Below are 57,671 nucleotides of genomic sequence, written 5' to 3'. Positions count from 1 at the left end.
GACGAGGAAGAATGATCACTACAAAGCAAGTTATCAGTGACGGTAACTTGCTTTTTTAATTTAACCTGAACTTTACATACTGATACTGTTCAAGTTTACATTGGTATGATATACTGGATACTTGAGGAGTGTGAAAAAATGCTGATATATATAGTTGAAGACGAAGAACGCATAAGGGAACTTGAAAGCTATGCCCTCGAGAAGAATGATTTTGAAGTGATGAGTTTTGAAAATTCAGTGGAGTTCTACAAGGCTCTGGGAATCAGACTACCAGACCTGATACTGTTGGATATAATGCTGCCCGGTGATGACGGGCTTACGATACTGAAAAAACTTCGTAATAATACGGTGTATGAGAATATCCCTGTTATCATCATTTCCGCAAAAGATACCGAACTTGATCGAGTGAAAGGACTTGACCTCGGGGCAGACGATTATATGTGCAAGCCTTTCGGGGTAATGGAAATGGTCAGCCGTGTCAAGGCGAGACTTCGTGGATCATCAAAAAACACAGACGGTCAGATAACATTTGAAAAGCTGACGATCTCTGAAAAGACAAGAGATGTTACCACAGAAGGCAGGACGATAGAGCTTACCTATAAGGAATTTGAACTTCTGAAAATGTTCATGGAAAATCCGAGGATCGTTCTCAGACGAGACGATATACTTGACAGGATATGGGGGCATGACAGCACAGGACGCACTCTCGATGTGCATATCCGTACTCTCAGGGCAAAGCTGGGTGAATGTGGCCGATATATCGTGACAGTGCGAAATGTTGGCTATAAGCTGGATAAGGACGAGTGATATGGAAAGAAAAATACAATTCAGCTTGTTCTATATGGGGATAATCACGGCTATTACAGGTATTGTGATAACCACTGTTGTTTGCTACGGCTTCTTTCATAGAGAAGTCAAAGAAAATCTGACACATGAATGCAATATCGTGGCTCAATGCTATGATAAGATAAGCTCTCCCGATGAGCTCGAATGCTTCGCTCAGGAAGACTTCCGTATCACTCTTATTAAAAAAGACGGTACAGTCCTGTACGAAAGTGATGCCGATGCGGAAAATATGAGCAATCATCTTGATCGTCCTGAGATAGTACAAGCGATAGAAAACGGAACGGGCAGTGATACACGCTATTCGGATACGATCGGTACAGAGGATTATTACTATGCTGAAAAGCTTGATGACGGCAACATCCTGCGTGTATCTATCCGCTCAGATTCAATATTCAGGCTGTTTGAACGCTCTATACTTATCATACTCATTGTAACGGTCTGCATAATTGTTGTATCTATGTTTGTTTCCGTAAAGCTGACGGACAAGCTGATCGCACCGCTCAAACGCATACCCGAAATGCTTGAAAAGAATAAGTCGCCCGAAGAAATGGGGATCTACAGCGAGATCATTCCACTTGCAGAGGAGATAAAAACTGTGCGAAGTTCACAGGAGCTTATGCGGCAGGAATTCACGGCAAATGTATCTCACGAACTGAAAACACCATTGACCTCCATTTCGGGCTATGCAGAACTAATCGAAACAGGTTTGGCTCAGGGAGAGGATTGCAAGAAGTTTGCAGGAAATATCAGAACAGAAACTGCAAGACTGCAAACACTGATCGGTGATATACTGCGCTTGTCAGAGCTCGATATGATTACTTCGGCTTCCCTTGATGATGTTGTGGATATAGCCGCTGTTGCAAAGGAATGCAAAGAAAGGCTCACAGGGCAGGCTGAAAAGAAAGACGTTCGTATCTCTATACACGGGACTTCCAAACCAATAAAGGGCAATCACACAGAGCTGACCGAGCTTATATACAATCTCATTGACAATGCGATCAAGTACAATCGTGAAAACGGCAATATCGACATTACGATAGAAGACAATAGGTTTATCATAGCCGATACGGGAATCGGTATGCCGAAAGAAAGTATTCCCCGTATTTTCGAGCGTTTCTACCGTGTTGACAAGAGCCGCAGCCGAGCAAAAGGGGGGACAGGGCTCGGACTGTCGATCGTAAAGCACATCGCAGACCGCCACGGAGCGCAGATAGATGTAGAAAGCACTATGGGTGTCGGAACAACAATAAGTGTATATTTCAGATAGGAGATCATTATGGATATTTTTTCAATATGTACTCTATGTGGAGGATTGGCATTCTTTCTCTTCGGAATGCACGTTATGTCGGAAAGTCTTGAAAAAGTAGCGGGCGGCAAGCTTGAAAGCACGCTGAAAAAGATGACCTCAAATCCTGTTAAGAGTCTGGCACTCGGTGCAGGTATCACCATCGCCGTGCAGTCATCATCTGCTCTGACGGTCATGCTTGTGGGACTTGTCAACTCAGGCATTATGCAGCTTGAACAGACTGTCGGCGTTATTATGGGTTCAAATATCGGCACAACACTGACAGCATGGCTGCTCAGTACCGCAGGCATTAAAAGCGACAACATAGCCGTTTCAATGCTGAAGCCCGAAAACTTTGCGCCTATCGTTGCTTTGATCGGTATCGCAATGCTGATGATGAGCAAGAAAAAGAAACGACAGGACATAGGCACGATCATGGTCGGATTTGCAGTGCTGATGTATGGAATGGAGCTTATGAAAGAGGCAGTTTCTCCGCTTGCAGAGACCGAAGGCTTCTCCGATATGCTGATCGCATTCAAGAACCCGATACTCAGCGTCCTTTTCGGAGCATTGTTCACAGGTATAATACAGTCATCTGCGGCATCAGTCGGTATATTACAGGCGCTCGCTATGACGGGGGCGATATCCTACCGTATGGCTATCCCGATCATTATGGGACAGAATATCGGTACCTGTGTGACCGCACTGCTTTCCTCGATCGGAGTAAATAAGAACGCCAAAAGAGTGACCGCAGTACATATGTCCTTCAATATTATAGGTACCGTCGTTTGTCTGACATTGTTTTATGGAACGAATGGACTATTGCATTTCAGCTTTGTGGATAAGCCCATAGGCGCTGTGGAGATCGCAGCGGTACACTCCGTATTCAATATAATGACGACGGTGATGCTACTGCCGTTCTCAAATCAGCTTGTAAAGCTCGCCCGAAAGCTGATACCCGACTCCAAAGAAAAAGAAGCAGAAGTACTTCTCGACAAACGTCTGCTTGCAAACCCGCCTCTTGCAGCTTCGCAGTGCAGAGAGCGGACCAAGGAAATGGCAGTCATCGCAAAGGAATCACTGCATGAAGCATTGTCAGCGATGTTCACTTATACGCAGAAGGGCGTTCTGAGCGTAGAGGAGAAGGAGCAGAAACTCGATGTCATGGAAGATCAGCTTTCCGACTTTCTGCTGGAACTATCTTCGCACAGCCTGACTGATGAAGACAGCCGGACTGTTACCGAACTGCTTCATAGCATCAGCGATTTTGAGCGTATCAGCGACCACGCTATTAATATGATAGAGATTGGTTCTGAGATGAATCAGAACGATCAGAGCTTCTCCGATAGTGCGAAAGCCGATTTCGCTACGCTCTTTGCAGCTCTTACAGAAATATCCGAGATCACCGTCAAGGCTTTTTCCGAGCAGGATACCGGTATCGCTATGACCGTTGAACCGTTGGAGGAAGTCATCGACGACCTGACAGCCACGATACGTGACAAGCATATCTCCAGACTTCGTACAGGCGAATGCAGTCCGGAACTTGGTGTATACCTTTCCGATCTGCTCATCAACTGCGAGAGAGTGTCCGACCATTGTTCCAATATTGCTGTAGCCATTATCGAGATAGGACAGGCAAAGCTCCTCAGCCATGAATATATGACTGCTCTGAAAGCTGAAAGAACACCACAGTTTATTGAAAGCTATACGGCTTATGGGCAGAAGTACAGGCTGGCAGCTGACTGATCGTACTAATATCAGAAAAAGACAGATACCTCATGTGTGAAGTATCTGTCTTTTCATGTTATAACCCACGGTTATCAGCGTTTTAATGACGAAATAGTATGGATATGTGTGGCTCTGACCAAAGTTATAGTACAGCTTATCCAGGAGATAGGTATGCGCATAGCCCGCAGGACTGACAAGCGCGCTGCCTGATCCCCTAAAAATACAAAGTAAGGAAAGATGAAAAATGACATTAAGATTTACGAAGCTTCGTCATTAAGAAAACGATCAAATTCTTTGAACTACTTTTGCTTTAAGTCCTTGGTGGCATCTGTATAGATCTTCATCGTGGTATCAGCAAAGCTTTATGTTGGCAGAAATATCAACTTAATATGCAAAGCGGCCAAGATCTCTCTTAGCCGCTTTGCTTTTGTTTTCTTTTGACGGTTTATATAACTTTTTGGAGGCTGTTTACAAACCGCTCTGGATTTTTTTATATTTCATTCTTCAATGATCTGTGTATCTATAAGTTTCCCAACAAACAAAAACCGTGCATTTTCATAATCGAATGAACAGGTTGATAGGGCGATGTACCTGTCTTCATCGGTCAGTTCCGTATCAGCCAGACATATGCTGTTCTCCCGAATGATATCCACCCACTGTACATTATCTGCGGGAACATCATAAACAGTATCAAAAGCACTTACAATGGCGAGGGCAAAAAATTCGATACGATAGCTGTCCGTCAGGGTCACCAACCGACCGCTTCTGTGTTTTTCAAATTCACCAGGATCTCTGAATTTGCGTATATCACCGAACATAGTATCCCCCATATTATGTCCGTACAATATACTCTGATCATCGGAAAAATCGGCTCTGCAGATCTTATCCAGAAAGATTGCACCGTGCTCGTTTTCCAAACCATCAGCCCCGTGGTGAAGATAGTACTGATTATCATTACCCTGAACAACAGGATAATCTATGTTAGATTCTTCAACATACAGCCAGCCTATGAGATCGGGGCAGTCCTTTGACAACAGCTTCAGTTTTTCATGTATGCTTTCTTCATAAGATCTGACGCCGTCAGCTTTTTCAGCCGATGTCGGAATGATCGCCTGTTCTTCACGTGACGCAGCCGCAGGTGTTTTTGTATCATCAGATGATATATCGCTATTATCACCCGATGTCTGACTGGTTTCCCCTTCAGCGGTACTGGATTGTACAAAATGTACCGCAGATGTGCGGAACTGCCGCATTACCGCCAGGGATATCGCCACTGCCAGCAGTATCATAGCCGTCCGAAAACGTGCCGATCTATACATAAACATCACCGTCACTTATATGAATGTTTCGGTCCTGTATCCTGAAATATCCGAAGATATCCCGTCAGATAACATCATTATCCTCTCTATGTTTTCTGCTGCGTATTACCATAACTATCAGAACAGCACCTGCGGCAGTTAAGATAATGAAAGGTGCAACACTGAACAGCAGTCCTGTAACAGATATATCCTTCATAGTGTTTGTAAATGTTATGGTTTCAGTGCCGTCGATATCATATACAGCGTTCATTTCTGCTGTTGCATCGGGGGAAACTGCAACGGAAGCCGCTGCATCAGCTGTACCGCTCTTCAGATCAAGAGCTGTGTTATCAGTGCCTTTTGCCGAAGCAGTGTAGATATCACCTGTGTCATTTTTCTCTGTAACTTTGATCGTTGTTCCTGCGGGCAGACCTACCAGAACGATCTCATCATTCTGTCCGAGTTTAAGCCCTGTGGTTGCATTTGTAATACCATCAAGAGTCCATGAACCATTAGCTGCAAGGTGTGCGTCTGTCAGTGTACCCTGTTCTCCGCCTATATTTATCTGATAACGGAAATCATCAGAAGATGTTACATTAGGATTGCTAAGCTCGACCTTGAAGGGGAACTTGTGGGTAGTATCTGCAAGTTCACCGTCGATAGTCTTCTTGACTTTTGCATTGTAGGTATAATACTTATCGGAATTAAGTGAGATAACATTCTGTCCGCCGACAATTTCGGTTTCCCTTTCGGTATCAACATCAAAACCTGTTACCTTGCCTTCGGTTATAGATGTTGAATCGGTATATGTAATGCTGTCACTTCCATTTTCACTCTTGAAAAGTACATAGCCGTAAACTTCAAGACCGTCCTTGTTTGCATTATACTTGGTATATATATCGAGATATATCTGATCTGATGCACCTCCGTCGGTTACACCTGCTGCTGTGAGTGTGGCAGCTGTTGTAACATCGGTGATCTTGTAGCGGTAGATTCCGGGAGGATTCGCCTGTATTTTAGTCGAATCATCATTCGGGTCATAAGCCGGATTGAATATCTTATTTGCATCTACGGTTATCGTCATGCTGTTAGATACCTTTTTTGCCTCATTGGGATATCTGGTTCCTGCTTGGTGTATAGTATCTCCGCTGCCGCCGAAAGTTATGCTTCCCTCAACAATACCAGTCGTGCCCGTAATATCACCTGTTGTGGATATAGCTTCGATCTTGCCCGAGTGAACTTTGGTAGCTATGGGAACAGCTCCCTCTTTCGGTTTACCATCTGTATCAAGGTCACTGTTTGCATAGGTTATTATCTGCGTTTCAGCAGTTGTTGATGCACTGGTGACATTGTAGCTGTATGTAATGTTAGGTGCATAGATAGGTAAGCCCTGTGTGTTGATAAGCAGTATATCCTTGTTAATGGGAATATCCTTCGTGGATACCGTCGGCGTTACAGTCTTTGCGTTGTCGCTGTTGATCATGCCGGTGCTGACTGCCGAAACAGTTAGGCTCTGTGTCATTGCGCAGGAGACGCAGATAGCGATCAGAGAATTTTTGATAGTGTTCTTTTTCATAATGATCCCTCCTTCAGATTATGAATATACCTTATCATCTTTTTGCTGAGTTGTCAGTTCTTCTTTATTGGGTAACTTACCTTTGTAACAGAACGTCAGATGATCTATTAACAGGCTTACCGCCGCAATAAGTATCATCAGCCCTGTCCATTTGTCACTCAGTGTCATCTTTTTGGTCAGGTCTTCCGTCATCAGGAAGACTACTATTGATACTATCAGCAATACACATTCAACTATCATACCGATATGCATTCTGTCTGTAAATCTTCTTAGCTGCTTACATATCTCCTCATTCTCTTCACTGCATCTCCTTTCTTCCGTATCGTTATTTTCATAATTTTCGTGACTGTCTTTACAGTCCGTTTCTTCAAGCTTTTTCGCTAATTTTTTGCTGTATGATATCTGCCTGTATTTTTTTCGTATAGCTGTTACAGGCAGAAGTATCAGAAAAGTTTCTGCCACACACAGCAGATTCAACAGTGCCCAGTGATCGCTGTCTGTAAAGTATCCCAGTGGAAGACGATGAGTACCCTCCGTCGGCACATCACCTGAACTGCGTTCCATATACTTTACAGCATCTTCACTGCTAAGGGGTCCTGCACTTACAAAAAGCACTATCCTGCCGTTTGTTACCACATCGGTGCAGGTGGAAAGGCCTATCAGCATCCAGTCTGAAAGTTCCTGCGGCATCTCCCTGTGCTGTACAGCGTGTTCACTCAGAAATTCCCTGAGTTCGGGAAATTTCTTATCCGCGTCTTTCGATATATTATAGATAACATTATCGTAAGCATCAGCATAGGCACAGGCAAATACTTTTATCAGATATGTTCCATTTTCTGTCTGTAAAAGTCCTTCCTGATGTGAATCGAAATAGTCCTTATCGAGGAAATTTCTGATATCACCGAACATTGCACCGTTATCCATGTGATGTCCGTATATGAGATTATACCTGTCGCTGAAATCACGCTCGTTCTCACTTGCAAGGTATATAGACCCGCTTAGTGTGGAATCTCCGTAAATATCCTTGTTAAGGTATTCAAGGTCGTCCCTACCCTGCACCAGAGGGTAGTTGATGTGGGTATCAAACAATTCCAGCCAGCCCACAACATCGGGGTTTATCTTACGCAGTTCAGCGAAAGTTTCAGTACCCTCCTCTTCGGCAGCCACCTTAGGACGGTATTGCAGAAGATCCTGTGAGATATAAGCATTCTGATTGGTATACCTGATATCATAAAGCACATACGCACCGAAAGCGAGCATCAGCACTCCTGCGCCTGCTGCGGCAAGCATCAGAACGGTATTTGCAGCTGACGCTATCTTGTTCAGGAGTTTCATGATACCACTCTCCTCATATGTTATGTCTCCGCAGGGTGATGACGACCTTTCCCTTTATCTCACTGCGGTCAACAACACCGTAGTATCGGCTGTCTTCGCCGCCGCAGCGATCATCCGAAAGCACAAAGCAGGTGTCTTCCGGCAGCGTTACGGGATATTCCACAAACCCCTCATACCTCGGGGTGGAAGTGTATATGTTCGTTTCCGTCACTGCTTTGCCGTTTATCTCCAGATGTTCATCATCTGTAATGTTCACCGTATCACCGCTTACCGCCACGATACGCCCGATATATACTCTTCCGTTCTTGTTTATCACCACCACGTCCTGAGCGGTGTACTTGTCCTCAAGACGATAATATAACAGCAGATCTTTCATCTTTATATTCGGTGACATATCATTGTTCGGTGCCGTAACTGCGCCCATGGCAAACCCGAACAGCAGCCAGATAAGTATTATTATCACCAGCAGATCAAGCAGGAAGATCTGCACCGGCTTCATTGGCGACCTGTGCTTTTCAGAGGATACTCCCTCTCCGTTAGGTCCTCGCGGCCCCATGTTATCAGCCGCGTCAGTATTACTGCGGTCAAATATCCTCATAACTCTTTTTCCTCCTGATATGAATATACATCAGCCATGCCGAACCTGTGAGAAATACCGCACTCAGTATCATATACGGTACCTTGTTTTCTTTCATTCCCGTAACAGGCACGGGCTTAACGTTATTGTTCAGTACTATGTCCGTATCCTCGCTGATGATGATATGGAAAGAATTTTCCTCATCAAGGGTACAGCTGTAACCGTCCGCCGTGGCTGAAAGTTCGTAAAGTTCTGTTGGCATGAACTCAGTTACCAGATATCTTCCTCGCGGAAGTCCCATCACAGTAACATCGCTTCCGTCCTTTACTTTGAACTCCACGTATCCTGTCATCGTTCCGCCTATGGTCTGATGGCCTACCTCAACAGAACTTACCTCGTTCCCGTCGGGTGAATATCCGCTTACAGGCAGATATGTCATATCCTTGATAAGTGAGGAATTAATCCTTACAGTAAATTCTGCGTTGTCAGGAGCATCACCGGTAACTTTCTTACGTATGCGCATCTGTATGCCCTTTGTACGGTAGATCACGTAGATAACAGGCTCTGACGGCATATTGTTCCATTCCTCATCCGGCGATCCGCGGTATACCATATGTCCATCATTGAATCCCGTGCTTAGCTGTCTTTCCGAATATACCTCTTCCAGATCCGAAACTCTTACATCAGTTCTGCTGCCGATACCTATACGCGTGTAGTTCAAAAAGCACTTCCAGCACTCTCCGTGATCTGTATCATACTCATCAAGATCGGGCGGAACTTTGAATGCTCCTGCCTCTGTCTGATCGAATTCCAGCGTTCCGTATGCGTTCAGCGGCAGATATGAATTCTGCTCCACCGTCACATCATTAAGGTGTACAGCTTCCGAGTTTCTTGTAACAGGTGTTATCAGTTTCAGCCTGCCGTTGGGTTCTTCTATAACGTAGCGTATCGTAGGCTTTTCGTAGTATATCAGCCAGATATCCCTGCCGTCCAGCAGTTTTTCGGTATCGTTGTTCAGCCACAGCTGATAAATATCTTGCTCGGCTGTCATCTGATAGCTGAGATTCGTAACAGGCATCTCGATGTTTGCAAGTTCACCGTTCGGCTTCTTGTCAGCCGCAGCTATCATGCCGAACATATATCTGTTATTGTCGCTTATCAGCGTATCGGGGTCTATTGCAGTAAGATCATACACCGAGCCTATGTCTATGCTCTTTGTGTATACACTGCTGTCACTTACTCGCAGATCGTCCCTTGCGATAAATCCGTCGTTTTCCGCAACAGCCACGTGAAGAATCAGCGGCATTGGAGTATGAGTGTTTTTATAGTTCACTGTATGATCTGCGCTGTTTTCGGCTGTGGTATAGGAATATGCAAGCGTACCCGCATCTACCGTACCGTTCGATGAAGTCGAAGTTATATCCGTTTCAAATTCAGGTACAGCTGTCTGCTCAACAGTGAAGTTCTGAGTTATCTCGGTAACTATAACATCACGGTACCAATAGTTTCCTTCCGTGTATTCTTCATCATTATTCGGGATCTTTGAATAGAACAGCGCAAATGATACTGACTGTCCGTCACAAAGGTCTATATTCTGTTCATCATATTCTGTCGGACTCTCGGATTCAACAACAGGTGATCCGTACTGCTGATAGTTTCCTACACCATACTTGGATTTTCTGTACCGTGTCGTTGTGACAGTTTTAGTTTCAGTGATTTTCACTGTATACTGAAATTCCTTTAATATATCCTCTGGCAGACCTGCCGTGGTTTCGCTCAAAGTGATGATGGTCGGCTGTGTAGCGTAGTATACAACATAAAGCTGAATATCATAGCCGCAGTTTACAAAATCTGTGCCGTTCAGCGAGTATTCAAATCCCCGCCAAGTGTTGCGTATCTCCAGATAAGGACGCGAGCTGTTGCTGTTCGATGAAGCTGTTATCATCGTCAGATCTTCCGCACTTGCCGCATTCCGGCTTCCGAATGCAAAGGAGTAGTACTCGCGGTTATCATTTGATACCGGATAATCCAGCGGTGTCGTCAGCTCATTATTCATCACATAATTTGCCACCGCCGCAGTCTTCGGTGCCCCCGCTATGGTCTCTACTTCATCGAGTGCCCCTGAAAACTGCATTTCAACATATCCAATATCCACGTCTTTCGGACGCTTATGGAACACCAGATATACTTCCTGGTCAGAAGGCAGTATACTTTCTGTACCGCTGCTGTATGTTATCTTTACAGCCCTGGCATCAGTATCATAGCGTATATCCGTTATACTTCGGCTATCTGAGATATTGTTAAGACCTGTCTGTATAAACGCATCGCTTATGCAGGCAAAATCGAAAGTGTAGTGCTCACCTGCCAGGGGTATCGGCTCGGCATACACTCTTGCCGTGCTTTCCGTACCTATGTCGATAGGCACATCTGCCGTGAATGTTATAGCACTCTGTTTGCGCCATTCACTGTCTTTCAGCACCAGATTTGGGTCAGATGCATCTACTGCGTGTACGATTACCTCAGGCGGACTGTTCCAGTAGCCGTAAAGGGTAATTTCCCGGGTGATGATCGTCTCAAAGTCAAACTCCGGAACAGAACCCTGACCGCTGCTGTAACGCTGTGCGCTCCAGTAATGAAATACTATCAGCGGGTCGTTGCAGTGAGGTGTGCATGACGGCTGTTCGTGAAGTGCCGAATTCAGCTTTACTTCGCGGTAATACATATCGTTATAAGCGTCGTAGTGATAAGCACTGTCCTGCTCTTCCCAGTTTCCGCCCCAGTTTGAATCCAGCTTATTCTTGTCGAAATAAACCTTGACTTCCCATTCAGCATACAATGTCTGGGGAGTGCCGTCAAAGCCCGCAGTAACTGCCGTGTCTATCAGACGGTTGGCTCCGGCTTCAAAATGTATGCCGCTTCCGTCAGGCTTGGTATTCCAGCCTGTAAAACGGTAATTCAGGTTCTCAAATATATCTCCGCTGAGTTTTATGTGGGAATTGTTCAGCAGATGACTAACTCTTACAGAAGTGTTCGTAACACTGTATACAGGACGGCTGTTCTCGTAGTCCCTTTCAGGGTCAACGCCTATACGTCCGCCGTAGGATAACATACAATCCTCATACCCTGCCGTGGGCATACCGCTTTTCAATGAACCTCCGTTGGCATCATATATGACAGTTGCCGTATCCACAGGGATATATACTGCCTCCATGATTATAATGCGCTTTTCAGTACCGTCTTCTGTCATGGTTATTTCTGAGTAAGATTCTTTCAGTTCAAAGCTGTGTCCGGGCGGATAGATACGTCCGCTCTTATCGCCTCGAATATGCCAGCCGATGAAGTTCATACCCGCCGGCGCAACGGCTGATCTTGTAACAACTGCCTTTGCGTTTCCTGTGTAAACAGATTCTGCCAGAAGCAGGAACACATCATCTTCCGATTCATCTCGTGCGTCTATCGTACCGTCACCTGCGTGATAGTCTATATGGTAAGCGCCCAGTTCTTTCCAGTGCAGGCGCAGCAGTATATCATGGTCTACTTCCTGATCGAAGTTGAAAGGTGTTTCATGACCTGTCTCCCTGTCGACCTCATACCAGCCCGCATACTGATACATCTGCTTGTCTTCTGCCCTGTATCTCCTGCTGAGGTCTGCGCCTTCCAGCTCCTGTGAGTAAAAAGCACGTCTGTCGGTGCAGGCTGATTCCGCAGGATCCCATTCTTTGGAAAGATGATAATAATCTCTGTCATAAAGGTGGTAATAATACTCACCGTTATCGTCCTGAACATAATTTCTTGTGGTGTGGATATACTCCACTATCTTGTCACCGTGATAAGATTCCCAAAACCATGTGGAGGAACCCTCAGGCAGCTGACCGCCGTTGGGGTCTATCTCGATGAGATACCACTCCGCTTCCCAGCCCGCGTATACTATCATGTTGTGGGCAGGCATGGTCATGTCGTCAAGGTCTGCTTTCGCGGAACAGTGCTGATCGAAATACCAACCGCTGAAACTCCACCCTGCCTCCGCTTCGGGAAGCTGTACACCGCCCAGATAGTTTTCGATATTGTCTCCGTAAAGCACGGATATATCAGCTATAAGACTATTGTCCCTTGAATCCATGAATTCGATCGTGTAGCTATTTCTGGTGTAGTAGAAATACAAAGACGAATTCGGAATGGTGTTGTTGTTCCATGAGGTGTTACTTCCTACGTTCACAACAACGTTGTTCTCATTAGCCGCACATTCTCTTGTAAAACCCTTAAGCTCCCAGAAATCCGCAGCGTAGTTTATATAGTTGAAATCATGGGTAAGATCAAGGTAAAGGGAATAGCCTTTATCCCTGAATGTCCTGACGTTCTCAGCACCGGGAAGTGCCTCAACGTAGTAGTGGAAATAACGTGTCTGATTAGAAGTTGTGGTATGATCGAATGTCAGATTTTCATCGGGCATTATTTCCATACGGGTGATACGCTCTTTGTATGTGGATGAACCAACAGGTTTCCATGAAGTTGGCGGATTGGTCTGAGGGTAGGAAACGTTATTGCTGCCTGTGAATGACCATATATCGCTTATATCCTCACCGTATCGGGCAGTCACGGTATGTATGATCCTGCTTGGGGTTGTTGTCCTGAATGTTACCGTATGCACATTGCGGTCATAATACACATTCAGTATGGTAGTTCCGTTGCCTGCGGCTTCTTTGCTTTCGTCACAACGCGCATAATGGAATCCTGTATAGGGACAGTTCTGATAGCTTGCAGGTACTGATACAACTGTTTCTGTAAGCGCGGATATCTGCTCACTTGTTTCAAAATCGTAATCATCGTCTTCATCATAATTGGCTTTCTGCTTCCAGCAGATGATAGTGTATTTCGTCTGTGCAGGAGTCCAGAATGCCTCTAATTTCAGATCATGGTCGAAGATCAGCCGTCCGTTCTCAATATGCATATGTTCCAGCTGTTCGGCATCAAATGCAGGCGATTCCAGAAGATCAGCCAAATGGTCAGTTATCCTTACAGGTTCGTGTCCTTCTTCTCTAAGATACCAGCCATAGAAATTATAACCCTCTCGGCGCGGTACACGGATATCATCACTGCACGCGCCGTTCTTTGCTTCAACCGAACAGGGCGGGATATACGAAGCACCGCTTCCTGTTGCGCCCGAAATAAATGTTATCCAGCGCAGAGGTTCAAATATGGGGTAAAGGTCGATAGTATGTGAAGGACCAACATGATTCTCAACATCTACTGCTATGACCGACGGAAGCGGAGTGCGGTCTGCGTTGGGGTCTTCGTTTACAGCATAATCGTAAGACCAGCCCTTGAACTCCATATGGGGTGCCTGTATCTCCTGATGTTCTGTACCCTGTACAAATGTACTTCCATCGTGTGTAGCAGTCACATCATCTACGCTGAACTGATTTACCTCATCTGTCAGCGTGACCATTTTTGTAGCAAGTATCGCACCGGGTGTGCCGTCAGCATTTCGCTGATCGTGAAATACCACGAATATACAGTCTGCATATACAGCCCCGACTTTTACCACTCCCTGACTATCCTCTGTAACAGGGGGCACGTTTGAAAAATCTATCCCCTCATCGTAAGTTCCTGTAACCTCATTGTATACGTACCAGCCTATGAATGTCTTCGTTCTTGATTCCAAAAGCACAGGCAGCTGAGGAAAGATAGGCTTTTCATCGCCCTTTATCGTCTGTTCGCATATCTCTCTGCCCGATGATGTCGGGAAGTAATAAAGTGAATATACCCCGCTGTCATCAGGTGTATAGAATTCATAAGTCCTGAGGGGGATAGTTCCATCGTCTATCTCATAAAGCGAGAATCCTGTTGCCTGAAAGATAACAGTATCTCCCTCTACGGAAAAATCAGTTATCTCCTGGCGTATGCCGTCATCGGATATGTGCCACAGACGCATATTCTTGTTGGCAGCATTTGCCTTGCCTATCTTGCTGTTTGTTATCTTCGCGGTGATAGGTGCTTCCGATTCAGGCTGAAATACCTCGCCGTCCTTGGTTATGGTTATATCATAAGAACATATAGCGCCGCTTTCGGTGTCGCTGTACTTCTGAACAGTAAGGGTCGCATTTGAAGGCATAAGTCCGTCAAGAGATACCGATTCCGAACCATCTCTGCCGGGATAAGCACTCAGCTGCTGATATTCAAGCCCGCCGATGTCTGTTACTGTTGTTTCTTCCGATGTCTCAGCTGTTATCTCTTCCGCTGATGCTGCCATCAATTCAACAGGAAAGCAGTTGAACAGCATCGCTGTTGATATAAGAAGCGGGATCAAACGCTTTATCTTTTTCACAGGTATCCCCCCTTCGGAAATTTATTTCAATCATTTTCTTATGTTGTTATTTGAACACAGTGTTAAATAGTTTCGCTCAATTAATTCATATGTTTTATGATTTTATCTATTATGATTATATCATACCAAGTGTTACAAAGCCGTCACAGCGAAAACGTTTCGTGTGTTCAGGTGGTGAAAATATAATGAAAATCAGATGAAAATATATTGCTATTACGATGTTTGCAAAGGCTGTTCAAAAATAACTTTTTTTCCTTACGAAAAAATTTTCGCACCACTTGTTTTGTTGTATTTTCACATAAAAAAGACCCTCCCTCCTTCACATTGGAGGAAAGGTCTTTATACCCATGAAAACTCATCAGCTATGGTCTCCAGTTCTCCCTCATATCTCACTGAACCGTGCTTGATACCAATCTTTCCGTATTTCTTTTCTATAAGATCCCTCTCACCTATCTCGTCAAGGGATTCGATCATATCCTTTATAAGCTGCCGCAGATATCCCTGCTTGTCCGGATCTCCATCCCATAATATGCCCAACAGCTCCCCGTTTGAACACAGTGCCCCGTTACGGTAGACAAGGTACGCGAACATTTCCAGCGTCCTGCTCCTGTGAAAAACAAAAGCTTTGCCATTGTCGAACAGAGCAAAAGGCGAACATCTCACAAGTAAACGGCTTTGAGGCGCGTCTATCGGGTATCGCAGATTCTGCAGTTCACGCCTCAGATCTTCCTCAAAAACAGGTTTTCTCAGATACCCGCTGGGGTGAACGCCGTAAGCTTCATAGCAGTATTTTGTAAATCCCGTCACAAATATTATATTCAGCTTGGGATAAAAATCCTTAATCTTTTTTGCCAGATCGATCCCGTTGATACCGGGCATCTCCACATCAAGAAAAACTATCTGCACTTCCTTTGAAAGCAGCTTGAATGCCTGCTCCGCAGTATTCGCAGTCATGTGTGTGCCACCGGGGTCGATCTTATTCATAAGATGCTGCATCATCTCGGATATCTCAGGCTGATCGTCAACCGACAGCGTTATCAATCTTCTCATCTCCAGACTCTTCTTTTATGGTTATCCGCGCAACAGTGCCGTCAGGTACTTTCATAAGTTCCAGCCTGCCGCCGCAGACCAGATCAAGCCTTTTTATTATATTCTCAAGTCCAACGCCCCTTCGCTCTTTGTTCTTTTCGATATCAGGACGGTCTCCCGTGCCGTCATCTTTTACCTCAATGACGATATATCCGTCTTTGCGGAACGAGCTGATACCCACCGTACCCCCATTTTCACGAGATATGCCGTGTCTTACGGCATTTTCCACCAGTGGCTGAACAGACAGTGCAGGTACTGTAAAATCATCACACATTATGTTGTAATCGACTTGCAGCTTATCCTTGTAATTCATGCGTTCAAGTGTCAGATAAGCCTCGATATTGTCCATCTCCTGTTCAAAAGTTATGGGGCTTTCTTCGCTAAGTATATCAAAATGCGACCGCAGATACATGGAAAAATATTTCAGTCCCTCGTATACATCGGGATACTCTCGGCTGCGGGCGCATAGCGTCATCAGCGAGTTGTTTATGAAATGGGGCTGTATCTGCGCGATAAGCAGCTGATTCTTGCTTTGTTCCAGCAGGTAGTTTGATCTTTCCAGCTCAGTCTGTGTCTTCTCCAGTTCATGGATACTTCTTATAAAACTGTCTTTCTTGTTCTGTTCATGCAGCATGAATAATATCAGTGCCGCAAATGAAGCCATTGTGCTGTTAAGATTATATGTCATATTAAGGCTGACTATCATAGCCACAGTATGAAAACCCGCTGCCGTGATAACAGCTTTTGCCAGAAAACTGTAGATCCGCTTCCATTCAAGCACCGTAACACATATTATGAAAATATAGGTGATTATCGTAGTCAGCTGCCATATCGGGAATCCCCGGGAACGCTCATATCGGTTATCCTCGGTTATTTGGTAAAAGATCCCTGTGTACCGATTGCTTATCAGCATCGCATACAGCAGATACTGTACTGCCTGCACAGCGATTATCATTCGCCGCAGACCTTTCATACCGTGCTTGTCAGCAATGTATTTTCGTATTATTTTCAGAATAAACTGCGTGATACCTGCGCAGGAAGCATAGTATGTAAAAGTTCCGATACGAACTATATAATAAGCGGTACTGCTGTTACGTCCCCCGAAGATAAGAACAAAAATATCACTTAAATTGTAGATCAGCACCGATATATAAAAAAGGGTAAGTTCTTTTGTGAGCAGAACCGCCCTGCTATTTATTACCTGATAGCGTTTATCGTCCTGCCTGCCCACAAGCATCGAATAAAGCATAAACAAGATAAAACACTCATTCCAGCATTTTACGATTATCTGTGCGAACTGCATCGCCCCTAAATGCGATATCAAGCTCTCCATATTTACAGCATCACCTCATTTATCGCCATGATCTTAATTAAGGCAACATCCGCCTGAATTGTTATTCTCATTTTATATAATTGTGATATTGTCTAAATATTTGTTTATTATATTATACATCAAAGTTATGTTCATGTCAAGTTCATTTTTTAATAATTAATGAATTTGACTGGATTACATAATTTTACATAATGCCTTTGTTTTCCAGTTTTTCGCGTGGCTTGAAAATGCTATGGTCAGCGGAAAAGGAAAACTCAATGATGCTGTAAGGTTTGGGCTGAATGAGCGCAAATATCTTTTCTGCAAAGGCATTGGGTAGTTGATTGGAAAATAAAGAAAACAAAAGTATTAGATCGTGGATCAAAGAATGTCATTCTAATGAATAGATAACCAATAATGTCAACTAAGGTTTACATCTTTGCAAAGATCGGTTGCTTTACTTTTGTTAAAAGATATGGTATAATATTCCTTAAAGAATCATTTATAGCGTACAGGAGTGCGTAAACTATGACACCATTCATGAGCAAGACCCAAGTGGAGATATCTCAGATCGAAAAAGCAGATCTGATAAGATATTACATAATTCCGGAAAACACACAGGCACTGTTATTGATATATAACGGAAATAAGTCTATCAATCTATGCGAATATGACGACTTTTTCTCAATGCTTGCAAAAGCAGCAGACCGTTTGTATCTCAAATGTCCCGAAAGCTGTTTCGATGAATATACTTCCGAGATAATGGAAAACCGAAAAAGACTGAGCTCTCCCGGGCGATTCAGCTTTATTGCCGAATGCAGGAAGCATGGAGAAAAGGCATTGCCGTTCGGTACAGGTATGTTTTCTGAAAACTTCATCGGGTACTTTCTTTCAAAGATATACAGTGATGCAGAAGCTGAATTCAAGCTTTCAAACATCAAAGGAAACAGAAACAGATATATGATATCATGCACAGTCAATGGAAATGAAAAAGTTCTGCCATGCAGCTTTACTTCACAGGATAACCAACACGTGTACACTCTTGCGAATCTTTTTGACGGCAATCACACGGCAAAGGTCACGGTGATGTATGCCCATGGAAAAACAGAGGTAATTACTCAAAGCTTTACAGACAGAGAAATCAGGCATGAATATCTCTATGATATCAGGAATAATATCCTCCGAAGCAGGATGATCGAAGACGAACAGGTGATATTCTACGATGAAAGTTCTCCCGATCTTGAAAAAGCTGATATGTCTGAGGAAGTGCGGCTGATATGCAGTATCGGCAGTGATAATGTAAAAGGTGCTTTGCTGCCATGGGACGAAAAGGTCTTCATGTCGGATAAGGAAACTATTTATGACAATCGCAGTGAACTGATAACTCAGATATGTGAAGAAGAACTCTATGATGACAGAAAAAGCGAGTTCTCGGTAGTACATGAGGTGTTCAGACATAAAAACAAGATGTTTGTACAATCAAGAATGTGCTGCACAAGGCTGATAAAAAGCCTTGACAGTTCACAGGAAGGATATTATTACCGACAGATCAGCGGCGGAGAGATCAAAAATATCAATGAAGATCTTTTGGGAATACCCGGCGCTAAAATAATTGACAGATACTTACATAAAGATAACGAATAGAGGAACGGATATGGCAAAAAGCAGGATAGATGCAGTAATGCAGGCAGTAAAGGCGGCTTTAAAAAAGGACGATAAATATGTTCCGCTGAGTAAATACCTCGCTGTGGTAAAGCGGGAGCCCGAAAAAAATGTTTTCGGCTCAGAGGAAACACTGTATGAACTGGTGGACAGCATTATAACTTCCCGCAGCGAAAAAAAGCCGATAGAAATGATGAACGATGCGGAAGACATCTACCGCACTGTGCTTCCCCTTGGCGAAGCAACCAAGGACTACGGGTTTGCAAATGCAGTATTTCTGAAAATATTTGAAAATAACGGCATTTACCATTCTGGATTGTTCACTAAAGAGCTGTACCTTTGTTTCAATGATAAGCAGATATACATCGAGACCATGTGCACCATCGCTGATATACCGACAGCTGAAAAGAATATCTACTATATAAATACTTTCGGCTGCGAGCTGAGACAGTACTACAGCGATGAGAAAAGTTTTGCCTCATCGCTGATAAGCGGTGTTATGAAATTATGCAGCGCTCATGACAAGGAAGCTGAATGTGAAAGGCTTATCGGCTATGCTCAAATGGCTTGCGGTATATACGATATCACCGAAGACAGGATAGCAAGATCCGAGATGATGCTGAAAAACAGCGAGGAGACACTTGAGGGCGCAAGACACACTCTTGACCTTACGGAAGATCGTCTTGACAGCTTCAAAAATTTTGTGGAGCAGAACGAGAAGACCATCAAAGATCTTACACTGAGCGAGACTGAAAAGCTCACCAGAGAAGCAAAGAACGCGGAATTCAAACTTAGAGAAGCTTTCGATGCTTTTCTTAACGAAGAGCATGACAGCATAGTGTTTGAAAAGGATAAGCTGGTCAGAGAGGTCATAGATTCTGCGGACAGCAAGATAAGAGAGCTTAAAATGTTAGCCGCAGGCATCAAGGACAACACTGCCGCAGAGCTGTTCCGCATAAACACTGAGGCTAACAAGGCGATCGACAGAGCATCATCGATGCTGAACAACGGCGAACTGAAAAATATTCTCACAGAGGTAAACAAGAGCAGTGATCTGGTAAACAGGATAATCCGCGTTGATGAGTTCAGCAAGAATTTCGATACCGAAAAGGCTGAAGCTGAAGCAGCCGCTGCTGCAGTCGCACCCGTTCAGGTGACGGCAGGAGTACGTCCCACTATAGTTCAGATAAATGCTCAGAGATGCACTGAACCCGCGGATATGACTCCGAATTTCTTCTTTGATGAAACCTATCCTTTCAAAGACAGGTTTGAAAAGCTCATGGAGAAAAAGCAGGAGGATATCGCAAAAAACAATGCTCTTTATCATGAGCATTTCGATGATATAATCACCGCTGTTATCGAAGATTCCAACCCGTATATGATAGGGCCCTCTGGCTGCGGAAAAACTTTCCTTGTTGGTCAGATAGCAAGACTACTGGGACTGGAATATCTGGATATCGGCTACATAAACGAGGAATACGACCTGCTGGGATTCCAGACAGCGGACGGCGGATATAACTACCCTGCATTCTACAGAGCATACAAATACGGCGGTATAGTTTTCTGCGATGAGTTCGATAACGGCAATATCAGGGCAGCAGTAAAGCTCAACAGCTTTATGTCAAATTCAAAAGATGCCAGCTACTGTTTCCCCAACGGCGAGCGTGTAATGCGCCATCCGAACTTCCGTATCATTGCCGCAGGCAACACCGCTGGCGACGGTGCCGACAGGAACTACAGCACACGTGAGAAGATAGAGGAATCTCTTATGCAGAGATTCACAGCGATATATGTTGATTACGATAACAGACTCGAAAAGGATATACTTCGTGATCACCCTCAGTGGTTTGAGTTCGCTGCGGTCTTCCGCAATGCTACAACTGCATGGAGCAAAGAAAATCAGACAGCAGCTCCGGGTATATTCACCACCCGTGATGCTACCAGCATAAAGAAGTACCTGGATCACCAGAGTTACGATGTCGAGGCAATCGTCAGATATGAATTCATTGAGACCAAGGACAACGAGTATCTGGCATTCCTGCAGAGAGAAATGGCAAAATACTACAACGGCAATGGAAGAATAAGCAGCGGGATATTCAGCGTATTCAATAAGATAGTTTTCGAAATACGAAACGGAGATACAAGAAGATGACAGAATTTATGAACCTCAAAGTATACCAATACAAAAAAATGACTGTATACAATGCGGCGTTCAACAGTCTGAGTGATATGCAGATGTACATACTCAGCAAACCTAAAGTAAACGACAAAATATTTCTCAAACAGCACAGTATCATCAGACGTCCCGATTTTCCCGAGGATACCTTTGATAATGCTGTAGATTATCTTATCGGCGGATATACGGGTAATTATGACCTTACGCTGGAAATGCTGAAGGAATTTGAAAAGACTATGCCGATAAGAACTTACAGACGCAGGCAGGAAAAGGCAATGGCAGGCTCTCACCCAAATATTCCCGCGTACGTGGCAGGTACTCCGAAGACAATGTACAGGCTCACAAGAGCAAGAGAGAAAAAATTCGTTACTATATGGTTCAATCTGGCATATTCAATTCACACCTTAGAGCAGGCAGTCACCAACCGCGGCGCGCTGACTCTCAGTCTGATAAAACTGCTTGAAGAATACGGCATAGGTGTTGACCTTAAAGTGTTCAGCTCATGCTACAGCAATGACGAGGTGTTCAACTCCGAGATAAGGCTGAAAAGCCCGTCGGAACCTATTAATATGAAAAAATGCTTCTACCCCATGTGCTCGGTAATGTTTTTACGACGTGTCGTGCTGAGGGTGATGGAGTCCATGTCATTCCACGAAAAGAATTGGTATCCCTATTATGGTCAGCCCCTTACGGAAGACCAGTTCCGTGCGATCTTCAATATACCCGATACTGATATAGTCATTTCATCACCAGTCCAGATGGGTATATTTGGTCAGGATATAAATTGTGACAGTTATAATTTTTTTAAGAAGATAGATCTTGATAAGTATATCAAGCTTGCTAAGGTGAACAAGCCATGCTGAACTTTAACAAAACTTATACCGCCGATATGATGACATTTGAGCTTCTGCCATCCTATGCCTTAGATGTTCAGCAGCGGATAGCAGATACATCAGAAATGATATTTAAACTTCAACAGGATCTTATGCCTGATAAGGCGATAAACATACTTACTCTCGCTTCACAGCAGCTGCAAATAAACGGTCTCGCACGATACAAGGGATATGTGGGGGCTATAGGTTACGCAAGGCTCATCGACCAAGCTGAGAAAGCGGACAAAGAAGCTCAGAGAATATCTGAAAGCTTTCAGGAAATATACATCGGATTATGCAAAGAAAATATCCTGCTGGACACCATGAAAAAAGTGCTTGAGAACTGTATAAATGAGATACATTCAGCATCTGAGGCACTGAGCGAAAATATGAAGAACATATCCGAGAACGCCGATGGAAAATACTATCACATAATGGCTGACAAAAGGCTTCACGACCTTGTTCTCTCGGCAAATATAGCATCCCAGTGTATCATGATGATATCTGATATGTACACCCGCAACAGCGAAATGTCACAGCGTATAGAGTCATTGAAGGTCAATACTCTAGTTCTGTGGAGAGCAGGTATCGCCGCACTGAGAAACGCTCCCGATAAAGATAAAATGGATAAGGTCTGCGGTATAGAAGACGTGATCTCAGCAGCTATTGCTAATATCATAAAATGACAGTATCCAAAAATATGTGTAAACCTCTGAAGTAGTGTATAATATAAGATACACTGCTTTGGAGGTTTTATTATTATCATAAGGCTAAGAAATGAAACAGCAGAACATCGCTCAGGAAGAAAGCTGATAAACGATCTTATAATGTTAAATGTGTGGAATTATTTCAAACTATTGACATATATACTCGGCGCTGTTATAATATATTATAGAGAACATAGATAATTGATTTGATAGTTATAACACCTAGTATTATGAAAGGGATTGATAGCTATGAGGTCGGATTATAAAGCAGCAAAACGGCTTGCGGAAGAAGCCGTGGCAGAAGCCAGGAAAAACAACACATCTCCTTATCTTCCCGTGCTTGATGCAAACGAGGAGATAAACAATTCTCTGAAAGTGGTAAAACTCGGGCTTATCGAGCTGCCTGTAGACCGTATAATAGGCAATAAGGAGCAGGGGCGGAACAACGCGTTTGCCAACAACTTCATGCCTCTTCTGGAAGAAGCCTCGGAGTTTGCTATAAAATGGTGGAAGCTGTACGATTCATTTTTGGAAGAGGGTATCCGCGATGCGATAATCGTGTACGAGTATATGAATGATTACTATGTGCAGGAGGGCAACAAGCGGGTATCGGTATCCAAATACGGCGGCATGGAGTTCATACTTGCGTAAGTAAGGCGTATAGTTCCCGAAAAGAATGATACCAAAAAGTACAAGGCATATGCTGAGTATATGGATTTTTATGATGTCACGAAGAATCCCTACATCGTTCTGAAAGATGTTGGTTCGTATCAGTGTCTGGCAGGTCTGTTGGGTGAAACTCTCGATCATAAGTGGGAAGAGAATACCTGCGCCGATCTGAAATCCACTTTTTTCAAATTTTGCAGACATTGCAGGAGCACGCTGAAAATAACGGATATACGCGATTTGTCAGAAGCTTTCCTGATGTATATATCGAAATTTTCCGATAAAGACCATTCTGTGTGACAGCGAGGAGCAGGTAATCAAGAATATAAGGACCGCAAGTGCTGAGCTTATAGCAGGCAGCGGTCTTACTGATACTTTCTATTTCGATTCGGTCCCTGAAGCCGCAGATCAGAAAGGGCTTATATCAAAGCTGTTCGCAGGCACAAAGAGGTATACCGCTGTATCACCCCTGAAAGTCGGTTTCATATACGATGCTGATATAGACGAATCGCGCTGGATCGACAGCCATGAGGCAGGCAGATTGCTGGTGGATGAGATGACAGGAGATAATGTCGTCACAGAGGCTTACATATGTGAAGAGAACAATGTTTGTGATGCTATTGAAAAAGCTGTATCCGATGGCTGTGGCATAGTATTTACGGTATCGCCGTCAATGCTAAGAGATGCAGTAAAGGCATCGGTAAAGTATCCGGATGTCAAGATACTCAACTGCTCTTTCGGTAAAACGGCAGCATCGGTAAGATGTTACTACGGCAGGATGTATGAGGCTTCATTCCTTATGGGCATACTTGCGGCAGACAGACTGCTTACCGAATGCAGTGGAAATGTTCAGAGGAAGATAGGTTATCTAGCGAGAACCATGGACAACACCAGCGTGAGAGTGCTGAATGCTTTTGCTGTGGGAGTATCTATGATAGATCCCGAATGCAGAATATCCCTTAAATGCGATAACCCCAACGCACCGCATCGATATCGCAGAGAATGGGCTAAGGAAGGCGTTCAGATGTTTGCTGACTTTGACTGTTCAAGTGTAGCTGACGTATCCACACGCGCGGGGCTTTTCCTTATAAAAGAGGACAAGGACGTATATCTTGGCAAGCCTTACTTTAACTGGGGCAAGTATTACGTTCAGATGGTGCAGTCGGTACTATCCGGTATATGGGATATAAGCGAGAAAATGAAAATATCCGTCCCGACCAACTACTGGTTCGGTCTTTCAACTGGGGTCGTGGATATCATAACTCCGAAAGCACCATATCAGACTAAAAAACTGCTGGCTTTTATGAAGAATGCCATAGTTCACGGCGGCATGGATCCTTTTTCGGGAGAACTGCGTTCCAAGGACGGTATCATTATCCAGCAAAGCAATTCTTCGGGCAGCAGGATAACTGCCGATCAGGAAAAAATGAAAACTTCGGAAATAGCCGCTATGGAATGGCTTAATGAGAATATTGACGGAGAGTTTGAATTCTGACAGATCATACATATCTGCTGTGAAAAGCGGAGAAGAAAGGAGGGATATGCTATGAAGGTGCTTATAATAGCAGATGAGGAATCAAAGGCGCTGTGGGATCATTTTACCCCGGATAAGCTGAAAGGTATAGATCTGATAGTATCCTGCGGAGACCTTAAAGCGGAGTATCTTGAATTTCTTGTGACTATGAGCACAGTGCCGCTGCTTTATGTTCCCGGCAACCACGACACCGCATATCAGCAGCATCCCCCCGAGGGCTGTGAGAATATCGACGGAAAGGTGTTCAAATATAAAGGTGTACGGTTCTTCGGACTTGGCGGTTCGATGAAATACGGCAGGGAGCCTTATATGTATACCGAAAAGGAGATGCGCCGCAGACTTTGGCAGTACAAGCCCACCATCTTTAATTCATCGGGATTCGATGTACTGGTGACACATTCTCCTGCAAGGGGTTACGGTGATATGGACGATTTTCCCCACAGAGGATTTGAATGTTACAATGAACTTCTTGAACGCTGCCGCCCGAAATATCTTCTGCACGGTCATGTTCACGCGACCTACGGCACAAGATTCAGAAGAGTGCTGCAGCATCCCAGCGGAGCAAAAATAATAAACGGATATGAAAGGTATATACTCGATATAGATGAGAACGACCTCGCCGCCATGACAAGGCGCGAGATCACCACCAGACTTATTACGGCGTTTCTGTGATATGTTATTACTAATGATAAAATAACGGCGGGCTTTTTCAGTCCGCCGTTTGTTGTGTCATTTAAGTATAAGACCCAGCATTGTAAGGTCATCAAATTGTTCTGCATCGCCAACGAACTCATCGACCGCATTTTTCACATCATTCAGCATGGTTCTGGGGTCGCTGACTTTACTGCGGTTCAGTGCAGCGATCAGCCTTTCCGTGCCGAATAGTTCATTATTACTGTTTGTGGCTTCCGTTACGCCATCGGTGTAGAGGAACAGTGCGCTGCCTTTTTCAAGATGCAATTCGTACTCCTTGTACTTCATGCCCTCGATTCAGCCGATGAGATATAATCCACCTTGGCAAAATCTATGGTTATGCTGTCGGCAATGTCTGTAACTTCTTTTAGCGCCTGGTCGAGCATTGATGAAGTTACAGAATCTATCCTGCCCTCAACGGAGAATATGCATATATTGTCTGATACGGTTTTAGTGACGTTCATATAAAATTCCTGCCTGTCGGTTTGTTGAATGTTCTATCTGGTATGCAATGTATTTATTTTGGCAAAACAATTAAAAATTATTTAATCTTTCTTTTGTGTATTATATCATATTTTAAACCGATTGTCACTCTTTATTAATAGTATACAACGGATTTTTGTTGAATATAACAATATTTTGCTGTCCGTTTTGTGAATACTATCAAGCGGGATTATTGATGGAGCAAGCATGGGATTTAATGATTATTTAAACTATAAGTTGACCTCAGATTCTCTATAAACTCAAATGCTCTGAAAAAGAGGATCATTCGTGATCCTATCTACGAACTCCATTCATGCATCCAATAGTACAATACAAGTGTCACAGGTTGAATACAGGCTCAATGCAACATAACAAAAGCGACCAAGATTTCTCTTAGTCGCTTTGCATAGGTTTTCTTTTTGGTTGTCTGATTCTTTTTTTGCCACTAACAGTCTGATAAATCTGCGTTTATCAAATCAGATCAATATCAGCCAATTATTTTATGGTGACTGTCACAGCATTTTTGATAGCATTTGTAACGTCCCATGTACCGTTAACCTTAGCAGCGATAGCTACCTTGTAGGTCATGCCGGGTGTCAGGTTCTTGGGAGTTATATAAGACGTAGTTGAACCGGAAATAGACTGGGTCTGGATCCTCCACTTGCCAGCCAGATATACTGCGATACCGTAGTTCTGTGCATTGGGAACTGCGTTCCATGTGAACTGTACCTGATGATACTGAGAACTGTAGTTCACCCTGATATTTGTAGGATAACTATATTCAGGCTGATAAGGGTTGGTGGCACCGCCGTTATTACCGTTTGCATCTATGGTTGTACCTGCTGCCGCACCGATCACTTCATCAACATAGAATGATGTGGTAGAGCTGTCAGTTTCAACATAGATCTGCATATTTGATGCGCCGGCGGGGATCGTGAAGTTCTTGTTTGCAAGCTGTACCCACTTGCCCTTTGAAACTGTTTCGGATGCGATCTTTGTGTAATTTGTTGTTCCGCTTGCATCGGTATACTGCATAGTGAAGTGGAACTTATCTGTTGCATCACCGCTGAGGTAGGATACCATAGCACTGAAGCTGTACGAATTACCTGCCTTGAAAGTAGTGGAATCAAGTGTATAGCTTGCACCGTTCCATGCACTCTGTCTTCCTGATACATACAGCGAGCTGCTGCCTGCGGATGCAGTATCGCTGCTTGAAGCTACGCTTGCGGAACCTCTTCCTGTGAATCCGTCTGAAGTACCTTCAAATCCACAATGGAAGTACCAGCCATTAGGATCGGGATCAACAGGTGGATTGATCACTTCTCCGCCTCCGCTGCTTGTATTACCATCGCCCTTGAAAGCATATCTCATGAAAGTGTAAAGATGAGGCTTTACAGAGTTAGCATCATGTCCGCCGCCGGGGATAGACTGATATACGTGGTTAACACCGTTTCTGGTGAGTATTGTGCTGTACTGCTGAGGGAAAGTACCAACAACGCCGTCATTTGTACCGCCTGTTATCATGAATACCTCAGGCTCGGGACCTACGTTCCTGAACTTCATTTCGCTCTCCTGCATACAGCCGGGGTGAACCATAAAGCTGTCCTGACCGGGTGTGATACCGGGAGCAGGGCAAGCGCCGCCTACATAACCGAAAACATCGGGACGCATAAGTCCGCAGTAGATAGCCTCACGGCCGCCCATGGAGAAACCTGTGATAGCAGTATTCTCTCTGCCCTCTTTTACGGAATAATTTTCCTTGATGTAAGGCAGAAGGCTCTCTGTAACATCATACAGGAAGTTGTCATACTCCTGGCAGGTCTGCTGGTTGATACCGTTTGGACCGCTCATGGTCTTACTGGTGAACATATTGGGGCATACAACGATGAACTCCTCAGCCTTGCCTGTTGACATAAGACCTGTCATAAGTTCCTGAACGCCCATGCCGCTTACCATATCATTCTCGCTTCCCATGATACCGTGGAGAACGAACATTACAGGGTACTTCTTGCTGGAGTTATAGTTCGGGGGCAGGATAACGTTGCACTTCTTGTTTTTGCCTGAGAACTTGCAGTAGTAGGTCTTGTTTTCGACCTTGCAGCGGCTGGACTGTTCAACACCGCTGGGCACAGTGGTAGGCATATCGTTCTTGATCTTAGCATTAAGACCTGACTGAGCGTTACCGCCGCTGCCTGCATCAGAACCGATATTTTCATTACCGGTAGTGCCGAATCCTCCTGCAAAACCGCTCCAGTCGAAGCCTGCAGCATTAACGGTGAGGGGTACCGAAGCACCGATCATCATCAATGCAACAGTTGCATTGAGAATTCTCTTCATTTTTGAATGTTTCACTCAAATCACTCCTTTTTGATTTGTTGTCCTGCACTAAAGCAGGACAAGATTTCCGGACGAATATCCGGAAACAGAGACATTTTAATTTGTTCTTCCATTTTTAGTCATACTTCCAAATATATGACCTTATCATTTTGTCTCTTATAGCAAGAATACAATATTTTACATTAAAAGTAAACAAGAATTTTTCAACACCGCAATCTTTGACTGTTAATTCGCAATAACTGGTTAAATATTTTCTGATATCACAATTTGTTTATACGAATTATAAAAAGTTTAGCTGAATCAAACAAATTTACACAGCAAAACTATGGAAGATATGTTCTTTTTCATATTTGGAAAACTTTATAAACAAAAGTTCTCGAATTTGATGGTGCCACTTGTAGAATTTGGATCGGCTTCAGTTCTTTCAGTTTACAGTATTTCTATAGAACTCTAAAAGGCACAAAATATCACACTTTTAGTGTCGCTTAATGTGATAATATTTTTATATCTGAATGTGGATTTTGATGGACAAATGAGTACAAATCATGGAGTGTTCCGTTTTTAATATTACATCTCCTTTTACAGATTACCGGCGAATACAACTCAAATCAAAACTGACTTTGCACGAATTACGAAGCTGGTTTATTGTTTGGTTTAGTTAACAATAGTTTCTTTGAGGTGCTGTGCACATAAAATTGAATGGTTCATTATTTTACATCGGCATATTATTTTAGACAATAAATGCAGCCTGCACAATAGACATCGACATTTTTCGTTAAATAATTATCAATATATCCAATGTAGTTCTGTAACGATTGACTTGAGGATGACATTATGCTATAATGTATTTGTAATATTTTTTAATATTTCACGTCTTACTTTTTAATATAGACGTAAACTGATCTAAATGATCTGCACAAGGAGGAAACAAAATGAAATGCAGAATTAAAACAATCATTTCTACAGCAAGTGTTCTAGCGCTGACAGCTGCGGCTGCACCTGCTGCAAACATCTATGCAGCTTCAATTGAGGAAGCTCCTGCAGTGATCTCGGAGAACATCGGTGAAGCAGTAGCTGTAACCCGTCTGGCAACCGCAAGTGAGACCACAACTTGGAATAAGGCCACAACACTTACTGAAGATACAGTCGTTGATGGAAATCTCAATATTACAGCAGATGTTGACCTGAACGGATTTAGCCTGACTATTAACGGCGATCTCACTCATGCTGCAGGTGCTATCAACTGCAATTATGGCAAGCTGAATATTAATGGCAACTACTATATTGAAAATGCATCTGTTGTTGATGGCAAGAAATCATATGACACCTGCTTTGCAAGTCTGATACTTTCAGAAGAAGGTGACGAGGTAAACATTAATGGTGATCTTGAGACACACTCAATATGGGGTGGATACGGTTTCCTGTTTAATATCGGTACCGTTAATGTAAGCGGCAACATCAACGCTGAAAATGGTTTCGTAATGAATACTAAAGATAATTCTGTATTAGTACTCAACGGAAAGTCTAACCAGTATGTAAACTTTGGAAACTGTCCAATATTGAATGTAGTCAAGGTGACTGACCCTGATAAGCGTGAGATAGTCTGGAGCGGCGACATGAATGTCAATAGGCTCGGAAGTGACATTCAGATTAAGCCTGATAATCTTAACTTGAAAACCATTGATCTTGCAGGTCTTAACATGGTAGTTAACGGAGACTGTGTAAAGACACAGGGTGACAATATTGACATTAATGGCGGTTCGCTCACTTTCAATGGCGATTTTACACATTCTGCTGGTACTATCCTCTGCAATTACGGCAAAATGAACGTTAACGGCACTTACTTCATTGAAAATTCATCTGTTGTTGATGGCAAGAAATCATATGATACCTGCTTTGCGAGTCTGATACTTTCAGAAGAAGGTGACGAGGTAAACATTAATGGTGATTTTGAGACACACTCAATTTGGGGTGGATACGGTCTTCTGCTTAATATTGGTACTGTTAATGTAAGCGGTAACATCAATGCTGAAAATGGTTTCGTGATGAACACTAAAGATAATTCTGTATTAGTGCTTAACGGAAAGTCCAACCAGTATGTAAATTTTGGAAACTGTCCTATATTGAATGTTATCAAGGTGATTAATCCAAATAAGCGTGAGATCATCTGGAGCGGCGACATGAATGTCAATAGGCTCGGAAGTGATATCCGGATTAAGCCTGATAATCTTAACTTGAAAACCATTGATCTTGCAGGTCTTAACATGGTAGTTAACGGAGACTGTGTAAAGACACAGGGTGACACTATTAATATTAATGGTGGTTCGCTCACTTTCAATGGTGATTTCACACATTCTGCCGGTACGATCCTCTGCAATTACGGCAAAATAAACGTTAACGGTACTTACTTCATTGAAAATTCATCTGTTGTTGATGGCAAGAAATCATATGATACATGCTTTTCGAGTCTGATACTTTCAGAAGAAGGTGACGAGATAAACATTAACGGAGATCTTGAGATGCACTCAATATGGGGTGGATACGGTCTTCTGCTTAATATCGGTACTGTTAACGTACGCGGTAACATCAATGCCGACAGCGGTTTCGTAATGAACACTAAAGATAATTCTGTATTAGTGCTCAACGGAAAAACCAACCAGTATGTATACTTTGGAAACTCTCCTATACTGAATGAGATCAAGGTGATTAATCCTGAAAAGCGTGAGATCATCTGGAGCGGAAACATGAGTATCCATAAGCTCGGAAGTAACATCAAAGTTAAGGCTGATGATCTGAAACTGAGAAAAATTGATCTTTTTGGCTTTAACATGCTAATTAACGGAAACTGTGGCTTTACTAATGGTGACACTATCGATATTAATTGTGGCTCGCTTACGATCAATGGCGATCTCACACATTCTGCCGGCACGATCCTCTGTAATTACGGCAAACTGAATGTTAACGGCACTTACTTCATTGAAAATTCATCTGTTGTTGATGGCAAGAAATCATATGATACATGCTTTTCAAATCTGATACTTTCAGCAGAGGGTGACGAAGTAGACATTAACGGAGATCTTGAAATGCACTCAATATGGGGTGGATACGGTCTTCTGCTCAATATCGGTACTGTTAACGTACGCGGTAACATCAATGCCGACAGTGGTGTTGTAATGAACACTAAAGATAATTCTGTATTAGTGCTCAACGGAAAAACCAACCAGTATGTATACTTTGGAAACTCTCCTATACTGAATGAGATCAAGGTGATTAATCCTGAAAAGCGTGAGATCATCTGGAGCGGAAACATGAGTATCCATAAGCTCGGAAGTAACATCAAAGTTAAGGCTGATGATCTGAAACTGAGAAACATTGATCTTTTTGGCCTTAACATGATAATAAACGGAAATTGTGATTTTACTAATGGTGACACTATCGATATCAATTGCGGCTCGCTTACGATCAATGGCGATCTCACACATTCTGCCGGTACTATCTATTGCAATAACGGCAAACTGAATGTTAACGGCACTTACTTCATTGAAAATGCATCTGTTATTGATGGCAAGAAATCATATGATACCTGCTTTTCAAATTTGATACTTTCGTCAGAAAATGACAAGTTATATATTGATGGTGATCTTGAGATGCACTCAATATGGGGTGGATACGGACTTCTGCATAATATGGGTAAAATTACCTTAAGCGGTAACATCAATTCTGACAGCGGTTTCAATATGTCCTCCAAAGATCGCACAGTATTAGTACTCAACGGAAAGACCAAGCAAACGATCAATCTTGCTAAAGGAACAAAGATCAACATTCTGGTCATCAATAAGCCTTTGTCTTATTATGTGTTCAACCAGGAAAACTGCTGGAATGAACTTGTTACTAATTATCCCCCTGTTGTTATCAAGAAATGGGAAAAGGGTTACGGCGCTGTAAAGCTTACATGGGATCCTGTTCTCGGTGCAGAAAAGTATGCAGTTGTCGGATTAGTGAACGGCAAATGGCAGGTCATCAATTATAGCTACAAGACATCTTCTGTGATCAAGGGACTTAAGCCCGGCGTAAATTACACAGTTGCAGTAGTTGCCAAGATCGATGGCAAATGGAATCTTGACGCTTCAAAGGCTATCACAGTAACTCCCAAGAGCGTCAACAAATATCCTGTTGTAACTTCTGAGGTATCAGGCAAGCAGTTCCGTCTGAACTGGAAGCCTGCTGATGCTGCTGAGAAATATGCAATTGCTGTTTACCAGTCCGGCAAGTGGGTTGTAAAGGTACAGCTTAACGGCGATGTTACATCTTATACTTCTCCTAAGCTCAAAAATGGTACATATAAGATCGCTGTTTGCGCAAAGGTAAATGGCAAGTGGGACGTTAGCGACATCAACAAAAGAGCAATTGACGTTACCATAAAATAATGATCCGCCGCCAGGCCAGATCAATCAAAAATAACAATGACCGACAGTTTTTTACAGACTGTCGGTCTTGTTTATATATGGTTTTTTAGAACACTGCGGGCGAAGCACATCGTGTAATAGAAATAATTGCAGAGATAGTGTGTCTCACGAAAATGGCAGGACGGTATACTATGTAGTTCAAGATGACCATTGGGTTTGATAAGTCTGAGGTGGAAAAGAAGCAGGAAAAGTCTGAACGTAATAGAAACACTCCTAGCAGGTGGTATGATCTGTAATATAAAATGGGATAACTATATGCTGAGCATAAACAAACATCCTGTCTTGGTCGTTTAGGTGCTGATAATATCTGTTATATAACTCAACCGGTATTTATTAAATCTTTGTTGCCAAAGCTATACTGTTCATGCAGCTGGTCGATAATTCATCTCCCGTTCCTCTGCTGGATTTTGGCTGGTTCCAGTATCCGTGGGGGAATACTTCGTAAATATCGAAATAGTACAAGCTTTCGGGAGGCGGGGCAGGAATTACGGATATATCTTCCGTCCTCATGCTGCTAGAATGTTTCATTCCGCACACTTCAAAGATATTCTTCTGTATGTATTCATCATAGCTTTCACCGCTGACTTGTTCGGCTATCAACGCGAGCAGCACATAGTTTACATTGCTGTATGAGTACTGCGTACCGGGTTCGTATTCGAGGTCATAGCTGTTCAGTTCGTTTAGCAGTTTGTCCATCGTGAAGCCGTCATTGTGGTGTATTTTGAAAAGCTCAATGCTTTCGGTCATTAGCTTTTCCTGAGAGAAAAAACTCGCGATGTATGTCCGATTGCATATGCCGAAACTGATACAGAGTTATGTTTTTGCCCTTTTCATAATCGAAAAAGTAATTGCCGAGAGTATTATCAAGGTTAAGCTTGCCCTGTACGCAAAGCTGAAGAACCGCTGTCGCAGTAAAGGTCTTTGTGACAGAGCCTATCTCGTATACATTATAGGCGTCTGTTTTGGCGTCGACAGTCTGGATGCCGTTTATGTCCCCGATGAGCAGCACCGCATTGTCGGAAGCTAGCAGATTGGTGCTCTTGATATCGGGTGATTTAGAACATTCGCTTTTCGTTATCTTTACGAACTTCTGCATATTCTCATCGGTCGTTGACCAAGTGTTATCGCTTTTGTTATAGGCAAGTCTCGCTGTGATGTCAGATATACTTTCATCGGCAGGGGACTGCGCACCATCAACAGAAGAAATATTTTGTTCTGCACCGCTTTGCGTGTCGGCTCAATTATTCGCACAGTCTGCCGCAGACAGCAAAAAAGCTACAATTACCGCAGCCAAAGCGCGTTTTATTTCTTTAATTATGTTGTTCTCTTTACAAAATATCTTTGATTTCTGAGCGTAGTGATAAGAGCCATATGCTCACTTACGGTATCATTATATCACACTCCGCCAGCACCATCTATAAACCTTTTTCTTGAAATAGCGGACAGATGATTTAGTGCTATTTTATTAATTATCATTATCCGAAATCTCCAAAAATCAGAACCCCATAGCGGTCTTTGTTTCCATCATCTTTTCTGTACCAACAAGCTCTTCAAGCAGCATGAATGCCACATCGGGACCCGTTTGCGGGCAGTAAGAAGTTATGATATTATCCGTCCTCACCACAGGCTCATTCACGACTATCGCGCCGTACTCCGCAAGCTGTTTCTGCCTGTGTCCGCCATTCAGATGATATGTGGTAGCACGTTTGCCTTTCAGTATGCCGCTGTTTCCGAGGGCTAGTGCGGCAACGCATATTGTTGCTATAATTTTGCCGCTGTCGTTGAAGGCTTTTATAAGGTTCACAGCCTGCTCCGAAAAAGCGTCCTCGTAAAATCCGTAATTTTCAAATCCACCGGGAATCGCCAGAGCAGCATAATCTTTGGCGCATATGTCACTCAACAGAACATCTGCATTCACCGACACACCGAATGTGCTTGTGACAGTCTTACGCATTGCACAGGTGGTGACTTCAATGCCTGCCCAGCCCATTATGTCAACAAAAACGCTGGCTTCCATTGTCTCAAATCCTTTTGCAAGAAATAACAGTACTTTCATTTGCAGCTCCTTTATTTTATATCATACCCAAGTGCATCTGGGAAATCGTCCAATAATTTCATCCTTGAACTGCACTTTTTTAACTTTGAAACTATCAGCGGTGCAGGATAGGGATATATCATCATGCCGTCCTGTTCGCTCTTTTGGGAACATATCGGAAAAGCCAGATGTTCTTCGTTAAGCGAAAACTGTGCGTTCACACCTGGCGTATCTCCTCTTGCGTCAAGCCTTAGCCACCTGCCCAAAGACCTAATATACACCGTTCAGCCCGTGATATATGAGTACCGGTGCGGTGTTATCGTCCGGTATCAGCTTTTGATAGCAGGACCCTGCGGGTATATCTTTGCACCGAAGTATCGCGGCTAACAGGTGGGATTTTGCAAAGGTAAAAAAATCATCAATCACTTTTCACGCTTGAATACATAATAATCAGGCTTCATTCCACCGTAGATATAATTGCCCTTTTTCCATTCCATAAATAAGTATTCCGTACCGTTGATCTTCTCAATGTAATACTCCGCAGCAGTCGTTCTGTGTATGCTCATAATATATCCCTTTGTCCACTTATCCTGCCATGTTGTATCCATGTACGATTGGATAAGACTGCCGTCAGGGAAGAATTCCAAAAATTTCAGATAAAGGTTTTGGCAGATATCGTCTTCATTGAAATCTTCGGCTTTGCCCACAAAAGCAACCGATCTCCATTTGCCAAAAACATTATTGTCTGAAATAAAAGGTTTATTGATATCATCGTGTCGACCGAGTGTTTCTTTGTTATAACGAATGTTGTCACGCTTTATAAAAACTTCGGTCTTGTTTTCTAAATGCAGAAATAAATAATGTTTACCAGAAATTAAACTGATCTCATAGTTATAGGAAAGGATCGGATCGTCACCGCCGTAGTGTATCAGAAGTACACCCTTTGTCCAACCCTCAAATATCCAATACGGCTCACCGTTTGGAAGAAAGAAAAGAATATGGAATTCACCGCTGACATCGTTCAGATCATTGATCGAAACAGTAGCTGAGTTTTCTGTCCAACCAATATTTTCCCATTTTCCGATAACATCTTCATCATTAATGAATTCCAATCCATTTGCTATTTTCAAAACGATCGCCTGCCTATACATAATTGGGATAAAATACGAAAGTACTAAATTATCTTTGTGAATAATTATATCATACCACGCAAGCACCGTCAACTACAAACTCCATTATTGGGAAAACAAGTTTCAGTTAAAACATAAAAAGATCGAAAAAATGCTTTGGCTAATTTGCATAATGAGCTGTAAGTAAAATTATACTTTAGCTTAGGTGACAGAAAACTATAAAGGTAGCAATAACGCAAAGTTGAATCTTCTGAAATATAATGATGAAGCAGAAAAAATATCAAACCCATACGCATAAGCTGGGCGAAGATGCTGAGGGTTCGTCATACGCCTGGGATATTGCCGAAAATTACGGCTTGACTTATGATGTACTGTTGGGTGGAGTATGAAAAAACAACCTGACACCGTAGTATAAGCGGGATGCATTTGATCTGCATCTCGCTTTGTATGTTTCTTATATTCTCATAATAAAATCGATTAATATAACATTATCTGGTACGCAGATATTTGACGGGTATTTCTAAAGAAACGTATTCTCAAGTATTTTTTCGCATAAAAACATCTTCACAGAGTATATGATAATTTTATATTACGTCAATTGACAAATGATTAAAAATGTAATATAATTAACTAGAACGACATGGTCGTTAAATTGTTTTTTTATATAGGAGGGTTCATATTATGAACAACAAAAAAATCGTAGCAGGTCTGCTGGCACTGTCATTCGTATTCGGCGGTGCAGTTCTGCCAAGTAATGTAGTGAGCAACGTAGCATCGGTTATAACAGCGCAAGCTGCTGATGCTGAAACATGGACATCTGTCAAAGAACTGACTTCCGATCTGACGATAGACGGTTCTGTAGAAACTAACAGCGATATCATCCTCAACGGACATACCCTAACCGTAAATGGTGACCTGTACATGACTGCGGGTATGCTGGATATCGGCACAGGCAAACTGATAGTAAAGGGCAATCTGTACATCGGCAAAGAAAATGCAAGCTCTTATGCGTATATCAGGATGCAGAACGCATCCGGATCCATAACCATTTCAGGCGACCTGGTTTGGAACGTAAATTCAAAAATGACAAACACCGTGGGCAGGAGCGACTGGTACACCTTCGATCTTATCACCGCGGGTACGATCAATGTCGCTGGAAATGTTTACGACTATATTTCTTCTACTAATAATAAGAATTCTTTTGTTATGCTGGGAACCTCTGTGCTGAACCTCAACGGAACAGGCATCCAGACTATCAAAGGTTCGTATTATGGAATGCTGGCAAAGCTCACGGTAACAAATAACAGAACATTTGATATGGAAGGATATTTCTATTCAACAACACCACTTGTTTCCGATCTGAACATAAAAACTCAGAATGGTCTGAAAATCATTGGGATGCAGCTAAACGGAAAAACTGTAAATATAACGGGAAACATCACTCAGTATGCCAAGGATATCGAACTGGACGGCGGTACGCTGAATATCACGGGCAATTTAACAGCAGAAGGCGGCACGATGAAGCTTGAGGGCGGTAAGCTGAACGTCAACGGAGATTACAAAATAGCCAGGGTCACAAGCAGGGGAGACCTTGTATCCGTTGAAGCAGGTCTTGATATGACCAACAGCAATGATGTCATTAATGTAAGCGGAAACTTTATAATAATGACCTATTCGTTCGCAGCTACAAGTAAAGTAACGATGAGTGCTGGCAAGGTGTATGTCGGCGGAAATCTTGACGTAGATACAGCTAAGATAACTTTTGGTTCGGACAATACTGTATATATGAACGGCACAGGCAGTCAGACGGTGAAGCTTAAAAACACAAAAGGTCAGAAGATTTATAATCTTGTGCTGATGCAGGATCGTTCAAATTACAATTCAGACATCGACAATCATGCAAAAACTGTGAGTGTTGAGATCCAGAATTCAAATCCAACAAATCCAACAAATCCAACATATCCCACCGATATCAAGGTTGATTACAGCGAACAGTATCACCAGATTAGATTTACATGGGAAAAGGTAGAAAATGCTGACAGATACGGTATCGCAGTATACCTTGCGGGCAAGTGGAGAATTCAGACCCAGAATATCACTGACACTACCTACACCACTCCCAAGAATCTGACCCCCGGCAAGACCTACAAGGTTGCTATCGCGGCAAGGGTAAACGGCAACTGGGATGCAACAAATGCTATTAAGAATGCAGTCACCGTTACTGTAAAGTAATCACAGCAAAATAACAAACACATTAAAAGCCCTCGATATTGAGAATATCGGGGACTTTATATTTTATACAACTTACAGACTGCTATAGATTGTATAAGTTCCTTAAAATCTCCCGCGGTATCTCGCTGGGTTCGTACATGACCTCTGAGTGATTATCGCGAACCGGGTCTTTAGATATGACCTTTTCTGTTTTGTGGTCACGGGTCAGATGTCATCTTCGGATAACTGTTCTGGCACTTTTGTGATGTCAAAAAAGAATGATAAAAAATAATATTCCAACTCTTGAAATGAAATATATCATGTGTTATAATGTATAACGCAGGTCTTTCCTGTAATGTATCTTATCCGAAATAGGTCGGAAAGGTAACATAATTATAAGGAGTTCATGCTTATGAAAAACACAGTTTCAACCCTTCTTAAGCAGAAGCAATCGGGAGACAGGATCACGATGCTTACCGCTTATGACTACACTACTGCACGTATCATCGATGAGTGCGGTGTAAACTCCATACTTATCGGGGATTCTCTCGGTATGGTGATGCTTGGCTATGAAAATACCCTGGCTGTCACTATGGAGGATATGATACACCACACCCAAGCCGTTTCAAGAGGTGCAAAAAATGCCTTTATCGTTGCAGATATGCCATTTATGTCATATCAGGCAAGCGTTACTGAGGCTGTTACAAATGCAGGCAGGCTTATCAAAGAAGGCGGCGCTAATGCCGTTAAGCTTGAAGGCGGAGCTGAGGTCTGCGAGCAGATCAGGGCTATCGTTAATGCTTCAATACCTGTTGTGGCACATCTGGGACTTACTCCACAGTCAGTAAATGTTTTCGGCGGATTCAAAGTCCAGGGAAAAAGTCTTGACAACGCCAGAAAACTTGTGGAAGATGCTCTCAGGATACAGGAAGCAGGTGCCTGTGCTGTGACCCTTGAAGGCATACCCGCAAAACTGGCTGAGATAATAACCAAAAAGCTGTTTATCCCGACCATAGGTATCGGCGCAGGTAACGGTTGTGACGGTCAGGTGCTTGTTTATCAGGATATGCTGGGAATGACTTTAGGTCACACTGCAAAATTCGTAAAAAAATTTGCTGATGTGGGTGATGTCATGCGCAAGGGCATCTCAGACTATATTGAAGAAGTCAAGAATGGCACATTCCCGTCAGAAGAACACACATATGCAATCGATGAAGATGTAATAGCAGTCATAGCAAAGGAGTTTGAATGATATGAAGATAGTTAAGACAATAGATGAAGTACGCAGACAGGTAAAGGAATGGAGAGCTCAGGGTCTCAGCGTGGGACTTGTGCCGACAATGGGATATTTGCATGAGGGTCATGCAAGCCTTATAGATGCATCTCACCGCGATAATGACAGAACAGTTGTATCCGATTTTGTAAATCCCATGCAGTTCGGACCCACCGAGGATCTTGAAAGCTATCCCCGCGATATCGAGCGTGATGCTGCACTTGTGGAAGAACACGGCGGTGATATTATTTTCAATCCCGAGCCAAGCGAGATGTATCACGAGGGATTTTCTTCATTTGTGGATATGAACGTGCTGACACAGGAACTCTGCGGACTAAGCCGTCCTGTTCATTTCAGAGGTGTTTGTACTGTGGTATCAAAGCTGTTCAATATCGTACAGCCTGACAGGGCATATTTCGGTAAAAAGGATGCCCAGCAGCTTGCTGTTATCAGGCATATGGTAGATGATCTGAATATGGATATCGAGATAATAGGCTGCCCGATAGTACGTGAAGAGGACGGTCTGGCAAAAAGTTCCCGCAATACTTATCTTGATGCCGAGGAGAGAAAAGCTGCACTGGTGCTTTCACAGGCTATTGATCTTGGCATAAACATGGTAAGGAACGGCGAGACCGACTGCACCGTCATAACTGACGCCCTGAAGAAACATATCAGCGCCGAACCCCGTGCAAGGATAGATTATGTAAAGATAGTTGACCTGGCAACGATGCAGCAGATAACGACCATCGACCGTCCTGCACTTTGTGCCATAGCAGTATATATCGGCAAAACCCGCCTGATAGATAACTTCTTTACCGAAGATGTTTAAGGAGGCAGCATGAGATTATCCATTCTTAAAAGCAAGATACACCGTGCTGTCATCACACAGGCTGAACTCAACTATGTGGGAAGTGTTACCATTGACGAGGATCTTATAGATGCAGCAGGTCTTTATGAGTATGAACACGTTCATATCGTGAATGTCAACAGCGGAAGCCGCATTGAAACATATGTCATCGCAGGTGAACGTGGAAGCGGTATGATATGTCTGAACGGTGCAGCTGCAAGATCAGGTCAGGCGGGTGACCCGGTTATCATAATGTCCTATGCTGATATGACTTCCGAAGAGTTGAAGAGTTTTGCACCGAAAGTTGTATTTGTTGATGAAAACAACAAGATTGTCCGCGTGGCAAACTATGAAAAGCATGGTGAACTGAGATAAGATATACCCCCGATACAGTGATATTAGCCGTATCGGGGTCTTATATTTCAGAAAGCAATATAGAACAAAAAATCATACAACTATCCGATAAAGACACACGACAAAGGCGCAGAAAAATATCTGCGCCTTTCGTTTTTATCACTCAATATTCCGATTTTTTTGCCTGTCATGTGGAGCGCTTCTTTTCGGGATGCTCCTTATAATACCGCTCCTTGTCCTCGTACATACGCTCATCAGCGTTATGCAAAGCTTTCTGAACATTCGCGACCCTGCTCTCAAATGCGATGCCCATCGCAAATACAAGTTCCGCATATTTTTCTGAAACTTCACGAAGCTGTTCAGCCTTGCATTTCAGTTCATCTTCCGTAAGCCCGATAAGTATAACAACAAACTCATCGCCGCCTGCACGGAAGATACTGCGCCTGTGGAAGACCTCTCTTAAAGCTTTAGCCGCATTTTTCAGCAGTGCATCACCTGCTGTGTGTCCCTCGGTGTCATTTATGCGCTTCAGACCGTTAAGGTCAGCAAATATCACGCCGACCGAGCGTTCACTGTCATCTTCCACCAGTTCATCAACATAGTTGTTCATCTCATTTCGGTTCATGACCCCTGTGAGCATATCCCGCGAACTGAGTATATGCAGACGCTCCATCATGTTGTTGCTGTATATCTCCGAAGCAAGTATAAAAGCAGTCACCTCGAGGGTCTCCTTGATGATATGCGTTTTCTCCTCGCTGAAATTGATAGCCCAGATGTATCCCAGCAACTCGCCCTTGAACCTCATTGGGAACAGAACGATATTCTTACCGCCTGCGCTTGTTATTGATTCTACCCATACAGGATTACGCTGGCGGACTACCTCCATATCATCCTTATCGCGTATGATAAGACAGTTACTGCCGGCGAGGGTAGCTTCCCATGATTCAGCGATATCGTAAAAAGCGTCATTAACATAATTTAGCATCGACACCAGTTCGGTATCCTCAGATAATGCCTCGCATAGTACCGAACATTTTCGCTTGTGTGTATCCAGCAGAAAGAAACAGCAATGCTCCGAATCACACATATCACGGATATCCCTGCAAATAGATTCCATCGACTCGTGAAAATCATCAGTACTTCTCAGTTTTATACAAGTCTGCAGAACCGCATTTGCGATGTTCGATGATTTTGCTGACATAGTGGTCGCATCAAATTCCTTTGAAAGCTCCATAATATATGCACAGTATCCCAGTTCCTCATCATCATCCGAATGTAAAGGAAGAAACAGCATACTGAACCAGAATTCAAAATGTTCGGGGTGAGCATATGAGCTGACCCTTTTCTTATCTAAAGCCGCCTGTTTGCAGGCTTGCTCGAAATTAAGGTCTTGGGGAACATAGGCAGTATATTCCTGATCGGGAACGAAAACCTTGGGGGCATCGTTCAATCCGGGGGTAGCTTTTTCTATCGTATCAAGATAAAAACGATTTCCCGTAACAATGCGTATTACCCTGCGGTGCCCTGTAGCCTTGCGCTCCACAGACAGTATACAGACAGGCGTATCGAACTGCTCCACAAATGCCTGAAATCTATCAGCCATCTTTTCAACCTCCAATCCGATGTAAAAATCTGGCATAATTCATCTTTTGATAATATATTTATTTCAGTATAGCACAAAATCTAAAATAATTCAAGTGCTAAATGTCGGAAGAAGCATTTTTACAAATTGTTAACATCCTGATGACCAATATTTTGGAAAATCTGACAGCATATAAATAATGAGTAATTGTACCGAATTTTGTACAGCTCGGCTTTGGCGAAAACACTGAATGAGAAACATAAAAAACGAACTGTAGATACTTTATCAAAAAATTAAATTAACATGATTTTCTATTATGATAAGCAACGAATGAGTGGGAAATCCAGCTTTAAAATATTGACATAGGCAGTGAATTGTGCTATCATATTTTATGGAAATATCGATATATTACCATTAAAAAACAGAAATTCAGGAGGCAATATAATTATGCAGGTAAAAAGATTTTTAGCAGTAGTAATGTCACTTTGCATGGTAGCAGGAACCGTAAGCTATGGTGCGCCTGTTATCACTAATGAGATCACAGCACAGGCAGCTGAAGCTGAGGCAAGCTGTTATTCATTCGATGCGGAAACAGGTGTGCTTACGCTCAGGGGCGAGATAGACGGTGATGCAATAAGGGGATTTTCCTATAAAAAGGATGTAAAATCCGTTATAGCCGAAGAAGGAACGGTTTTCCCGGAAGATTGTAATCATCTTTTTTATCATTTCATCAATTGCACATCTATGGACCTTTCAAATGTTGATACAAGCAATGTCACAGATATGGAATCCATGTTCGCTGATTGTAATAATCTTACCGCTCTTGATGTAAGCAGTTTTGATACAAGCAATGTAACCAAAATGGATTTTATGTTTACGTTTTGTGAAGGTTTAACAGAACTTGATGTAAGTGGTTTTGATACAAGCAAAGTAACAACTACGGTTTATATGTTTGCTTTTTGTCAAAATCTGACATCTCTTGATCTGAGCGGCTTTGATACAAGCAACGTTACAGAGATGAGTTGTATGTTCAATTGTTGTGAAAATTTGACTACACTTGATCTGAGCAGCTTTGATACAAGTAATGTATTATATATGAATTCCATGTTCGATAATTGTCAAAGACTGATCGCTCTTGATCTGAGTGGCTTTGATACAAGCAATGTTCTAGGTATGATACGTATGTTTAGACATTGTGCTAATTTGAGATCTCTTGATCTGAGCAGTTTTGACACAAGTAATGTAACAGATATGTGTTTTATGTTCCAGCATTGTTATGGTCTGCGCTCTCTTGATGTTAGCGGTTTTGATACAAGCAATGTTACAGATATGAATTACATGTTCAGCGATTGTCATATGCTGACCTCGCTTGATGTTAGCGGCTTTGATACAAGCAATGTTACAGATATGAGAGAAGTGTTCAGCACTTGTCATATGCTGACCTCGCTTGATCTGAGTGGATTTGATACAAGCAATGTCACGGATATGAGTGATATGTTCAGTTGTTGTGATCATCTGAAAACTCTTACTCTTGGTGAGAATTTCAAAATCATAAAAGAAGAAGCCGAGCTTCCTAACGGTGAGGGCTGGGTGAATGTTAAAGTTCCTTCAAACGTTGTAAGCGGCAGCGGGAAATATGCAGTTATCAAAAACGACGGCAAGAACACTTATGTTTGCGATGCAATCATCAAGAATACATACCCCAAAAACATCATTGTTGAATACAGCGGGATATATCACCAGGTAAGATTTAGATGGGATAAAGTTGAAGGTGCTGAGCAGTACGGTGTAGCTGTATATCTGGCAGGCAAGTGGAAAGTACAGGCGCAGAACATTACCGGTACGTCCTATTCTTCTCCTAAGAATCTTACCCCCGGTAAGTTCTACAGGGTCGCTATTGCAGCTAAGGTAAACGGCAGCTGGGATGTTACAAACGCTATCAAGAATGCTGTGTACGTTTACACTCACTAGGTGATAGGTGGCACTTATCCGATTTGATCGGTAAATACTTTTGAGATCTTAACGTCCTTCGGAGATACGGAATGTATCCCGAGGGGCGTTTTGATTTTTTTCGTCTCAGCGACATTAATATTTTAAATAACATTAACATATTATCTCGGCGAGTATGCTATATTTAAAATGATATAAAAAAATGGTTGAAGAGAGGCTCAGCCTCGCAATGTATGGATATGAAAGGGAAATACTATGAAAAACACAAACATCAGGAGCAGTCTTGTAAAAAGACTTGCAGCAAGCGGTATATCTATCTGTCTTGCAGTTTCGGCACTTCCGACAGCGGTTTATGCAGAAAGTAAGGCCTCAAATTCTGTCATCAAAATGACAGAGGTGAATGAGATAAGCTACAATGAGACACTTGAAGATACTCATAACCCCTACAGAGGTTTTTATCAGGCTTATGAGATCAGCTACAAGCGCGATAGTTCCAACTGTAAAGCTCAGGCTTCTACTTTGGAAGATATTGACGGTATCGCTTCTAAATATCAGCTCGTACATTTGCTTATTGACCTTTCTGATTTCTCCGAGCAGAACAGAAAGGGTGAAAACCCTGTAAAACATTCCGCCAACGCTTATATCGATTCTACCAAGGACGATGTTGAAAAAGCGCTGGGAGAGCTTCTGGCTAGACTGAGAAAAAACAATCAGAGCGCTGTTTTACGCTTTGCTTATGACTACAAATACAGGGGCAAAACATCTGATGGTGTTGACGAAGAGGGCAATCGCTATTACAGAACTGTATGGGAACCCACTGATGACAGTTTTATAGAACAGCATCAGGAAAAAGTCGGTGCGGTCATCAGCCGGTACACCGATGTTATCGCCGCTGTTGAATGTGGTATCATAGGTCCCTGGGGTGAGATGCATACCTCAGACCGCACAGATGCGGCAAGCGAGAAAAAGATAATCGGAAAATGGCTTGAGGTACTGCCGGAGGATCTGACAGTCAACGTCCGCAAGCCAAGCGATTTCTGTGCATGGAGCGGTGTAGATTTGGAAAACATCGATAAGTACACAGCCAAGGCGGGTACCGATGCTTACAGGATAGGTCTGTACAATGACGGCTATCTCGGTTCGGTAAGTGATCTGGGCACTTATGAGGACAGAAACAAAGAGATAAAATGGCTGACGACCCAGACCGACCACACACTTTTCGGCGGTGAGCTTGTTCTTTGGGACGATGAAGAAGGCGGCACTCCGCTGAATAATATTGCTTATTTTGAAAAAGAAGGTTTCAAGACCCACACCTCATACCTCAACAAGGACTGGCACGATGGTGTAATGGACGGTTTCAGAAGCACCACGTATAATGGCGGTGATTCACTCTACAATGGTAAAACTTCCGAGTTTGAATACCTCCGCAACCGCATGGGATACAGGTTCGTGGTACGGGATGTACAGATGACAACCGAACTTTCTACCGATGAGAATTTTGCACTTGAAACAACTATTGAAAACGTAGGCTTCGGCAACCTTTTCAAAAATGAACAGACTTCAGTTATCATCAAGGGCAATGGTCTTGAGAAAGAGTTCAAGCTGTGGGATCTCGATGCTGACAAGGGTGAAAAAGCTTCAAACTACGATGCTGGAAAATGGCTCAGCGGTACTTCACTTACCGACAGAAAGTCGAATATTTTGTCAGCCGAACTTGATCTGCCTGACGATATGCCCGAGGGCATTTATAAGGTGTATATCAAGATAGCCAACAGAAAAAGCGGCGAGGGCGAATACCCGATACGTTTTTCAAATGAGGGCAGCAATGTATATGACACAAAGCTTAAAGCAAATTTTGTAGGCAGCTTCAAGGTAAATACACTGATCGAAGATGATGTACTCACATATCCCACAAATATCAAGGCCACATACAGCGAGAAATATCATCAGGTAAGATTTACATGGGACAAAGTAGAAGGTGCTGACAGATATGGCATAGCAGTATATATGGCAGGGAAGTGGAGAGTTCAGACACAGAATATCACCGACACAGTTTATACCTCTCCAAAAAATCTCACCCCCGGTATGACTTACAGGGTCGCAATTGCTGCGAGAGTGAACGGCAAATGGGATACTGTAAATGCTATCAAGCATTTTGGTACAGTTACTATAAAGTGACAGGCTGAAATTGATCCTGTTTTAAATATGTTAAACGCATAACGCCCTCCGGGATACATTTTCGTATCCGGAGGGCGTTATTTCTTTTGACAGTTTAAAGATCTCTATCGTTGTAAACTTGCTTGTTCGGTTGTAATTAAGTCTATCACTTTATGGTTACTGTCACAGCGTTTTTGATAGCGTTTGCAGTATCCCAGCTGCCGTTAACTCTTGCAGCAACAGCAACTTTGTATGTCTTGCCCGGGGTCAAGTTCTTGGGAGAGGTGTAAACTGTACCTGTTATGTTCTGTGTCTGAATTCTCCATTTACCTGCAAGATAAACAGCTATGCCGTATCTGTCGGCGTTTTCGACTTTATTCCATGAAAATCTCACCTGATGATACTGCTCGCTGTATTCGACCTTGATGTTAGTTGGATATGTGTTGGTGTTTTCCGGGTTTTCGTTCTCGGTGCCAAGACGTTTGTAGGTGTTCTTGCCGTTGTTTTCTATGACAGCATATTTACCATCACCGCTGACAACAGTTTTGGGCGCATTAACATTTACCCATCCGTCACCATTTGGGAGATATGAATTTTCAGGCAGTTTTTTGAAATTTTTGCCAAGAGTGAGAGTGCTCAGCTTTTCGCAGAGAGTGAACATATCGTTCATATATATGGCACTGCTTGTATCAAAACTGCTCAGATCAAGGGAAGTCAGGCTGGTGCAGCCTGCAAACAGAGTGTACATCTCCTCGACATTATGTGTATCAAATCCGCTCAGGTCGATCTTTGTCAGGTTGTAACAGCCATTGAACATACTGTACATATATACAACATTGGCAGTGTTGAATCTGCTGAGATCAAGTCTGGTAAGACCAGTGCAGCCATAGAACATACTTCCCATATTTGTAACAGAACCGGTATCAAAACTGCTTACATCGATAGAGGTCAGCTTTCTGCAATTAAGGAACATACCGCTCATCTTTGTGACCTTGCCTGTATCAAAATTTCTCAGATCAATTGAAGTCAGACCCGTACAGCCGTAGAACATGGCGGACATATTTGTAACATTACTTGTATCAAAACTGCTCAGATTAATCGAAGACAGATTGGAACATCCATAGAACATATCCTCCATATTAGTGACCTTGCTTGTATCGAAACTGCTTATATCAAGTTTTTTTAGAGCAGAACATTCGGAGAACATGGAGTTCATATTGGTAACATTGCCGGTATCGGCTTTTGAAAGATCTATGGAAGTGCAATTAGTATAATAATAAAACAGCGTACTGCAATTCTGGGGAAGTATAGTTCCTTTTTCAGCAACTACAGATCTTACTTTTTCAGAAAGATCATAGCCGAATTCCTTTATTGCATCACGTTGTACTTCTCCTTTGAGAGTAAGCACACCTGTGGATTCATCAAAGGAATAGCAATCAGCTTCAACAGAAGCCGCCTGCGCGATCATATTCTGTGAGATAAAAGGCGCACCATAGCTTACTGTACCTGCTGCCATACAAAGCGACATTACTACTGCTAAAACTTTTTTTACCTGCATAATTATGCCTCCGGATCAATTAAGTTGGATATGTCGATATATCAATATAGAGTATTATATCACCCGAAAAAGCTTTTGTCAATATTTTTGACTTATTGCTTTTGCCTTTCGTGCTTATCCATAATTTGTTACGATATTATTGTACATTTTTGATAATTGTCCAACAATTGGACTCCTTATTACAATACCGTATTATATTCAATACTGTTAAGCCAAAACAAAAGCGACTGCCTTGATGACAGTCGCTTTATACTAGCCGATATGCTCAGTTTTGAGTTTTTTTGGAACTTAGCCGATGCTCCAGCTGTCCAGTGTTGCATTGCCGCTTGCTACGAAGTACAGATCCTTCTGACCGCTTACGGAACTAATAGCTGCAACAGTGTTTTCGCTCATAGAGCCGTTGAGCTCAACGTAGCCTATAACATTGCCTGTGGGGCTGCCTGTGCAAACCTTGATAACGGTGCCGTTGCCGGAACCCTTAACAGTGATGGTGTTTACACCCTTGCTGAAGTTAACGCCGCTTACCTTGATCCAGCTGCCTGACTTCATAGCTACTGTTGTGTCTCTGAGGCCGTTTACTACAACATCGTCGGACTGGTTGGACATTGTTTCAGCCTGAACAGTTGTGTAGGGGTCGAGCCACTCGATCTGAGAAACGCCCTTCATATCGCCGCTGCAAGAGAGCTTGCCGTTGCTGAATGTGCATTCATTGATCTGAGTAGAACGATAGTTACCGTCTGCGGAAAGCTGTCCGTTGCTGCTGTAGATCTTGATGTTTTCAGCCTTTACCTTACGGATAGCATACTGACGGCTGTGGTAAGCAACATAGTACTTGCCCTTGAAGTAGATGATAGAGTGGTGGTTGTTACCGCCGTTGTCTATTCTCTGTGAACCTGTGTTCTTGAATACATTACCTGAAAGCTTCCATGAACTTGCATCAAGAGGAGTCTTGGAAGTCATGTAAAGAATATCAGCACTGCCGAAGTTTACGCCGTTTATTGTCTGGTTTCCTACATCCCAGTTAGAGCAGTAAGAGTAATACCATGTATCACCGATCTTGATAACGCTGGAATCCTCGAAGAGGTAAGGAATGTTCATGGAAACGGGATTGCTTGCCAGAGAGATCATGTCATTACCCAGCTTAACTACACGGCCTGTGCCGGGAGTAGCTGCAGGAACACCACTCTTGCGTCCGCCGCCGAAGAAGAGGTAAGCTTCGTTGGTATTCTCATCGTAGTATACACCTGGGTCGAACATCCACTCAACGTTAGAGCAGTTGGGTGAGTTATGTGTAAGAAGTGCATGACCCAGAGGATCAGTCCAGGGACCTGTGGGGCTGTCAGCAGTTACAACGCCGATACCGCCGCCGCTGTTTGCGAAGTAGAGGAAGAACTTAGGCTTGCCGTTTATCATCTTCCAGCAAGCATCGGGAGCCCATGCAGCGCTTGCCCATGAGCAGCAGCCGTTCTGAGTTCTGCCGTTTCTTGCAGCTATCGGGATAGCACCGTGGTCTGTCCAGTTAACCATATCTGCAGTAGACAGGCAGTTGATTGTACCTGAGTTGTAGGTGTTTTCCTGATACTGACCGTCGTATCTGGTCTCAAATGCGTCATTGGTAGTGTAGATATAAAGTCTGCCGTCGTAAACCATCCAGCCCGGGTCAGCGCCGAAGCGTGTAGTCGAGATAGGATTGTTCTCGCCGTCATACTTATAGCTCTTGCCTATATTTACATTTCTGAATTTAGCTTCCATAGCGGATACATCAACAGCCTTTGCAGAAACAGGGAATTCGGTTATCTTCTTAGCGACAAACTGCTTGAGAAAATCGACATCATCCTTGTCAAATTCACCGCTCTTATCAACATCGGCTGCTTTCTCTGCCTGTTTGTCATCGAAGCCCTTGGAAAGACCTCTCTCAGCGAAAATAATATCATTTGCAGTGACAGCGCCGTCGCAGTCAATATCGCCCAGGATTATACCGCCCTTGGGCTGGTTGTTTGCATTGCTGTTGCTGCCGTCGGGTCCGAGAATGCCTGTGCCTGCTACCGCACCGATAACTTCATCAACGTAGAATGAGGTAGTAGAGCTGTCGGTCTCAACGTAGATCTGCATATTGGATGCGCCTGAAGGGAGCCTGTAGTTTGTGTTTGCAAGCTGTGTCCACTGACCCTTCTTGACTGTTTCGGTAGCGATCTTGTCATAATAGGTCGTGCCGTCAGAACCGTCATACTGAAGAGTGAAATGGAATGTATCAGTGCTGTCTCCATCGAGGTAGGTAACTATAGCACTGAAGCTGTACTCAGTACCTGCTTTGAAGTTACTGCCGAGCTTGTAGGAAGCACCGTTCCAGGCACTCGCTCTGTTAGTTACGTAAAGTGAGTTGCTGCCAACGAATGAAGTGTCGCTGCTTGAAGCTATGCTTGCAGAACCTCTTGACGAGAATCCGTCGGTAGTGCCTTCAAAGCCGAAATTGAAGTACCAGCCGTAGTCATTGGGCTGGTCGTAAACAGCGGCCTGCGCGATGACAGGGGCAGTATATTGCGGTACAGTTGCCGGAATACAGCTCAGTGCCATCAATACTGCCAGAAATTTCTTATGAGTTTTCATAATAATCTGACCATCTCCTTAAAAAGACCATAATTGTTGATTGACGATTGAAAATAGAATAGGCTAAAAAAGAATAGGCTTATTAAAAAAGAATAGGCTAATATAACATATAGTTATATATTCTAACTATATTGTACAACAATCGGGGCATGTATTTCAACCTACGATTTGCAGATTTGGTTGAGAAAATGCAGATTTGGTGTTTAATATTTTACGGGGATTGTGGGAAAGGTACATTTTTCATGGCTTTTGATTTACACAGTATGTTAGTTTGATACTAAATCTTTAGTGCGAAAATGGTATGGAATTACAAAATCAAATGATAATCCCGAAGTTGACGTATGGTGTCAGCTTCGGGATTTGTGTTATTTCTTTTTATCTTTAGCAGATATCACCATCTGAAACGAAAAACATATGGTTGTCATCGTTGACTTGACCCCCTATGTTATGATAGGAGTTTTCAGCCTCGCTTTATAATGTTTTTTATATTGCTCTTACGTTATTTGTTAACACAGCTGGAAAAGTATTTTCGTTTTACGCCCGTATCTTCATCGTCCTCATAGCATTGAGTATCGCAATAACCGATACTCCCACATCAGCAAAAACTGCCAGCCACATATTCGCTATGCCCAGTGCGCCCAGTACAAGCACCAGCGCTTTTACGCCAAGGGCGAAGACTATGTTCTCACGTACTATGCGGACAGTCTTTCTTGCTATCTTCATGGCGAGGGAGATCTTAGCGGGGTCGTCATCCATAAGAACTATATCCGCCGCTTCGATAGCCGCATCACTTCCCAGACTTCCCATGGCTATGCCCACATCTGCGCGGGTAAGAACAGGCGCGTCGTTTATGCCGTCACCCACGAATACCAGCGAAGAACCCGCTTGCTTTTCTTTTAGCAGTTCTTCAACTTTTTCCACCTTGTCAGCGGGAAGAAGTTCAGCGTAGACTTTATCAAGCCCCAGCGACTTTGCGACTTCCTGCGCAGTAGATTCAGCATCGCCGGTGAGCATTACTGTCTGTTTGACACCGTTTTCTTTAAGGCTCTTTATTGCCGCCGCGGAGGTCTCCTTGACTACATCGGAGATAACGATGTGACCTGCATATCCGCCGTCTGCCGCAACGTGTACCATGGTGCCCCTGCATCCGCATTCCGGTACGCTTACACTCTGACGTTCCATCAGCTTTTTGTTGCCCGCGTATACCTCTCTACCGTCAATAACAGCGCGTATGCCGTGACCCGATATCTCCTCGTCCGAGGAGATCCTGTTGTGATCAACTTCCTTGCCGAATCTCGCGCATACCGATCTTGCAATAGGGTGGTCAGAGTAGCTCTCGGCATGGGCGGCAAGGTCGAGAAGTTCGTCCTCGCCCATGGAATCGGTGTGTATCTTCGTGACCTCAAAACTGCCCTTTGTCAGCGTGCCTGTTTTATCAAACACAACAGTTTCGGCAGTTGCTAGGGCTTCAAGATAATTTCCGCCCTTTACAAGTATGCCGCGCTTGCTGGCTCCGCCTATTCCGCCGAAAAAGCTCAGGGGAACGGAAATTACCAGCGCACAGGGGCAGGAAATTACTAAGAATATCAGGGCACGGTGTATCCAGTCAGCCCAGCCGCCACCCAGTATCAGGGGAGGAAGCACCGCCAGTACCGCCGCCGCGATGACTACCGATGGCGTGTAATACCTTGCAAAACGGGTTATGAAATTCTCGGACTTTGCTTTTTTCGTCGCTGAATTTTCAACCAGCTCCAGTATCTTCGTAACGGTGGAATCCTCGTATTCCTTGGTGACTTTCACTTTCAGCAGACCGCTCTGATTGATACAGCCGCTTATTACATCATCGCCGACTTTTACCGAGCGGGGCAGGCTTTCACCTGTCAGCGCCGCGGTATCCACAGAAGAACTGCCCTCGATGATAACGCCGTCAAGAGGTATCTTTTCACCTGGCTTTACAACGATGATGCTGTCAAGCTCAACTTCCTCGGGGTCAACTTCTTCAAGCTGACCGTCCCTTTCGACGTTTGCGTACTCGGGACAGATATCCATAAGGTCGGATATTGACTTTCTTGATTTGCCCACAGCCACGCTCTGGAAAAGCTCACCTGTCTGATAAAACAGCATGACCGCCGAAGCTTCGGGATATTCGCCAACAAAAAGCGCACCCACGGTCGCCACGCACATAAGGAAATTCTCATCGAAAACCTGTCCGTGTATTATTCCGCGGACTGCTTTCCACAGCACATCATAGCCTATCACAAAATATGGCACAAGAAATGCTGCCAGCCTTAACAGGCTTTTTTCTTCAAGCGGGAGAAGTGCGGCTGTTACCAGCAGCACACCCGCCGCGATTATCCTTATCAGAACATTTTTCTGCTTTTTGGTCATGATGATTCTTCTTTCTTAGATGACTTAGCTGTCGGCTTATATTAATAAGTTATCAAAGGACTATCTGGCAGTCGGGCTCAACTTTTTTGCAGAGCTTTACTACCTTGTCCATCAGTGCATCCATGTCGGTGCCGTCGGGTACGCGCAGGGTCATTTTTTGGGTCAGGAAACTTACCGTGCAGTCCTCTACCTCGGGCAGATCCTTGATAGAGTTCTCCATTTTAGCGGCGCAGTTTGCGCAGTCCAGATCGATCAGTTTGTATACTTTTTTCATAACAGTCATTCCTTTCGGGATATTTATTTCAGCCCGCCGTAGTTGGTGAGCTTTACTTACTTTTCATCGGCGCTTTTGTGAAATTTCACCTGCCGCCCGCCGAAATTTGCGGCAAGGTCATAAATAATTATTCGGTTGATACTGAAGTTATTCCTTTGTAATTATCGCCAAAGCGCAGGGCATCCTGCCATCGACTATATCGAACTCAACATTCTTGTAACCGCCGTCGATGAAAAACTGCTTGTAGCTGTCTTCATCGAACTGCTTTGTGAAGTGTGCCCCCGCAAAGCTGAACAGCTTTATCAGAAGTTCGCTGTCGGGTCTGCTCATGTTGATATATGTGGGTATTATGACTTTTCCGCCCTTTTTGCAGACTCTCAGCAGTTCGTCGACCGCCTTGTATGGTTCGTCCAGCAGGTGGATCACATTTCCCGCAACTACGGCGTCGAAGTAATTGTCCCTGCATTTCAGCGCCATGATGTTGCACTTGCAAAGTCTGACATTTCTGAACCATCTAAGATTCTTAGCTGCCTGCCTCAGCATACCGTCCGAAAGATCGACGGCTGTGAGCCTGCCTGCTTTCTGTGCCAGAAATCTGCTTATTGAACCCGTACCGCAGGCACATTCCAGAACTCTGCTGCCCTCTTCGACGTATGAAGCGACTTTCGCGCCTGTGCCGTCGTAGCATTTTCTGTTGTAAAGCCGTTCAAAAAGGTCATATACACCCGCTATGTTGTCCCAGAAGCTCTTTTTCATTACTGTGACCTCCTGAATTCCGATCACTGTCTTTTTGTTTTACTGTCCGAAATTTTGGTCATTCAAGGATATGTTCCATGCCAAGTGCTAGTATGCTCCTTACGTGTTCGTCTGCCAGCGAATAGAACATTATCTTGCCGTCACGCCTGAATCTGACCAGCTTGCTGTTTTTCAGCACCCTAAGCTGATGTGAGCAGGCTGTGGGGGTTAGTCCCAGCAGCTGTGCCATATCCCCGACGCACATCTCGCTTTCGAGCAGTGCGTAAAGTATGCGTATCCTCGTGCTGTCACCGAACATCTTGAAAAGCTCGGCAAGGTCATAAAGCTCCTCGTCTGGCGGTGTTTCTCTTTCGAGCCTGTCGATATCTTCCTGGGAAAGCGCCAGATATTCGGGATTTTTGGATTCTTTCATCTATTTCACTGCCTTTCTGTTTATTCTTTTATCGATTGTTCATTGTAACATCTGAACCACTGTTCATATGATAACATATTTGCGGTTGTTTGTCAAGGGGTTTTTGAAATTTTTTTGAGGTGTGGTTTGGATATGGGATTGAACACAATCTTGAGAAATCTGTCAAAGAAAAGGGCTTTTTGGTCAAGCTTTTCGCGAAAAGTTCCTCGGACGGACGGCTCGATTTCGCGACAACAAACCAGCGTACACAGTAAATATACGACTATACCAGCAAAGTTTGATTTCGTGGAATGATAGCACTATCGGGCAGATATCTGTTTCAAGCGCTACAGAGTGAAATATCAGACATCTTCCAAGTTCACGAATTAACCAATCATTAAAATTCCAATACCGACATTGTACAATTCTTACAAAATATTTTTGATAACTTGTCAGATTTTCTTAAACTCTCTTGACAATTAATTCAACTTTATGTTATAATTAAACAAACATATTATCAGCAGAGCTTTGCAGAAAGTAACTGCGGAAAGGAGGGCTTTATGGACTTTCAGATGATAGCTGACAGCTTTGCAGAACCTACCTGTATAATTTCAGTTGAAAAGGATAATGATGGCGGATATCGTCAGATACGCATTGTGGCAGGCAATAAACTGTACATAAATAAAATCGAAGACCCTATGAATCAGGGCGTCGGAAAAGAAATTACCGATGGCTCCGAGGTACCCGAATTTTTCCGTAAAAGCAGGACCTTTGTGCCGAATTCACCCTATGAAGACTATCTGCCGAAAGAGATGGGCTTTGAAGAAGTCTGTTTTCGTGCTGCCGTGCTGAAAGTTCCTGTGCATACCTACGTACATCTCAACGGTCTTAATATATGGTTCGATATCTATGCGATGCCGCTGAGTATCGAGGACGGAGATATATGCTACTGCACTTACACTGTCATAGCTACTGCAAATTCAGAACTTATGGTAAGCTCGGCAAGCTCGGGAGTTTATGCTGAGAATGTTATAAAGACCTGCATAAAGCTCAACGGTTCAGATGATCTCAACGGAACGATGAACGATGTTATCAAGGATATACGCCTGCTTTGCAGGGCTGATGTCTGCACGATAGCACTCATCGACCCCGAAACCAAGGAAGCTTCGATACTTGCCACAAGTTTCGGCAAGGACTGCAAGGTCAAGCGTGTGACCCAGTTCAATGAATTCGGTGATATCGCCAAGACCTGGATAGATATGTTCGGCGAAAGCGACTTCATAGTCGCAAAAGATGTTGATGATATGGAATATATCCGCCAAAGGAACGTCTTCTGGTACAACAACCTCATGGCGGCAGGTGTGGACAGCCTTGTCATGTTCCCGCTGAGGTATGACGGCGTGATACTGGGCTTTATGTGGGCGACTAATTTCGCGGTGGAAGATACTATCCGCATCAAGGAAACACTGGAACTTACTACATTTTTCATATCTTCAAAGCTTTCAAACTGCCGCATGATGGAGCACCTTAAACAGATAAGCTACACCGACCAGCTCACAGGAATATCCAACAGGTTCGCCTGCACCGAGCTTATCGAAAGCCTTATTAAGCGCGGCGAAAAGTTCTGTATAGTTTCAATAGATATCAACAACTTCAAGAGCATCAACGACAGTCTTGGCTTTGATGCAGGCAACAGGGTACTGGCAAAGATAGCTTCCCGTTGGAAAAAGATAGCAGAAAAAAATCTTACTGCTACACAGGATCATATCGCGCGTATGGGCGGCGACGAATTCCAGCTTGTGATACAGGGCTACGAAAATGACGCTGCTGTCATACCTACTATCAAGACCTACGAAAATGCCCTCGGCAATTCGCTGACCATAGACGGCTGTGACCTTTATATAAGCGCAAGCTTCGGTTACTGCCTGTATCCCGATGATGCAGTGACCAGCGACAGCCTGATATCTTCGGCAAACGCTTCGATGAACGAGATAAAGCGTCTGAAAAACAGTCAGCATATCATGCGTTTCTCCCCCGAACTACTCAAAGAAGAACACACACTGGAGATAGAGCGCAAGCTGATATATGCCCTTGAAAACGACCTGCTTTATTTCAATTTACAGCCTCAGTTCGACCTAGACCACAAGCTTCGCGGTTTTGAAGCTTTGGCTCGTATGAAGGACAGTGACGGCGCAGTGGTATCGCCCGGCGAATTTATACCGGTTGCTGAAAAAGTTGGACTTGTTGACAAGGTAGACAGCGCTGTGTTCAGGCGGTCTGCAATGTTCATCGGACAAGTCATCCGCGAAACAGGTGCTGACATAATGCTCAGCGTGAATATTTCGGTACGTCACCTGATGAAGAACGATTTTCTCGATGAAGTCAAGGATATTCTGAGTTCCAGCGGCATACCCGCCGATCATCTGGAGATAGAGATAACCGAATCCATCATGATAGATTCAGCCGAAAAAGCCCAGCACTGCATAGAAAAGCTTCACAAGATGGGCATACAGATAGCGATAGACGATTTCGGAACGGGATATTCTTCCCTAAGCTACCTGAATAATTTCCCTGCGAACATACTGAAGATCGACAAAAGCTTCATCGACAAGATGAACACCAGCGACCCATCAAAGCAGTATGTTGCGGCGATAATCTCCATCGGGCATATAATGGGCTTTGAAGTAGTATCCGAAGGTGTTGAGGAGAAAGAACAGCTGGCGACGCTGAAACTTATCGGCTGTGATTACATACAGGGATTCATATGGGGCAGACCGCTTTCGCCTGAAGATGCTGAAAAGCTTATCAGGGAGAGTATGGCGAAATAATATATTTCGAATCAATAACAAAAAAACGAGGGGCTGTTGCAGCCCCAACAAAGAAAAAGACGCCTGACACACCAAAAAGGTAGTGCCAGGCGTCTCATTTTGTGGTATAATGTAATTGCAAATATAACATCAAACCAACGAAAGGATTGTACCACAAAAATGAGAAATTGTCAAGTGCGTCTTAACATGAATTATGAGATCTACATCGAAGAAAGCTCACCTGTCAGAGTATTGAGCAATGTTATAGATGAGATCTATCAAAAAGAAGAATACACGATAGTAAGCAAGTGGAATGGCGCCATACCCGAGGATATCATGATGAAGATACTCATCTACGGCTACATGAACGACTCTTTTTCAAGC

The 57,671-nt window shown here is 43.4% G+C and carries 44 protein-coding genes; 22 read left to right on the top strand and 22 right to left on the bottom strand.

Annotation, left to right across the window (positions count from 1 at the left end; all coding sequences use genetic code 11):
- Nucleotides 1-138: 138 nt before the first annotated feature.
- Genes BM265_RS11835 through BM265_RS11820 form a run of 4 tightly spaced genes read left to right on the top strand, consistent with a single transcriptional unit; the run spans nt 139 to nt 4,069 of the window.
- Nucleotides 139-807, top strand: a complete 669-nt coding sequence (locus tag BM265_RS11835) for a response regulator transcription factor (RefSeq protein WP_081358444.1) — start codon at nt 139-141, stop codon at nt 805-807.
- A 1-nt stretch (nt 808) separates the two neighbouring features.
- Nucleotides 809-2,113 (top strand): sensor histidine kinase, encoded by a 1,305-nt coding sequence (locus BM265_RS11830; RefSeq protein ID WP_074962029.1) that lies wholly within the window; start codon nt 809-811, stop codon nt 2,111-2,113.
- A gap of 9 nt (nt 2,114-2,122) precedes the next feature.
- The gene (locus BM265_RS11825; protein WP_074962028.1) at nt 2,123-3,877 is read left to right on the top strand and encodes a Na/Pi cotransporter family protein; all 1,755 of its coding nucleotides are present in this window, start codon (nt 2,123-2,125) and stop codon (nt 3,875-3,877) included.
- 36 nt (nt 3,878-3,913) lie between these two features.
- Nucleotides 3,914-4,069, top strand: a complete 156-nt coding sequence (locus BM265_RS11820; protein WP_242940833.1) for a hypothetical protein — start codon at nt 3,914-3,916, stop codon at nt 4,067-4,069.
- Between the two features lie 287 nt (nt 4,070-4,356).
- Here the strand turns inward: BM265_RS11820 and BM265_RS11815 are convergent, their stop codons facing one another.
- The 7 genes from BM265_RS11815 to BM265_RS11785 form a co-directional block, all read right to left on the bottom strand.
- Entirely contained in the window at nt 4,357-5,178 is an 822-nt protein-coding gene (locus BM265_RS11815; protein ID WP_177219585.1) for a class B sortase, read from the bottom strand.
- 64 nt (nt 5,179-5,242) lie between these two features.
- On the bottom strand, nt 5,243-6,733 hold the full coding sequence (locus BM265_RS11810; RefSeq protein WP_074962026.1) for a DUF7601 domain-containing protein: 1,491 nt from the start codon (nt 6,731-6,733) through the stop codon (nt 5,243-5,245).
- A gap of 18 nt (nt 6,734-6,751) precedes the next feature.
- The gene (srtB, locus tag BM265_RS11805; RefSeq protein ID WP_074962025.1) at nt 6,752-8,068 is read right to left on the bottom strand and encodes a class B sortase; all 1,317 of its coding nucleotides are present in this window, start codon (nt 8,066-8,068) and stop codon (nt 6,752-6,754) included.
- Nucleotides 8,069-8,081: 13 nt separating this feature from the next.
- Nucleotides 8,082-8,666, bottom strand: coding sequence for a signal peptidase I (gene lepB, locus BM265_RS11800; RefSeq protein WP_242940832.1), 585 nt, complete (start codon nt 8,664-8,666; stop codon nt 8,082-8,084).
- Nucleotides 8,653-14,970: an InlB B-repeat-containing protein gene (locus BM265_RS11795; protein WP_074962024.1), complete on the bottom strand. Its 6,318-nt coding sequence runs from the start codon at nt 14,968-14,970 to the stop codon at nt 8,653-8,655. The genes lepB and BM265_RS11795 overlap by 14 nt, the downstream gene beginning before the upstream one ends.
- Before the next feature lie 339 nt (nt 14,971-15,309).
- Nucleotides 15,310-16,020: a LytR/AlgR family response regulator transcription factor gene (locus BM265_RS11790; RefSeq protein WP_081358442.1), complete on the bottom strand. Its 711-nt coding sequence runs from the start codon at nt 16,018-16,020 to the stop codon at nt 15,310-15,312.
- Nucleotides 15,992-17,392 (bottom strand): sensor histidine kinase, encoded by a 1,401-nt coding sequence (locus BM265_RS11785; protein WP_081358441.1) that lies wholly within the window; start codon nt 17,390-17,392, stop codon nt 15,992-15,994. Before BM265_RS11785 ends, BM265_RS11790 begins: the two co-directional genes overlap by 29 nt.
- A 507-nt stretch (nt 17,393-17,899) precedes the next feature.
- On the opposite strand from BM265_RS11785, the gene BM265_RS11780 reads away from it, so the two are divergent.
- The 8 genes from BM265_RS11780 to BM265_RS11745 all read left to right on the top strand — a co-directional run bounded on the left by BM265_RS11780 (nt 17,900) and on the right by BM265_RS11745 (nt 25,660).
- A complete protein-coding gene (locus BM265_RS11780) occupies nt 17,900-19,015 on the top strand; it encodes a hypothetical protein (protein ID WP_074962021.1) in 1,116 nt (371 codons plus the stop codon).
- 10 nt (nt 19,016-19,025) lie between these two features.
- A complete protein-coding gene (locus BM265_RS11775) occupies nt 19,026-21,185 on the top strand; it encodes an AAA family ATPase (RefSeq protein WP_074962020.1) in 2,160 nt (719 codons plus the stop codon).
- Nucleotides 21,186-21,193: 8 nt separating this feature from the next.
- Complete coding sequence (locus BM265_RS11770; protein WP_207646980.1) at nt 21,194-22,072, top strand: DUF7192 family protein; 879 nt, start codon at nt 21,194-21,196, stop codon at nt 22,070-22,072.
- The gene (locus tag BM265_RS11765) at nt 22,066-22,767 is read left to right on the top strand and encodes a toxic anion resistance protein (protein WP_074962018.1); all 702 of its coding nucleotides are present in this window, start codon (nt 22,066-22,068) and stop codon (nt 22,765-22,767) included. Before BM265_RS11770 ends, BM265_RS11765 begins: the two co-directional genes overlap by 7 nt.
- A 270-nt stretch (nt 22,768-23,037) precedes the next feature.
- Entirely contained in the window at nt 23,038-23,439 is a 402-nt protein-coding gene (locus BM265_RS11760) for a hypothetical protein (protein ID WP_074962017.1), read from the top strand.
- Between the two features lie 60 nt (nt 23,440-23,499).
- Nucleotides 23,500-23,754 (top strand): hypothetical protein, encoded by a 255-nt coding sequence (locus BM265_RS11755; protein WP_074962016.1) that lies wholly within the window; start codon nt 23,500-23,502, stop codon nt 23,752-23,754.
- Nucleotides 23,717-24,949 (top strand): BMP family ABC transporter substrate-binding protein, encoded by a 1,233-nt coding sequence (locus BM265_RS11750; RefSeq protein WP_081358440.1) that lies wholly within the window; start codon nt 23,717-23,719, stop codon nt 24,947-24,949. The genes BM265_RS11755 and BM265_RS11750 overlap by 38 nt, the downstream gene beginning before the upstream one ends.
- Before the next feature lie 51 nt (nt 24,950-25,000).
- The gene (locus BM265_RS11745; protein WP_074962014.1) at nt 25,001-25,660 is read left to right on the top strand and encodes a metallophosphoesterase family protein; all 660 of its coding nucleotides are present in this window, start codon (nt 25,001-25,003) and stop codon (nt 25,658-25,660) included.
- A gap of 57 nt (nt 25,661-25,717) precedes the next feature.
- Here BM265_RS11745 and BM265_RS11740 read toward each other — a convergent pair whose 3' ends face one another.
- From BM265_RS11740 to BM265_RS11730, 3 genes are all read right to left on the bottom strand, one after another.
- Nucleotides 25,718-25,969: a PP2C family protein-serine/threonine phosphatase gene (locus tag BM265_RS11740; protein ID WP_074962013.1), complete on the bottom strand. Its 252-nt coding sequence runs from the start codon at nt 25,967-25,969 to the stop codon at nt 25,718-25,720.
- A complete protein-coding gene (locus BM265_RS11735) occupies nt 25,966-26,145 on the bottom strand; it encodes an STAS domain-containing protein (protein ID WP_074962012.1) in 180 nt (59 codons plus the stop codon). The genes BM265_RS11740 and BM265_RS11735 overlap by 4 nt, the downstream gene beginning before the upstream one ends.
- Before the next feature lie 514 nt (nt 26,146-26,659).
- On the bottom strand, nt 26,660-28,516 hold the full coding sequence (locus tag BM265_RS11730) for a carbohydrate binding domain-containing protein (protein WP_074962011.1): 1,857 nt from the start codon (nt 28,514-28,516) through the stop codon (nt 26,660-26,662).
- Between the two features lie 917 nt (nt 28,517-29,433).
- Here BM265_RS11730 and BM265_RS11725 point away from each other — a divergent pair.
- Nucleotides 29,434-32,928, top strand: coding sequence for a fibronectin type III domain-containing protein (locus BM265_RS11725; protein ID WP_074962010.1), 3,495 nt, complete (start codon nt 29,434-29,436; stop codon nt 32,926-32,928).
- 372 nt (nt 32,929-33,300) lie between these two features.
- Here BM265_RS11725 and BM265_RS20920 read toward each other — a convergent pair whose 3' ends face one another.
- Nucleotides 33,301-33,714 (bottom strand): serine hydrolase domain-containing protein, encoded by a 414-nt coding sequence (locus BM265_RS20920; RefSeq protein ID WP_074962009.1) that lies wholly within the window; start codon nt 33,712-33,714, stop codon nt 33,301-33,303.
- A complete protein-coding gene (locus BM265_RS20915; RefSeq protein WP_074962008.1) occupies nt 33,698-34,063 on the bottom strand; it encodes a serine hydrolase in 366 nt (121 codons plus the stop codon). The genes BM265_RS20920 and BM265_RS20915 overlap by 17 nt, the downstream gene beginning before the upstream one ends.
- A gap of 58 nt (nt 34,064-34,121) precedes the next feature.
- Between BM265_RS20915 and BM265_RS19750 the strand changes: the two genes are divergently transcribed.
- Nucleotides 34,122-34,319 carry a hypothetical protein gene (locus BM265_RS19750; protein WP_143098717.1) on the top strand — a complete coding sequence of 66 codons (198 nt, stop codon included), beginning with the start codon at nt 34,122-34,124 and terminating at the stop codon, nt 34,317-34,319.
- Between the two features lie 143 nt (nt 34,320-34,462).
- Here the strand turns inward: BM265_RS19750 and BM265_RS11710 are convergent, their stop codons facing one another.
- The 3 genes from BM265_RS11710 to BM265_RS11700 all read right to left on the bottom strand — a co-directional run bounded on the left by BM265_RS11710 (nt 34,463) and on the right by BM265_RS11700 (nt 36,132).
- Nucleotides 34,463-35,023: a DJ-1/PfpI family protein gene (locus tag BM265_RS11710; protein WP_074962007.1), complete on the bottom strand. Its 561-nt coding sequence runs from the start codon at nt 35,021-35,023 to the stop codon at nt 34,463-34,465.
- Between the two features lie 11 nt (nt 35,024-35,034).
- Entirely contained in the window at nt 35,035-35,223 is a 189-nt protein-coding gene (locus BM265_RS11705) for a hypothetical protein (RefSeq protein WP_074962006.1), read from the bottom strand.
- 201 nt (nt 35,224-35,424) lie between these two features.
- Nucleotides 35,425-36,132 carry a hypothetical protein gene (locus BM265_RS11700; RefSeq protein ID WP_074962005.1) on the bottom strand — a complete coding sequence of 236 codons (708 nt, stop codon included), beginning with the start codon at nt 36,130-36,132 and terminating at the stop codon, nt 35,425-35,427.
- 260 nt (nt 36,133-36,392) lie between these two features.
- Between BM265_RS11700 and BM265_RS20910 the strand changes: the two genes are divergently transcribed.
- The 5 genes from BM265_RS20910 (at nt 36,393) to panD (ending at nt 40,838) form a co-directional block, all read left to right on the top strand.
- Nucleotides 36,393-36,521 carry a hypothetical protein gene (locus BM265_RS20910; protein ID WP_278287626.1) on the top strand — a complete coding sequence of 43 codons (129 nt, stop codon included), beginning with the start codon at nt 36,393-36,395 and terminating at the stop codon, nt 36,519-36,521.
- Between the two features lie 292 nt (nt 36,522-36,813).
- Entirely contained in the window at nt 36,814-38,364 is a 1,551-nt protein-coding gene (locus tag BM265_RS20675; RefSeq protein WP_242940831.1) for a fibronectin type III domain-containing protein, read from the top strand.
- Nucleotides 38,365-38,755: 391 nt separating this feature from the next.
- Nucleotides 38,756-39,595, top strand: coding sequence for a 3-methyl-2-oxobutanoate hydroxymethyltransferase (panB, locus tag BM265_RS11690; protein ID WP_074962004.1), 840 nt, complete (start codon nt 38,756-38,758; stop codon nt 39,593-39,595).
- A 1-nt stretch (nt 39,596) separates the two neighbouring features.
- On the top strand, nt 39,597-40,445 hold the full coding sequence (gene panC, locus BM265_RS11685; protein WP_074962003.1) for a pantoate--beta-alanine ligase: 849 nt from the start codon (nt 39,597-39,599) through the stop codon (nt 40,443-40,445).
- Between the two features lie 9 nt (nt 40,446-40,454).
- Nucleotides 40,455-40,838: an aspartate 1-decarboxylase gene (gene panD / locus BM265_RS11680; protein WP_074962002.1), complete on the top strand. Its 384-nt coding sequence runs from the start codon at nt 40,455-40,457 to the stop codon at nt 40,836-40,838.
- A gap of 166 nt (nt 40,839-41,004) precedes the next feature.
- Here the strand turns inward: panD and BM265_RS11675 are convergent, their stop codons facing one another.
- A complete protein-coding gene (locus tag BM265_RS11675) occupies nt 41,005-42,420 on the bottom strand; it encodes a GGDEF domain-containing protein (RefSeq protein WP_074962000.1) in 1,416 nt (471 codons plus the stop codon).
- A gap of 426 nt (nt 42,421-42,846) precedes the next feature.
- Here BM265_RS11675 and BM265_RS11670 point away from each other — a divergent pair, with 426 nt between their 5' ends.
- Together BM265_RS11670 and BM265_RS19575 are read left to right on the top strand one after the other, a co-directional pair.
- Nucleotides 42,847-44,370: a BspA family leucine-rich repeat surface protein gene (locus tag BM265_RS11670; protein WP_074961998.1), complete on the top strand. Its 1,524-nt coding sequence runs from the start codon at nt 42,847-42,849 to the stop codon at nt 44,368-44,370.
- Between the two features lie 234 nt (nt 44,371-44,604).
- Nucleotides 44,605-46,527, top strand: coding sequence for a DUF4832 domain-containing protein (locus BM265_RS19575; RefSeq protein WP_081358439.1), 1,923 nt, complete (start codon nt 44,605-44,607; stop codon nt 46,525-46,527).
- Nucleotides 46,528-46,672: 145 nt separating this feature from the next.
- Here BM265_RS19575 and BM265_RS11650 read toward each other — a convergent pair whose 3' ends face one another.
- From BM265_RS11650 to BM265_RS11625, 6 genes are all read right to left on the bottom strand, one after another.
- The gene (locus BM265_RS11650) at nt 46,673-48,064 is read right to left on the bottom strand and encodes a BspA family leucine-rich repeat surface protein (RefSeq protein ID WP_074961997.1); all 1,392 of its coding nucleotides are present in this window, start codon (nt 48,062-48,064) and stop codon (nt 46,673-46,675) included.
- A 288-nt stretch (nt 48,065-48,352) separates the two neighbouring features.
- Nucleotides 48,353-50,671, bottom strand: a complete 2,319-nt coding sequence (locus tag BM265_RS11645; RefSeq protein WP_074961995.1) for a family 43 glycosylhydrolase — start codon at nt 50,669-50,671, stop codon at nt 48,353-48,355.
- A 534-nt stretch (nt 50,672-51,205) separates the two neighbouring features.
- Nucleotides 51,206-53,059 (bottom strand): heavy metal translocating P-type ATPase, encoded by a 1,854-nt coding sequence (locus tag BM265_RS11640; protein WP_074961993.1) that lies wholly within the window; start codon nt 53,057-53,059, stop codon nt 51,206-51,208.
- Nucleotides 53,060-53,111: 52 nt separating this feature from the next.
- Complete coding sequence (locus tag BM265_RS11635) at nt 53,112-53,333, bottom strand: cation transporter (protein WP_074833794.1); 222 nt, start codon at nt 53,331-53,333, stop codon at nt 53,112-53,114.
- A 147-nt stretch (nt 53,334-53,480) separates the two neighbouring features.
- Nucleotides 53,481-54,089, bottom strand: a complete 609-nt coding sequence (locus BM265_RS11630; protein WP_074961991.1) for a class I SAM-dependent methyltransferase — start codon at nt 54,087-54,089, stop codon at nt 53,481-53,483.
- A gap of 58 nt (nt 54,090-54,147) precedes the next feature.
- Nucleotides 54,148-54,501: an ArsR/SmtB family transcription factor gene (locus BM265_RS11625; RefSeq protein ID WP_074961989.1), complete on the bottom strand. Its 354-nt coding sequence runs from the start codon at nt 54,499-54,501 to the stop codon at nt 54,148-54,150.
- A 539-nt stretch (nt 54,502-55,040) separates the two neighbouring features.
- On the opposite strand from BM265_RS11625, the gene BM265_RS11620 reads away from it, so the two are divergent.
- Nucleotides 55,041-57,308: a putative bifunctional diguanylate cyclase/phosphodiesterase gene (locus BM265_RS11620; RefSeq protein ID WP_074961987.1), complete on the top strand. Its 2,268-nt coding sequence runs from the start codon at nt 55,041-55,043 to the stop codon at nt 57,306-57,308.
- Nucleotides 57,309-57,671: the final 363 nt, after the last annotated feature.

Source organism: Hominimerdicola alba, from assembly GCF_900112155.1.
In the GTDB taxonomy this organism is placed as follows: domain Bacteria; phylum Bacillota; class Clostridia; order Oscillospirales; family Ruminococcaceae; genus Hominimerdicola; species Hominimerdicola alba_D.
This window is presented reverse-complemented; position numbering and strand designations above follow the sequence as displayed.

What these genes read in the sequence shown, in the direction of transcription:
- BM265_RS11835 (WP_081358444.1), top strand. Translation starts at nt 139, where the DNA reads ATGCTGATATATATAGTTGAAGACGAAGAACGCATAAGGGAACTTGAA.
- BM265_RS11830 (WP_074962029.1), top strand. Translation starts at nt 809, where the DNA reads ATGGAAAGAAAAATACAATTCAGCTTGTTCTATATGGGGATAATCACG.
- BM265_RS11825 (WP_074962028.1), top strand. Translation starts at nt 2,123, where the DNA reads ATGGATATTTTTTCAATATGTACTCTATGTGGAGGATTGGCATTCTTT.
- BM265_RS11815 (WP_177219585.1), bottom strand. Translation starts at nt 5,178, where the DNA reads ATGTATAGATCGGCACGTTTTCGGACGGCTATGATACTGCTGGCAGTG.
- BM265_RS11810 (WP_074962026.1), bottom strand. Translation starts at nt 6,733, where the DNA reads ATGAAAAAGAACACTATCAAAAATTCTCTGATCGCTATCTGCGTCTCC.
- srtB (WP_074962025.1), bottom strand. Translation starts at nt 8,068, where the DNA reads ATGAAACTCCTGAACAAGATAGCGTCAGCTGCAAATACCGTTCTGATG.
- lepB (WP_242940832.1), bottom strand. Translation starts at nt 8,666, where the DNA reads ATGAGGATATTTGACCGCAGTAATACTGACGCGGCTGATAACATGGGG.
- BM265_RS11790 (WP_081358442.1), bottom strand. Translation starts at nt 16,020, where the DNA reads ATGAGAAGATTGATAACGCTGTCGGTTGACGATCAGCCTGAGATATCC.
- BM265_RS11785 (WP_081358441.1), bottom strand. Translation starts at nt 17,392, where the DNA reads ATGGAGAGCTTGATATCGCATTTAGGGGCGATGCAGTTCGCACAGATA.
- BM265_RS11780 (WP_074962021.1), top strand. Translation starts at nt 17,900, where the DNA reads ATGACACCATTCATGAGCAAGACCCAAGTGGAGATATCTCAGATCGAA.
- BM265_RS11775 (WP_074962020.1), top strand. Translation starts at nt 19,026, where the DNA reads ATGGCAAAAAGCAGGATAGATGCAGTAATGCAGGCAGTAAAGGCGGCT.
- BM265_RS11770 (WP_207646980.1), top strand. Translation starts at nt 21,194, where the DNA reads ATGAACCTCAAAGTATACCAATACAAAAAAATGACTGTATACAATGCG.
- BM265_RS11765 (WP_074962018.1), top strand. Translation starts at nt 22,066, where the DNA reads ATGCTGAACTTTAACAAAACTTATACCGCCGATATGATGACATTTGAG.
- BM265_RS11760 (WP_074962017.1), top strand. Translation starts at nt 23,038, where the DNA reads ATGAGGTCGGATTATAAAGCAGCAAAACGGCTTGCGGAAGAAGCCGTG.
- BM265_RS11755 (WP_074962016.1), top strand. Translation starts at nt 23,500, where the DNA reads ATGGATTTTTATGATGTCACGAAGAATCCCTACATCGTTCTGAAAGAT.
- BM265_RS11745 (WP_074962014.1), top strand. Translation starts at nt 25,001, where the DNA reads ATGAAGGTGCTTATAATAGCAGATGAGGAATCAAAGGCGCTGTGGGAT.
- BM265_RS11740 (WP_074962013.1), bottom strand. Translation starts at nt 25,969, where the DNA reads ATGAAGTACAAGGAGTACGAATTGCATCTTGAAAAAGGCAGCGCACTG.
- BM265_RS11735 (WP_074962012.1), bottom strand. Translation starts at nt 26,145, where the DNA reads ATGAACGTCACTAAAACCGTATCAGACAATATATGCATATTCTCCGTT.
- BM265_RS11725 (WP_074962010.1), top strand. Translation starts at nt 29,434, where the DNA reads ATGAAATGCAGAATTAAAACAATCATTTCTACAGCAAGTGTTCTAGCG.
- BM265_RS20920 (WP_074962009.1), bottom strand. Translation starts at nt 33,714, where the DNA reads ATGACCGAAAGCATTGAGCTTTTCAAAATACACCACAATGACGGCTTC.
- BM265_RS20915 (WP_074962008.1), bottom strand. Translation starts at nt 34,063, where the DNA reads ATGCAGAAGTTCGTAAAGATAACGAAAAGCGAATGTTCTAAATCACCC.
- BM265_RS19750 (WP_143098717.1), top strand. Translation starts at nt 34,122, where the DNA reads ATGTCAGATATACTTTCATCGGCAGGGGACTGCGCACCATCAACAGAA.
- BM265_RS11710 (WP_074962007.1), bottom strand. Translation starts at nt 35,023, where the DNA reads ATGAAAGTACTGTTATTTCTTGCAAAAGGATTTGAGACAATGGAAGCC.
- BM265_RS20910 (WP_278287626.1), top strand. Translation starts at nt 36,393, where the DNA reads ATGATGAAGCAGAAAAAATATCAAACCCATACGCATAAGCTGGGCGAA.
- BM265_RS20675 (WP_242940831.1), top strand. Translation starts at nt 36,814, where the DNA reads ATGAACAACAAAAAAATCGTAGCAGGTCTGCTGGCACTGTCATTCGTA.
- panB (WP_074962004.1), top strand. Translation starts at nt 38,756, where the DNA reads ATGAAAAACACAGTTTCAACCCTTCTTAAGCAGAAGCAATCGGGAGAC.
- panC (WP_074962003.1), top strand. Translation starts at nt 39,597, where the DNA reads ATGAAGATAGTTAAGACAATAGATGAAGTACGCAGACAGGTAAAGGAA.
- panD (WP_074962002.1), top strand. Translation starts at nt 40,455, where the DNA reads ATGAGATTATCCATTCTTAAAAGCAAGATACACCGTGCTGTCATCACA.
- BM265_RS11675 (WP_074962000.1), bottom strand. Translation starts at nt 42,420, where the DNA reads ATGGCTGATAGATTTCAGGCATTTGTGGAGCAGTTCGATACGCCTGTC.
- BM265_RS11670 (WP_074961998.1), top strand. Translation starts at nt 42,847, where the DNA reads ATGCAGGTAAAAAGATTTTTAGCAGTAGTAATGTCACTTTGCATGGTA.
- BM265_RS19575 (WP_081358439.1), top strand. Translation starts at nt 44,605, where the DNA reads ATGAAAAACACAAACATCAGGAGCAGTCTTGTAAAAAGACTTGCAGCA.
- BM265_RS11650 (WP_074961997.1), bottom strand. Translation starts at nt 48,064, where the DNA reads ATGCAGGTAAAAAAAGTTTTAGCAGTAGTAATGTCGCTTTGTATGGCA.
- BM265_RS11645 (WP_074961995.1), bottom strand. Translation starts at nt 50,671, where the DNA reads ATGAAAACTCATAAGAAATTTCTGGCAGTATTGATGGCACTGAGCTGT.
- BM265_RS11640 (WP_074961993.1), bottom strand. Translation starts at nt 53,059, where the DNA reads ATGACCAAAAAGCAGAAAAATGTTCTGATAAGGATAATCGCGGCGGGT.
- BM265_RS11635 (WP_074833794.1), bottom strand. Translation starts at nt 53,333, where the DNA reads ATGAAAAAAGTATACAAACTGATCGATCTGGACTGCGCAAACTGCGCC.
- BM265_RS11630 (WP_074961991.1), bottom strand. Translation starts at nt 54,089, where the DNA reads ATGAAAAAGAGCTTCTGGGACAACATAGCGGGTGTATATGACCTTTTT.
- BM265_RS11625 (WP_074961989.1), bottom strand. Translation starts at nt 54,501, where the DNA reads ATGAAAGAATCCAAAAATCCCGAATATCTGGCGCTTTCCCAGGAAGAT.
- BM265_RS11620 (WP_074961987.1), top strand. Translation starts at nt 55,041, where the DNA reads ATGGACTTTCAGATGATAGCTGACAGCTTTGCAGAACCTACCTGTATA.